The 57,671-nt window shown below is 70.6% G+C and carries 52 protein-coding genes and 2 pseudogenes (2 of these 54 only partly in view); 46 read left to right on the plus strand and 8 right to left on the minus strand.

The features are described 5' to 3' along the window. The 3 genes from CXP56_RS12835 to CXP56_RS12845 all read left to right on the plus strand — a co-directional run. Window positions 1–607, plus strand: the 3' portion of a protein-coding gene (locus CXP56_RS12835; protein ID WP_281168989.1) for a thiamine-phosphate kinase. It extends 371 nt beyond the left edge of the window; 607 of the gene's 978 nt are visible here — the last part of the coding sequence; its start codon lies beyond the left edge, outside the window; the stop codon is at window positions 605–607. Between the two features lie 53 nt (window positions 608–660). After that, a complete protein-coding gene (locus CXP56_RS12840) occupies window positions 661–1,131 on the plus strand; it encodes a GNAT family N-acetyltransferase (protein ID WP_028847977.1) in 471 nt (156 codons plus the stop codon). A gap of 137 nt (window positions 1,132–1,268) precedes the next feature. Continuing rightward, window positions 1,269–1,946: a uracil-DNA glycosylase gene (locus tag CXP56_RS12845; RefSeq protein WP_028847978.1), complete on the plus strand. Its 678-nt coding sequence runs from the start codon at window positions 1,269–1,271 to the stop codon at window positions 1,944–1,946. A gap of 233 nt (window positions 1,947–2,179) precedes the next feature. On the opposite strand, the gene rpmB is transcribed toward CXP56_RS12845, so the two are convergent. Beyond that, window positions 2,180–2,368, minus strand: a complete 189-nt coding sequence (rpmB, locus tag CXP56_RS12850; RefSeq protein WP_084609236.1) for a 50S ribosomal protein L28 — start codon at window positions 2,366–2,368, stop codon at window positions 2,180–2,182. Between the two features lie 112 nt (window positions 2,369–2,480). Here rpmB and CXP56_RS12855 point away from each other — a divergent pair, with 112 nt between their 5' ends. From CXP56_RS12855 to CXP56_RS12870, 4 genes are all read left to right on the plus strand, one after another. After that, window positions 2,481–4,097, plus strand: a complete 1,617-nt coding sequence (locus CXP56_RS12855; protein ID WP_286901261.1) for a DAK2 domain-containing protein — start codon at window positions 2,481–2,483, stop codon at window positions 4,095–4,097. After that, window positions 4,097–6,313, plus strand: a complete 2,217-nt coding sequence (gene recG, locus CXP56_RS12860) for an ATP-dependent DNA helicase RecG (RefSeq protein WP_084609237.1) — start codon at window positions 4,097–4,099, stop codon at window positions 6,311–6,313. Before CXP56_RS12855 ends, recG begins: the two co-directional genes overlap by 1 nt. 124 nt (window positions 6,314–6,437) lie before the next feature. Further along, window positions 6,438–9,806: a pyruvate carboxylase gene (locus CXP56_RS12865; RefSeq protein ID WP_028847981.1), complete on the plus strand. Its 3,369-nt coding sequence runs from the start codon at window positions 6,438–6,440 to the stop codon at window positions 9,804–9,806. 13 nt (window positions 9,807–9,819) lie between these two features. Continuing rightward, window positions 9,820–11,529, plus strand: a complete 1,710-nt coding sequence (locus tag CXP56_RS12870) for an adenylate/guanylate cyclase domain-containing protein (protein WP_245566671.1) — start codon at window positions 9,820–9,822, stop codon at window positions 11,527–11,529. 6 nt (window positions 11,530–11,535) lie between these two features. Here the strand turns inward: CXP56_RS12870 and CXP56_RS12875 are convergent, their stop codons facing one another. Beyond that, the gene (locus tag CXP56_RS12875; RefSeq protein ID WP_028847982.1) at window positions 11,536–13,647 is read right to left on the minus strand and encodes a HelD family protein; all 2,112 of its coding nucleotides are present in this window, start codon (window positions 13,645–13,647) and stop codon (window positions 11,536–11,538) included. 151 nt (window positions 13,648–13,798) lie between these two features. Between CXP56_RS12875 and rsmD the strand changes: the two genes are divergently transcribed. From rsmD to mutM, 7 genes are all read left to right on the plus strand, one after another. Continuing rightward, complete coding sequence (gene rsmD / locus CXP56_RS12880; RefSeq protein WP_028847983.1) at window positions 13,799–14,371, plus strand: 16S rRNA (guanine(966)-N(2))-methyltransferase RsmD; 573 nt, start codon at window positions 13,799–13,801, stop codon at window positions 14,369–14,371. 46 nt (window positions 14,372–14,417) lie between these two features. Beyond that, the gene (coaD, locus tag CXP56_RS12885; protein WP_286901263.1) at window positions 14,418–14,903 is read left to right on the plus strand and encodes a pantetheine-phosphate adenylyltransferase; all 486 of its coding nucleotides are present in this window, start codon (window positions 14,418–14,420) and stop codon (window positions 14,901–14,903) included. Between the two features lie 267 nt (window positions 14,904–15,170). Beyond that, window positions 15,171–15,905 carry a DivIVA domain-containing protein gene (locus CXP56_RS12890; protein WP_051310210.1) on the plus strand — a complete coding sequence of 245 codons (735 nt, stop codon included), beginning with the start codon at window positions 15,171–15,173 and terminating at the stop codon, window positions 15,903–15,905. Between the two features lie 89 nt (window positions 15,906–15,994). Then, on the plus strand, window positions 15,995–16,603 hold the full coding sequence (locus CXP56_RS12895) for a YceD family protein (protein WP_028847985.1): 609 nt from the start codon (window positions 15,995–15,997) through the stop codon (window positions 16,601–16,603). An 80-nt stretch (window positions 16,604–16,683) separates the two neighbouring features. Next, complete coding sequence (gene rpmF / locus CXP56_RS12900) at window positions 16,684–16,866, plus strand: 50S ribosomal protein L32 (RefSeq protein WP_028847986.1); 183 nt, start codon at window positions 16,684–16,686, stop codon at window positions 16,864–16,866. 12 nt (window positions 16,867–16,878) lie between these two features. After that, window positions 16,879–17,691 (plus strand): ribonuclease III, encoded by an 813-nt coding sequence (gene rnc, locus CXP56_RS12905; RefSeq protein WP_051310211.1) that lies wholly within the window; start codon window positions 16,879–16,881, stop codon window positions 17,689–17,691. 9 nt (window positions 17,692–17,700) lie between these two features. After that, window positions 17,701–18,573, plus strand: coding sequence for a bifunctional DNA-formamidopyrimidine glycosylase/DNA-(apurinic or apyrimidinic site) lyase (gene mutM, locus CXP56_RS12910; protein ID WP_028847987.1), 873 nt, complete (start codon window positions 17,701–17,703; stop codon window positions 18,571–18,573). An 81-nt stretch (window positions 18,574–18,654) separates the two neighbouring features. On the opposite strand, the gene CXP56_RS12915 is transcribed toward mutM, so the two are convergent. Continuing rightward, window positions 18,655–19,257 (minus strand): hypothetical protein, encoded by a 603-nt coding sequence (locus tag CXP56_RS12915; RefSeq protein WP_286901266.1) that lies wholly within the window; start codon window positions 19,255–19,257, stop codon window positions 18,655–18,657. A 154-nt stretch (window positions 19,258–19,411) separates the two neighbouring features. On the opposite strand from CXP56_RS12915, the gene CXP56_RS12920 reads away from it, so the two are divergent. The 3 genes from CXP56_RS12920 to ftsY all read left to right on the plus strand — a co-directional run bounded on the left by CXP56_RS12920 (window position 19,412) and on the right by ftsY (window position 25,002). Further along, window positions 19,412–19,711 carry an acylphosphatase gene (locus CXP56_RS12920; protein WP_028847989.1) on the plus strand — a complete coding sequence of 100 codons (300 nt, stop codon included), beginning with the start codon at window positions 19,412–19,414 and terminating at the stop codon, window positions 19,709–19,711. Window positions 19,712–19,882: 171 nt separating this feature from the next. Beyond that, window positions 19,883–23,524 carry a chromosome segregation protein SMC gene (gene smc / locus CXP56_RS12925; RefSeq protein ID WP_286901268.1) on the plus strand — a complete coding sequence of 1,214 codons (3,642 nt, stop codon included), beginning with the start codon at window positions 19,883–19,885 and terminating at the stop codon, window positions 23,522–23,524. Window positions 23,525–23,592: 68 nt separating this feature from the next. After that, complete coding sequence (gene ftsY, locus CXP56_RS12930) at window positions 23,593–25,002, plus strand: signal recognition particle-docking protein FtsY (protein ID WP_286901269.1); 1,410 nt, start codon at window positions 23,593–23,595, stop codon at window positions 25,000–25,002. A gap of 300 nt (window positions 25,003–25,302) precedes the next feature. Here ftsY and CXP56_RS12935 read toward each other — a convergent pair whose 3' ends face one another. Together CXP56_RS12935 and dinB are read right to left on the minus strand one after the other, a co-directional pair. Then, on the minus strand, window positions 25,303–26,712 hold the full coding sequence (locus tag CXP56_RS12935) for an APC family permease (protein WP_084609238.1): 1,410 nt from the start codon (window positions 26,710–26,712) through the stop codon (window positions 25,303–25,305). Between the two features lie 150 nt (window positions 26,713–26,862). Then, window positions 26,863–28,062 carry a DNA polymerase IV gene (dinB, locus tag CXP56_RS12940; protein ID WP_286901270.1) on the minus strand — a complete coding sequence of 400 codons (1,200 nt, stop codon included), beginning with the start codon at window positions 28,060–28,062 and terminating at the stop codon, window positions 26,863–26,865. A gap of 71 nt (window positions 28,063–28,133) precedes the next feature. Between dinB and CXP56_RS12945 the strand changes: the two genes are divergently transcribed. Continuing rightward, window positions 28,134–28,943 (plus strand): serine hydrolase, encoded by an 810-nt coding sequence (locus CXP56_RS12945; protein WP_211227530.1) that lies wholly within the window; start codon window positions 28,134–28,136, stop codon window positions 28,941–28,943. Window positions 28,944–28,952: 9 nt separating this feature from the next. On the opposite strand, the gene CXP56_RS12950 is transcribed toward CXP56_RS12945, so the two are convergent. Beyond that, the gene (locus CXP56_RS12950) at window positions 28,953–29,693 is read right to left on the minus strand and encodes a (2Fe-2S)-binding protein (protein WP_286901271.1); all 741 of its coding nucleotides are present in this window, start codon (window positions 29,691–29,693) and stop codon (window positions 28,953–28,955) included. 91 nt (window positions 29,694–29,784) lie between these two features. Between CXP56_RS12950 and CXP56_RS12955 the strand changes: the two genes are divergently transcribed. From CXP56_RS12955 to CXP56_RS13055, 21 genes and pseudogenes are all read left to right on the plus strand, one after another. Then, window positions 29,785–31,077, plus strand: coding sequence for an ammonium transporter (locus CXP56_RS12955; protein WP_028847995.1), 1,293 nt, complete (start codon window positions 29,785–29,787; stop codon window positions 31,075–31,077). Then, window positions 31,074–31,412, plus strand: coding sequence for a P-II family nitrogen regulator (locus CXP56_RS12960; RefSeq protein WP_028847996.1), 339 nt, complete (start codon window positions 31,074–31,076; stop codon window positions 31,410–31,412). The genes CXP56_RS12955 and CXP56_RS12960 overlap by 4 nt, the downstream gene beginning before the upstream one ends. Before the next feature lie 15 nt (window positions 31,413–31,427). Beyond that, the gene (locus tag CXP56_RS12965) at window positions 31,428–33,743 is read left to right on the plus strand and encodes a [protein-PII] uridylyltransferase (RefSeq protein WP_286901274.1); all 2,316 of its coding nucleotides are present in this window, start codon (window positions 31,428–31,430) and stop codon (window positions 33,741–33,743) included. A gap of 117 nt (window positions 33,744–33,860) precedes the next feature. Next, on the plus strand, window positions 33,861–35,420 hold the full coding sequence (ffh, locus tag CXP56_RS12970) for a signal recognition particle protein (protein WP_028847998.1): 1,560 nt from the start codon (window positions 33,861–33,863) through the stop codon (window positions 35,418–35,420). A 31-nt stretch (window positions 35,421–35,451) separates the two neighbouring features. Beyond that, window positions 35,452–36,540: an amidohydrolase family protein gene (locus CXP56_RS12975; protein ID WP_211227531.1), complete on the plus strand. Its 1,089-nt coding sequence runs from the start codon at window positions 35,452–35,454 to the stop codon at window positions 36,538–36,540. Then, entirely contained in the window at window positions 36,537–37,298 is a 762-nt protein-coding gene (locus tag CXP56_RS12980) for a CPBP family intramembrane glutamic endopeptidase (protein ID WP_286901275.1), read from the plus strand. Before CXP56_RS12975 ends, CXP56_RS12980 begins: the two co-directional genes overlap by 4 nt. Before the next feature lie 175 nt (window positions 37,299–37,473). After that, a complete protein-coding gene (gene rpsP, locus CXP56_RS12985; protein WP_028848001.1) occupies window positions 37,474–38,037 on the plus strand; it encodes a 30S ribosomal protein S16 in 564 nt (187 codons plus the stop codon). Next, window positions 38,034–38,273, plus strand: coding sequence for an RNA-binding protein (locus CXP56_RS12990; protein ID WP_028848002.1), 240 nt, complete (start codon window positions 38,034–38,036; stop codon window positions 38,271–38,273). The genes rpsP and CXP56_RS12990 overlap by 4 nt, the downstream gene beginning before the upstream one ends. 29 nt (window positions 38,274–38,302) lie before the next feature. Next, window positions 38,303–38,809 carry a ribosome maturation factor RimM gene (gene rimM, locus CXP56_RS12995; RefSeq protein WP_028848003.1) on the plus strand — a complete coding sequence of 169 codons (507 nt, stop codon included), beginning with the start codon at window positions 38,303–38,305 and terminating at the stop codon, window positions 38,807–38,809. Window positions 38,810–38,811: 2 nt separating this feature from the next. Further along, entirely contained in the window at window positions 38,812–39,579 is a 768-nt protein-coding gene (gene trmD / locus CXP56_RS13000) for a tRNA (guanosine(37)-N1)-methyltransferase TrmD (protein ID WP_051310213.1), read from the plus strand. A gap of 173 nt (window positions 39,580–39,752) precedes the next feature. Continuing rightward, a complete protein-coding gene (gene rplS / locus CXP56_RS13005; RefSeq protein WP_028848004.1) occupies window positions 39,753–40,112 on the plus strand; it encodes a 50S ribosomal protein L19 in 360 nt (119 codons plus the stop codon). A 32-nt stretch (window positions 40,113–40,144) separates the two neighbouring features. Then, window positions 40,145–40,960: a signal peptidase I gene (gene lepB / locus CXP56_RS13010; protein ID WP_156899235.1), complete on the plus strand. Its 816-nt coding sequence runs from the start codon at window positions 40,145–40,147 to the stop codon at window positions 40,958–40,960. 247 nt (window positions 40,961–41,207) lie between these two features. Beyond that, window positions 41,208–41,945: pseudogene (gene lepB, locus CXP56_RS13015) on the plus strand (signal peptidase I); the annotation flags it as partial. Between the two features lie 11 nt (window positions 41,946–41,956). Further along, window positions 41,957–42,781, plus strand: coding sequence for a ribonuclease HII (locus CXP56_RS13020; RefSeq protein ID WP_028848005.1), 825 nt, complete (start codon window positions 41,957–41,959; stop codon window positions 42,779–42,781). Next, complete coding sequence (locus CXP56_RS13025; protein ID WP_028848006.1) at window positions 42,778–43,101, plus strand: DUF2469 domain-containing protein; 324 nt, start codon at window positions 42,778–42,780, stop codon at window positions 43,099–43,101. The genes CXP56_RS13020 and CXP56_RS13025 overlap by 4 nt, the downstream gene beginning before the upstream one ends. Before the next feature lie 839 nt (window positions 43,102–43,940). Continuing rightward, window positions 43,941–44,342, plus strand: a complete 402-nt coding sequence (locus tag CXP56_RS13030; RefSeq protein WP_051310276.1) for a YraN family protein — start codon at window positions 43,941–43,943, stop codon at window positions 44,340–44,342. After that, complete coding sequence (locus tag CXP56_RS13035) at window positions 44,342–45,859, plus strand: YifB family Mg chelatase-like AAA ATPase (RefSeq protein WP_028848008.1); 1,518 nt, start codon at window positions 44,342–44,344, stop codon at window positions 45,857–45,859. The genes CXP56_RS13030 and CXP56_RS13035 overlap by 1 nt, the downstream gene beginning before the upstream one ends. Window positions 45,860–45,879: 20 nt before the next feature. Further along, a complete protein-coding gene (gene dprA, locus CXP56_RS13040) occupies window positions 45,880–47,094 on the plus strand; it encodes a DNA-processing protein DprA (protein ID WP_084609239.1) in 1,215 nt (404 codons plus the stop codon). Window positions 47,095–47,536: 442 nt separating this feature from the next. Continuing rightward, window positions 47,537–47,698: pseudogene (locus tag CXP56_RS13045) on the plus strand (site-specific integrase); the annotation flags it as partial. A gap of 468 nt (window positions 47,699–48,166) precedes the next feature. Next, entirely contained in the window at window positions 48,167–49,054 is an 888-nt protein-coding gene (locus CXP56_RS13050; RefSeq protein WP_245566689.1) for a tyrosine recombinase XerC, read from the plus strand. Next, window positions 49,026–49,961, plus strand: a complete 936-nt coding sequence (locus tag CXP56_RS13055) for a FliA/WhiG family RNA polymerase sigma factor (protein WP_084609241.1) — start codon at window positions 49,026–49,028, stop codon at window positions 49,959–49,961. The genes CXP56_RS13050 and CXP56_RS13055 overlap by 29 nt, the downstream gene beginning before the upstream one ends. Window positions 49,962–49,982: 21 nt before the next feature. Here the strand turns inward: CXP56_RS13055 and CXP56_RS13060 are convergent, their stop codons facing one another. Next, window positions 49,983–50,546: a M23 family metallopeptidase gene (locus CXP56_RS13060; protein WP_286901279.1), complete on the minus strand. Its 564-nt coding sequence runs from the start codon at window positions 50,544–50,546 to the stop codon at window positions 49,983–49,985. Window positions 50,547–51,497: 951 nt separating this feature from the next. On the opposite strand from CXP56_RS13060, the gene rpsB reads away from it, so the two are divergent. From rpsB to CXP56_RS13085, 5 genes are all read left to right on the plus strand, one after another. Next, window positions 51,498–52,313 (plus strand): 30S ribosomal protein S2, encoded by an 816-nt coding sequence (gene rpsB, locus CXP56_RS13065; protein ID WP_028848010.1) that lies wholly within the window; start codon window positions 51,498–51,500, stop codon window positions 52,311–52,313. Window positions 52,314–52,343: 30 nt separating this feature from the next. Then, complete coding sequence (gene tsf, locus CXP56_RS13070) at window positions 52,344–53,159, plus strand: translation elongation factor Ts (RefSeq protein WP_028848011.1); 816 nt, start codon at window positions 52,344–52,346, stop codon at window positions 53,157–53,159. 83 nt (window positions 53,160–53,242) lie between these two features. Continuing rightward, window positions 53,243–54,001 carry a UMP kinase gene (pyrH, locus tag CXP56_RS13075; protein WP_028848012.1) on the plus strand — a complete coding sequence of 253 codons (759 nt, stop codon included), beginning with the start codon at window positions 53,243–53,245 and terminating at the stop codon, window positions 53,999–54,001. Window positions 54,002–54,013: 12 nt separating this feature from the next. Continuing rightward, the gene (gene frr / locus CXP56_RS13080; RefSeq protein ID WP_028848013.1) at window positions 54,014–54,571 is read left to right on the plus strand and encodes a ribosome recycling factor; all 558 of its coding nucleotides are present in this window, start codon (window positions 54,014–54,016) and stop codon (window positions 54,569–54,571) included. Between the two features lie 49 nt (window positions 54,572–54,620). Continuing rightward, window positions 54,621–55,472: a phosphatidate cytidylyltransferase gene (locus CXP56_RS13085; RefSeq protein WP_245566672.1), complete on the plus strand. Its 852-nt coding sequence runs from the start codon at window positions 54,621–54,623 to the stop codon at window positions 55,470–55,472. A 41-nt stretch (window positions 55,473–55,513) separates the two neighbouring features. Here CXP56_RS13085 and CXP56_RS13090 read toward each other — a convergent pair whose 3' ends face one another. Next, the gene (locus CXP56_RS13090) at window positions 55,514–55,966 is read right to left on the minus strand and encodes a PadR family transcriptional regulator (protein ID WP_038045064.1); all 453 of its coding nucleotides are present in this window, start codon (window positions 55,964–55,966) and stop codon (window positions 55,514–55,516) included. Between the two features lie 316 nt (window positions 55,967–56,282). On the opposite strand from CXP56_RS13090, the gene rlmN reads away from it, so the two are divergent. Further along, entirely contained in the window at window positions 56,283–57,410 is a 1,128-nt protein-coding gene (gene rlmN, locus CXP56_RS13095) for a dual-specificity RNA methyltransferase RlmN (protein ID WP_286901276.1), read from the plus strand. Between the two features lie 190 nt (window positions 57,411–57,600). Then, on the plus strand, window positions 57,601–57,671 hold the 5' end (the start) of the coding sequence (locus CXP56_RS19145) for a helix-turn-helix domain-containing protein (protein WP_479267591.1). Its footprint extends 520 nt past the window's final position; only the first 71 of its 591 coding nucleotides appear in the window; it begins with the start codon at window positions 57,601–57,603; its stop codon lies beyond the right edge, outside the window.

Here is a 57,671-nt window from a genome sequence, read left to right on the forward strand (position 1 = left end):
GGCCGGGGCGGGGCTGGTCGGCGGCGACATGGTCGCGGCGGACCAGATCGTCATCAGCGTCACGGCGCTCGGCGATCTGGAAGGCCGCGCCCCGGTGACCCGTTCCGGTGCCAAGCCGGGCGACGTGCTGGCCGTGGCGGGACGGCTGGGCTGGGCGGCGGCGGGCCTGGCGGTGCTGGGGCGCGGCTTCCGTTCCCCGGTCAACGTGGTCAACGCGCACCGCTGGCCGGAGCCGCCGTACCAGGAGGGACCGAAGGCGGCCACGGCAGGCGCCACCGCGATGATCGACGTGTCGGACGGCCTGCTCGGCGACCTCGCGCACATCGCACGAGCGTCCGAGGTGTCGATCGACGTCGAAGCGGGCCGCCTGGAGATCGACCGGCGGCTGGCCGAGGTCGGTGCCGCGCTCGGGGTCAGGCCGCTGGACTGGGTGCTCACCGGGGGTGAGGACCACGCGCTGGCGGCGACGTTCCCGCCCGACGTCCCGTTGCCCGAGGGATGGCGGGCGATCGGGTCCGTGCTACCCGCCGAGGACGAGCCCGCGGTCACCGTGGACGGCGAGGAGTACCAGGTGGCCGAGCCTGGCTGGCAGCACTGGCGTCGGTGACCGGGCGGATTCCGCTTCCGCCGAGCACCGGTGCCGCCCGATACGCTCGATGTGTGCAGATCGTTGCCGTGGCTTACGACCATCCGGATGCGCAGAAGCTGATCGCCGAGGTCCAGCAGGAATACGTCCGGCGATACGGCGACGAGGACGCCACGCCGGTGGATCCGGCCGAGTTCGCCCCGCCGCGCGGCTATTTCGCGGTCGGCTATCTGGACGGTGCTCCGGTGGCGTCCGGCGGGTGGCGGGCGCACGACGGACCGGAGCCGGAGTTCCAGCCCGGCGACGCCGAGATGAAGCGGCTGTACGTCGTGCCTGCGGCGCGTGGCCGGGGACTGGCTCGTGCCATGGTGGCCGAACTCGAGCGGTCCGCCAGAGAAGCCGGGCGGCGCCGCATGGTGCTGGAGACCGGGACCCGGCAGCCGGAGGCGATCGGCCTGTACACGTCGTTGGGGTACCGGCCGATTCCCAAGTTCGGCATCTATCGCTGTGAACCGGGGTCCCGCTGCTTCGGCAAGCTGCTGTGAGCGGGCAACGGCAGATGGTCACGCTTGCCCGGCTGCCCGGCCTGCGGGCAGGGCATCACGTGCCGTGATCGGCCTTGCGATCACCCGGGGCGGGGACCGTGCGGGCGGGCCCGGCGAGCTGGCTAGGCTGTCGGACCATGGCGCCACGACCGCTGCACGAGATCGTCGAAGCCGGGTGGGCCAAGGCACTGGCCCCGGTGGCCGATCGCATCGCTGCGATGGGGGACTTCCTGCGCGCGGAGATCGCCGCCGGGCGTACCTACCTGCCCGCCGGTGACAAGGTGCTGCGTGCCTTCCAGCAGCCGTTCGACGACGTCCGGGTGCTCATCGTCGGGCAGGACCCGTACCCGACGCCGGGGCATCCGATCGGGCTGAGCTTCGCGGTCGCCCCGGACGTCAAGCCGCTGCCCAAGAGCTTGATCAACATCTTCACCGAGTACTGCAACGACCTCGGCTACCCGATGCCGTCCACCGGCGACCTGACACCGTGGGCCGAGCGTGGCGTGCTGCTGCTGAACAGGGCGCTGACGGTGCGCCCGCACGCTCCGAACTCGCACAAGGGCAAGGGCTGGGAGGAGATCACCGAGCAGGCCATCCGGGCGCTGGCGGCCCGGCAGAAACCGCTGGTGGCCATCCTGTGGGGCAGCAACGCCCGCCAGCTCAAGCCGCTGATCGGCGCCGAGCGGTGCATCGAGTCGGTGCACCCGAGCCCGCTGTCGGCGCACAACGGGTTCTTCGGGTCCCGGCCGTTCAGCCGGGCCAACGAGATGCTGGTCGCGCAGGGGGCCGAGCCGATCGACTGGAAGCTCCCCTGACCGTCCGGTACGTGCGGAACCGCGCGCCGGGGCGGGATCCGGCCGCTGACCGAGTGCCGGACCTCGATCCCCGGCGTCGTGCCGGCTCAGGCGAGCGCCGCAGCTTCAGCAGGGAGCCGGGAGCCACACGCGCCGCTTTGGGGTGCCACACGACAACGCCGCCGCCCTGGGGTCAGGACGGCGGCGCCGATGGATCTGTCGTTGTCGAGATCTTGTCAGCCTGGCGGCCCGAACTACCGGGTGACCTTGCCCGCCTTCAGGCAGGACGTGCAAACGTTGAGGCGCTTCCGCTGGGAGATGCCTACGCGCGCGTGCACGGTCTGGATGTTCGGGTTCCACCGGCGGCTGTGACGTCGGTGAGAGTGAGAGACCGACTTGCCGAAGCCCGGCCCCTTGCCACAGACGTCGCACACGGCAGCCACGTCGGAACACTCCTTACGTCTACGGGGATGATCCGCGCAGGTCGCGGACAGCTCACATAGGGTAGCTGGTAGCAGGAACGTCGCCGGAACCGGGGGCCGAAAGGAGCGCGGAGTGTCGACGGGTGGGCCAGCCGCGGTCACCGCCGCTGCCGTCGCTGCCTGGGCGGACGCCGCGGTCCGCGCGTTGCAGGGGCTGTGTGCGGAGCTCGACGCGATGAACGTCTTCCCGGTCGCCGACTCCGACACCGGTTCGAACATGCTGCACACCTTCACCGCGGCCCGTGACGCCCTGCTTGCCGCCGACGATCGCGCCCGGGAGAGCGTGGGCACGGCGCTGGCGACCATGGCGCACGCGGCGGTGTCGGCCGCGCGGGGCAACTCCGGGGTGATCCTCTCCCAGTTCGTCCACGGGCTCGCCGAGGCCTGCGGAGACCGGCCGGAGCTCGACGCGTCCGGGTTGGCGAAAGCGTTCGAGAACGCGGACAGTGCGGCGGCTTCGGCGGTCGTGCGCCCGGTCGAGGGCACGATGCTCAGCGTGCTCCACGCTGCCGCGGAAGCGGCCGGGCGAGCCGACACGTCCGTGCCCGCCGACGTCGCGTCCGCAGCAGCCGACGCAGCGGCCGAAGCGCTGGCCCGCACCCCGGATCAGCTCGCCGTGCTGGCCGAGGCCGGGGTGGTGGACGCTGGTGGCCGCGGACTGCTGGCCGTGCTCGACGAGCTGGCCGCGGTGCTGAGCGGGCGGCCGAGCCCGGCGCGCGGCGACTTCCGGTTCACACCCCGGGGTGGCACCCGCGCGTCCGAGGCGGAGCAGGACCAGCAGCCGTGGGAGGTCATGTACCTGCTCGAGGAGGCCACCGAGGACGCGGTCACGACGCTGAAGGAGGATCTCAGCGCGATCGGCGACAGCGTGACCATCGCTGCGAACGGCGCGGGCACGTACGCCGTCCACGTCCACTGCGCTGACATCGGCGCAGCTATCGAAGCAGGAATGCGTGCAGGCAAGCCGCACCAGGTGCGCGTCGAGTCGCTCACCGGGGCCGCCCGGCCGCGGGACCGATCCGGCAGCGCGGTGCTGGCGGTGGTGTGCGGAGCCGAGCTGGCCGAACTGTGTCAGCACGAAGGCGTCACGGTGCTGGACGTGCGGGCCGGCCACGCGGTGAGCGTGGAGGTCGTCGAGCAGGCCATCGACGAGCTGGCCGCCGACCACGTGACGGTGCTCGCCGCGAGCCGGGAGCTGACCGTCCTCGCCGAGGACGCCGCCGAGCGGGCCAGGAAGCACGGCGGCGAGGTGGTGGTGGTGCCGTGCGCCTCCCCGGTGCAGGTGCTGGCCGCGATCGCGGTGCACGACCCGGAACGCCGTACCGGCGACAACGTGGTCGCCATGGCCGAGGCCGCGGCGGCCACCAGGCGCGGTGAGCTCAAGCGCGCCGAGCAGGACGCGATCACCTGGGTCGGGCGGGTGGCCGCGGGCGACCTCGTCGGCTTCGCCGACGACGAGGTGGTGCTGATCGCCCCGGCGGACCGGCCGCCGGCCGAGGCGGCCACCGAGCTGCTGGACCTGCTGCTCGCCTCCGGCGGGGAGCTGGTCACCGTACTGCTGGGAGCGTCGGCCCCGGCGGGTATGACAGAAGCCGTGACCAAGCACATGGCGCGGGTGCACCCGGAAGTGGAGCTGAGCATCTACCCCGGCGGGCAGACCGACTCCGTGCTGAGCCTGGGAGTGGAGTAGTGACCACCGCTGACCCCACGCAGTCGCTGCGGACGCCGCTGACCACGCTGGTCGGTGCCAAGTCGGCCAAGCTGCTCGGCAAGGCGCTCGGCCTGCACACCGCGGGGGAGCTGTTGCGGCACTACCCGCGCCGGTACGCCCAGCGTGGCGAGCTGACCGACATCGCGGGCGTGGAGATCGGCGAGCACGTCACGGTGATGGCCCGGGTGATCAAGGCGCACCAGCGGCCGATGCGCAACCGGCGCGGCAAGATCCTCGAGGTCACCATCACCGACGGCACCCGGCAGCTGCAGCTGGCGTTCTTCAACCAGACCGCCTACCACGAGCGCAGGCTGCGGCCGGGCACGATCGGGCTGTTCGCAGGCAAGGTCGGCGCGTTCCGCAGGCACCTGCAGCTGGCTCATCCCGAGTACCAGCTGCTGGAGGACCCCGACGCGGAAGCGGTGGACAAGTTCGTCAACGAGATCATCCCGGTGTATCCGGCTGCCGAAGGCGTGCCGTCGTGGGTGATCGGCCGCTGTGTGCAGCAGGTGCTGGACCTGGTGGACATCGCCGACGACCCGTTGCCCGAGCAGCTGCGCAGCAAGTACCGCCTGCCGACGCTGGCCGAGGCGCTGCGCGGCATCCACCGCCCGGAGGCGATGGAGGACGTCCACCGGGCCCGCGAGCGCCTGAAGTGGGACGAGGCCATGGCGGTGCAGCTGGTGCTGGCCGAACGCCGCGCCTCGGCGAGCCACCGGCTCGCCCCGCCGTGCCCGCCGGTGAAGGGCAAGCTGGCGGACGCGTTCGACGCCCGGCTGCCGTTCGAGCTCACCGAGGGCCAGCGCGAGGTGGGCGAGGTGATCTCGGCCGACCTGTCCCGCGATCATCCGATGAACCGGCTGTTGCAGGGTGAGGTCGGCAGCGGCAAGACGGTCGTGGCGTTGCGCGCGATGACGCAGGTCATCGACGCGGGCAAGCAGGCGGCGCTGCTCGCGCCGACCGAGGTGCTGGCCGCCCAGCACGCGCGGTCGCTGCGCGAGATGCTGGGCGATCTGGGCATCGCCGGTGAGCTCGGCGCCGCCGAGCACGCCACCCGTGTCGTGCTGCTCACCGGATCCATGACGGCCAAGCAGCGCAAGCAGGCGCTGCTGGACACCGCCAGCGGGGCGGCGGGCATCGTCGTGGGTACCCACGCGTTGATCCAGGAGTCGGTCTCGTTCGCCGATCTGGGACTGGTCGTGGTGGACGAGCAGCACCGCTTCGGGGTGGAGCAGCGTGACGCGCTGCGCAGCCGCGGCACGGGCGAGACGTCGCCGCACGTGCTGGTCATGACCGCAACGCCGATCCCGCGCACGGTCGCCATGACCGTGTACGGGGACCTGGAAGTGTCGATGCTGCGCCAGTTGCCCGCGGGACGTTCGCCGATCTCCACCACCGTCGTGCCCGCCCGGGAGAAGCCCGCGTGGGTCAAGCGGGTGTGGGAGCGCCTGGTCGAGGAAGTTGCCAAGGGTCACCAGTGCTACGTGGTCTGCTCCCGCATCGGGGACGACGAGGACGGCGACGACGGTGTCGACGCGGTCGGTGTGGCCGACGAGGAATCCGAGGAGGAAGAAGGCCGCAGGAAGCCGGTTTCCGTTCTCGAGCTGGCCGAGCAGCTGCGTACCGGCCCGTTGCGGTCGGTACGCCTCGGCGTGCTGCACGGGCGCATGCCCGCAGACGAGAAGGACGCCGTGATGCGGGCTTTCTCGGCGGGCGATGTCGACGTGCTGGTGTCCACCACCGTGATCGAGGTGGGGGTGAACGTCCCGAACGCCACCGCGATGGTGATCATGGACGCCGACCGGTTCGGCATCTCCCAGCTGCATCAGCTCCGCGGCCGGGTCGGCCGGGGCGACGTGCCCGGGCTCTGCCTGCTGGTGACCGATGCGCTGGAGGGGACCGTCGCGCGGCAACGGCTGGACATCGTCGCGTCGACGCTGGACGGCTTCGAACTGTCCCGCCACGACCTGGAACTGCGGCGGGAGGGCGACATCCTGGGCGCCGCCCAGTCCGGCCGCCCGTCGGCGCTGAAGCTGTTGTCGCTGTTGCGTGACGAGGACCTCATCGAGCGCGCCCGGCGTGAAGCGCAGCTGATCGTGGCCGACGACCCCACGCTTGCCCGGCACCCCGGTCTGTCCCACCTGGTGAGCGAACTGGTCGATCCCGAGCGTGCGGAATATCTCGAGAAGGTCTGAACCGCCGTTCACGCACTACGGTTACAGGGCGAGCTGAAAGACGGTCACGGGCTGCACGAGCCGCGCGCCGCCCGGCGCGCGGGCGTGCCCGGAGACCGCCGCGACTCGGTGTGAAGGATGATGCATGTTCGACAAGGTGCTGGTGGCCAACCGGGGCGAGATCGCGATCAGGGCGTTCCGCGCCGCCTATGAACTCGGAGCCCACACGGTTGCGGTCTTCCCGTACGAAGACCGCAACTCGCTGCACCGACTGAAGGCGGACCAGGCGCTGGAGATCGGGGAGCGCGGCCACCCGGTGCGCGCCTACCTGTCCGTCGACGAAATCGTCCGCGCTGCGCGGGAGACCGGCGCGGACGCGATCTACCCGGGCTACGGCTTCTTGTCGGAGAACCCGGAGCTGGCTCGCGCATGCGAGCGCAACGGCATCACCTTCGTCGGCCCGTCCGCGGAGATCCTGGAACTGACCGGGAACAAGGCGCGGGCGGTGGCCGCCGCGCGGGAGGCCGGCCTGCCCGTGCTCGCCTCGTCGGAGCCGTCGTCGGACGTCGACGAACTGGTGGACAAGGCCGAGGAGATCGGCTTCCCGCTGTTCGTCAAGGCGGTGGCGGGCGGTGGTGGCCGCGGCATGCGCCGGGTGGACGACCCCAAGCGGCTGCGGGAGGCGATCGAAGCGGCCGCGCGCGAGGCGGAGTCGGCGTTCGGTGACCCGACGGTCTTCCTGGAGCAGGCCGTGGTGGACCCACGGCACATCGAAGTGCAGATCCTCGCCGACAACGAGGGCAACGTCATCCACCTCTACGAGCGGGACTGCTCGGTGCAGCGCAGGCACCAGAAGGTCGTCGAGCTGGCACCCGCCCCGAACCTGGACCCGCAGGTGCGCGAACGGATCTGCGCCGACGCGGTGGCGTTCGCCAGGCACATCGGCTACCGCAACGCGGGCACCGTGGAGTTCCTGCTCGACCGCACCGGCAAGCACGTGTTCATCGAGATGAACCCGCGCATCCAGGTCGAGCACACGGTCACCGAGGAGGTCACCGACGTCGACCTGGTCCAGGCGCAGCTGCGCATCGCTGCCGGGGAGACGCTGGCCGACCTCGGCCTGCGCCAGGAGGCGATCTACCTGCGCGGTGCCGCGCTGCAGTGCCGGATCACCACCGAGGACCCGGCCAACGAGTTCCGGCCCGACGTCGGCGTGATCAGCGCCTACCGGTCGCCCGGCGGTTCGGGCATCCGGCTGGACGGCGGGACCACCCACGCGGGCACGGAGATCAGCGCGCACTTCGACTCGATGCTGGTCAAGCTCACCTGCCGGGGCAGGGACTTCGAGACCGCGGTGCGCCGGGCCCGCCGCGCGGTCGCCGAGTTCCGCATCCGCGGCGTGGCCACCAACATCCCGTTCCTGCAGGCCGTGCTGGACGACCCGGACTTCCGCGCCGGCCGGGTGACCACGTCGTTCATCGAGGAGCGGCCCCACCTGCTCACCGCCCGCGGATCCGCCGACCGCGGCACCCGCCTGCTGACCTACCTGGCCGACGTGACGGTGAACAAGCCGCACGGGCCGCGTCCGAAGCTGATGGACCCGGCCGCCAAGCTGCCGGAATGCTCCGGCGAGCCGCCCGCCGGCTCCAAGCAGAAGCTCGCCGAGCTCGGCCCGGAAGGGTTCGCCCGCTGGCTGCGGCAGTCACCGCAGCTGGCGGTCACCGACACCACGTTCCGCGATGCGCACCAGTCGCTGCTGGCTACCCGGGTACGGACCAAGGACCTGCTCACCGTCGCGCCGGTCGTGGCCAGGACGTGCCCGCAGCTGTTGTCGCTGGAGTGCTGGGGTGGCGCCACCTACGACGTGGCGCTGCGCTTCTTGGCCGAGGACCCCTGGGAGCGGCTGGCGAAGCTGCGCGAGGCGGTGCCCAACATCTGCCTGCAGATGCTGCTGCGCGGGCGCAACACCGTCGGCTACACGCCGTACCCGCTGGAGGTGACGAAGGCCTTCGTGGAGGAGGCCGCCGCGACCGGCATCGACATCTTCCGCATCTTCGACGCGCTCAACGACGTCGAGCAGATGCGTCCGGCCATCGACGCGGTGCGGGAGACCTCCGCGGTCGCCGAGGTGGCGCTCTGCTACACCGGTGACCTGTCCGATCCGTCCGAGAAGCTCTACACGCTGGACTACTACTTGCGGCTGGCCGAGAAGATCGTCGAGGCCGGCGCGCACGTCCTGGCGATCAAGGACATGGCGGGCCTGCTGCGTGCCCCCGCCGCGCACCGCCTGGTGTCCGCGCTGCGGTCGAACTTCGACCTGCCGGTCCACGTGCACACGCACGACACCGCGGGCGGCCAGCTGGCCACCTACCTGGCGGCCATCCAGGCCGGGGCCGACGCGGTGGACGGCGCGATCGCCTCGATGTCCGGCACCACGTCGCAGCCGTCGCTGTCGGCCATCGTGGCGGCGACGGACCACTCCGAGCACGCGACCGGCCTCGACCTGCAGGCGCTGACCGACCTGGAGCCGTACTGGGAGGCGGTGCGCAAGGTCTACGCGCCGTTCGAGGCCGGGCTGGCCTCGCCCACCGGCCGGGTCTATCACCACGAGATTCCCGGCGGTCAGCTGTCCAACCTGCGCACGCAGGCCATCGCGCTCGGGCTGGGCGAGAAGTTCGAGGAGATCGAGGCGATGTACGCCGCGGCCGACCGCATCCTCGGCAGGCTGATCAAGGTCACCCCGTCGTCGAAGGTGGTCGGGGACCTGGCGCTGCACCTGGTCGGCGCCGGGGTCGACCCGGCCAAGTTCGAGGCCGACCCGGCCGCGTTCGACATCCCGGATTCGGTGATCGGCTTCCTGCGCGGCGAGCTGGGCGACCCGCCGGGCGGCTGGCCGGAGCCGTTCCGCACCAAGGCGTTGCAGGGCCGCGGCGAGCCGCGCCGCATGGTGGAGCTGACCGACGAGGACCGGCACGGCCTCGAGCACGACCGCCGCGCCACCCTCAACCGGTTGCTGTTCCCCGGGCCGACCAAGGAGTTCCTGGCCCACCGCGAGCAGTTCGGCGACACCAGCGTGCTGAGCAGCCTGGACTTCTTCTACGGGCTGCGGGCCGGCGAGGAGTACGCGGTCGACCTCGAGCCGGGGGTGCGGCTGCTGATGGAGCTGGAGGCGATCGGCGAGGCGGACGACCGCGGCATGCGGTCGGTGATGGCCACGCTGAATGGCCAGCTGAGGGTGATCTCGGTGAAGGACACCTCGGTGGCGGTGGACGTCCCGGCCGCCGAGAAGGCCGACCGGAACAACCCGAACCACGTCGCCGCGCCGTTCGCCGGGGTGGTCACGCTGGCCGTCGCCGAGGGCGACCAGGTCGAGCAGGGCGACACCGTGGCCACCATCGAGGCGATGAAGATGGAGGCGGCCATCACCGCGCCCAAGGCGGGCACCGTCGAGCGGCTGGCCATCAACGCCGTGCAACAGGTGGAAGGCGGGGATCTGCTGGTCGTGCTGAAGTGAGACAGTGTGCACCGTGGACGACACGGTGGACACGGCCGGCACAGTGGGCACTCCGGACCCGCCCGGCACGCCAGGCATGCCGGGCTCGGCTGGCTCCTCCGGCTCGGCGGGCGCCTCGGGCGTGACGGGCTCATCGGGCTCGGCGGGTCCGGCGGGTGCCGCCGGGCGGGCGCCCCGCGTCCATCCGTTCGGCTCGTGGCTGCTCGGTGACGACGACGACGTCGGCCGGCTGCGGGCGCGCGTTCGCCTGCTGCTGATCGGCCCGCTGTTCGTGGCCAACCTGATCGGGCTGGCCGTGGCCGTCCTGTTGGTCACCTGGGTGGTGCCGGGCCCGGAGGTGTTCACCGCCCAGCTGGCGCCGTTGAACTTCGTCGCGGTCCCGATCTACGTCGGCCTGGCCTGGGTCGCCATGACCGTCACCGGTGTGGTGACCGGGCTGCGGGTGCTGCGCTGGGTGCTGGACAGTGACGCCGAGCCCGCGCTCGACGAGCGGCGGCGGCGCGCCACGCTCCGGCTCCCGCTGGACCTGACGGTGATCCAGGCGCTCGGCTGGGCCGGGGGACTGGTGGTGTTCACCGTGCTCTACGGGCTGGTGGACGCGGAGCTGATCCCGAAGCTGGTCTTCAGCATCCTGCTGTCCGGCACGGTGACGTGCGCGAACTCGTACCTGATCAGCGAGTTCGCGCTGCGGCCGATCGCCGCCAGGGCGCTGGCAGGCGGGCTGCCGGAGCGGCGGACGTTCCTCGGGGCGACGCTGCGCTCCGTGCTGTTCTGGGGCATCGGCTCGGCCGCCCCGGTGCTGGGCATGATGGTCGTCGCCGTCTCGGCGCTCTACGAGCCGGACGTCACCCGCAGGCAGCTGATCATCACCGTGCTGGCGCTGGGCGGCGTGGTGCTGTCCGCCGGTGCGTTCCTGACGGTGATGACCGCGCGGGCCACCATGGCCCCGATCATGACGGTGCGTGCCGCGCAAGCGCGGGTGGAGCAGGGCGACCTGGACGCCGAGGTGGTCGTCTTCGACGGCACCGAGCTGGGCAGGCTGCAGGCCGGGTTCAACGCCATGGTGGCCGGGCTGCGGGAACGGGAACGGGTGAAGGACCTGTTCGGCAGGCATGTGGGGGAGGACGTCGCCCAGGCGGCGCTGACCTCGCCGCTGGAGCTCGGCGGTGAGCTGCACGACGTCGCGGTGTTGTTCGTCGACGTGGTGGGGTCCACCCGGATCGCCGCGACGCGCCCGCCGACCGAGGTGGTCGAGGTGCTGAACCGGTTCTTCGCCGTGGTGGTGGACGAGATCGACGCCCACGGTGGCCTGGTGAACAAGTTCCTCGGCGACGCCGCGCTGGCCGTCTTCGGCGCCCCCACGCCGATGCCGGACGCCGGCCGCCGGGCGCTGAAGGCCGCCCGCAGGATGATCGCCCGGCTGCGCGAGGAGGTGCCCGAGGTGGCGGCGGGCATCGGGGTGTCCGCGGGCCAGGCGGTGGCCGGGTACGTGGGCACGGAGAGCCGCCTGGAGTACACGGTGATCGGCGATCCGGTCAACGAGGCGGCCCGGCTCACCGAGCTGGCCAAGTCGGTGCCGGGCCGGGTGGCGGTCTCCCACCGCGTGCTCGACGGCGCCGACGACGACGAGAAGGGGTTCTGGCGAACCTATCGCCGGGTCACCCTGCGCGGCCGCACCGAGCGCACCAGGGTGGCGATCCTCGCCCGGCGGTCGCGCCGGTGACGGCGGCTACCGCTCCGGCAGCCACGACGGGTCGGAGGCGATCACGATCAGCTGCTGGGTGGCGCGGGTGAGCGCCACGTAGAGCACGCGCCGCCCGGTGACCGATTCGTCGATCAGCTCGCGGGGCTCGATGACGACGACCGCGTCGTACTCCAGGCCCTTGGCGTCCAGGCTGCCCACCACGCGCAGCCGGTCGTCGGCCATCGAGGCCAGCCACTGCCGCACCGTGGCGACCCGGTCCATCGCGCTGATCACCCCGACCGTGCCCTCCACCGCGTCCAGCAGCTCCTTGGCCGCGTGCCGCACCTCGTCGGCCCGGGAGGCCGGGCCGACCTGGCGGATCTGCGGCTCGATGCCGGTCTGCCGCACCGCACGCGGCAGGTCGTCGGGCTCGGCGTGCTCGGCGACCACCCGCGCGGCCAGCGCGAAGATCTCCGCTGCGTTGCGGTAGTTGGTGCGCAGCGTGTAGCGCCGCCGGGTGGCCTTGCCGAACGCCTCGGCCGCGGCTTGTGCGGCCTCCCGCGGGTCGGGCCACGAGCTCTGCAACGGGTCGCCGACGACCGTCCAGCTGGCGTACCGGCCGCGCCGGGCGACCATCCGCCACTGCATCGGGGACAAGTCCTGCGCCTCGTCGACCACGACGTGCGCGTACTCGTCGTAGTGCTCGGGCCGCCGCCTGCCGGGCTCGGGCTCGGCGTCGGGCGCGGCGGAACGCCGCCGCTTCGGCTTGCCGACCAAAACCCGCAGTTCGTCCAGCAACGCCACGTCGGCCACCGACCAGCCCGCCGAGGAGTCCGCCCACGAGCGGCTGAGCATCCGCACCTCGTCCGCGGTGAGCACGTTGCGGGCCGCACGTGCCAGCCGCTCCTCGTCGGCCAGCCAGCGCAGGATCTCGGTCGGCCGCAGTTCGGGCCACCACACCACGAGGAAGCGGTGGAAGTCGATCCGCTCGCCCAGCTCCATGATCAGCTGGTGCCGGGCGGCCGGGGTCAGCTCGCCGCCGTCGTCCTCGGCGTGCTTGGCCGCCACGTCCGCCAGCGCTTCCAGCAGCATTTCCGCCGCGACCACCCGCGAGCGGTTCGGTGGCCCGCCGCGCGCGTGCACCCGCTTGCGGACCTTCTCCAGCTGCTCGGTGTCCAGCCGCAGCACGTCACCGCGGTAGGTGATGCGCATGTGCGTGGGAACGCCGGGCGGGGTGTCCCGCACCGCTCGCTGCAGAACCTTGCGCATGCGCAGCGACCCCTTGACGGCCGCGACCGGCGCCGGGTCGAAGCGCTCGGCCTTGACACCGTCCAGCAGCGTGCCGAGCGAGCGCAGCTCGGCGTCGGTCTCGCCCATGGACGGCAGCACCCGGGAGATGTAGTTGGTGAACACGTCCGACGGGCCGACCACCAGCACCCCGGCCCCGCCCATCCGCCTGCGGTACCGGTAGAGCAGGTAGGCCGCGCGGTGCAGGGCCACCGCCGTCTTGCCGGTGCCGGGACCGCCGGTGATCTCGGTGACGCCCTGCCACGGCGCCCGGATGACCTCGTCCTGCTCCTTCTGGATGGTCGCGACGATGTCCCGCATGTGCTCGCCGCGGGCCCTGCCGAGCGCGGCCATCAGCGCGCCCTCACCGACCACGGCCATGCCTTCCGGCAGCGCCTCCGGCATCAGCACGTCGTCGTCGATGTCCAGCACGCGCTGGCCGGAGCAGCGGATGGCCCGCCTGCGCACGACGTCCATCGGCTCCTCGGCGGTCGCCTGGTAGAACGGCGCCGCCGCGGGGGCGCGCCAGTCGGTGACCAGGTTGTTGAACTCCGCGTCGCGGATGCCCAACCGCCCGACGTAGACCACGTCGCCGCTGCTTGCGTGGTCCAGCCTGCCGAACACCAAGCCCTCGTACTCGGCGTCGAGCCGCTGCAACGTCTGGCTGGCGTGGTAGACCATCATGTCGCGCTCGAAGAGCATCGACGCTTGCTCGAAGACGGCTTCGCGTTGTGCCCCGTGGCCCATCTGGTAGCCCTTGGCCAGCATGTCCTCCGCCTGGGCGCGCAGCTCGGCCAACCGCTCGTACACGCGGTCGACGTGGGCCTGCTCGAGCGCGATTTCAGCCTTCCGGATCCGGGATTCGGACACCGCGCTCCTCGAGATGCCAGTGTGTGGGACGGAGAAAGACGAGCATACGCGGTCGGTGCGGGGCGGCGAGCACGTGCCGGGGGTAATCGCCGCCTGCGGGGAGCGGACCCGGCCTGGCCGCGCTGCCCGCGCTGCGCCAGACTCACCGACCATGACGCGGATCGTTGCCGGACGGGCGGGTGGCAGGCGGCTGCGAGTGCCCGCGCGCGGCACCCGCCCCACGTCGGAGCGGATTCGTGCGGCGCTGTTCAACGCGCTGGAAGCCGCCGGCGAGGTCGCCGGGGCCCGCGTGCTCGACCTGTACGCCGGTTCCGGCGCGCTCGGACTGGAGGCGCTGTCCCGAGGGGCCGCGGACGCGGTTTTCGTCGAGTCGGATCGCCGTGCCGTGGAGGTGTTGCGGGCGAACGTGCGTGCCCTCGGCCTCGGCGGTTCCGTCCGGCACGGCACCGTGCGGCAGGTGCTCGAGGCGGCGGCGGCCGAGCCGTTCGATCTGGTGGTGGCCGACCCGCCGTACGGAACGCCGGACGTCGAGCTGCGTGCGGTGCTGACGGCGTTGGTCTCCGGCGGCTGGTTGACCGCACACGCCCTGGTCGTCGTGGAACGGGCCAGCCGGGACGGGGCGGTGGACTGGCCGCCGCAGTACCGTCCGGTGCGCGTCAAACGCTACGGCGACACCGAGCTGCACTGGGCCGAGCTGGCGGCGGAGGGGGCAGGCGCGCCGTGACGTGGATCGCGGCGAAGGCGTCCGCGGGCTGGGTAGGCTGCTCGCCATGCGACGTGCGGTGTGCCCCGGCTCCTACGACCCGGTGACCAACGGCCATCTCGACGTCATCGAGCGAGCCGCGACCCTGTTCGACGAGGTCGTGGTGGCGGTGCTGATCAACCGCAACAAGAAGGGCATGTTCGACATCGACGAGCGGCTGGCGATGCTGGCCGAGGTGACCTCGCACCTGCCCAACGTGCGGGTCGACTCGTGGCACGGGCTGCTGGTCGACTACTGCACGGCCAACGACATCCAGGTCATCGCCAAGGGCCTGCGGGCGGTCAGCGACTTCGACTACGAGCTGCAGATGGCGCAGATGAACCGCAGGCTGTCCGGGGTCGACACGGTGTTCGTGTCCACCAGCCCGGAGTACAGCTTCCTGTCCAGCTCGCTGATCAAGGAAGTCGCCACGCACGGCGGCGACGTCACCGGGCTGCTGCCCGAGGCGGCCAAGCGCCGGCTGCTGGAGCGGGTCGCCGAGCAGTCGTCGTGATGCGGCCGGACCCGGGGGCACGGTGCGCCCGGCCTCGCCTGCTCGCCGACGGCCTCGGTCGCACCGCGGGTGTGCCCCGGGCGCCCGCGTGCTGACGGCCGCGGCCGCGACTCGTACGCCCCCGGCTCGACCCGTCCGGCGCCCGCCCGGCTCGCTCGGTCAAGCGTGACACGCCCAAGGAGGCGCCACCTGCACGGATTTCGTGTGCGCAGCGGGCAAACTTGACCACAGTGACAGCCGCTGAAGTCGCCGGCCAAGGGAGTTGCTGTGTACCGGGTGTTCGAGGCCCTCGACGAGCTCGTGACGATCGTGGAGGAGGCTCGCGGGGTACCGATGACGTCCAGCTGCGTCGTGCCGCGCGGGGAAGTCCTTGAACTGCTCGACGACATCCGCGAGGCCTATCAGCCCGAGCTGGACGACGCCCAGGACGTGCTGGACAAGCGCGACGAGATCCTGGAGTCGGCACGCACCGAGGCGGAGCAGACGCTCAGCTCGGCTCGGGAAGAGGCCGAGCGGCTGGTGGCCGAGGCCCGCGCGGAGGCCGAGCGCCTGGTGTCGGAGGCCCAGGACAGGGCGAACGAGATCCTGGCCGAGGCGGACGCGGAAGCCGACCGTGCGGTGGCCGCGGGACAGGCCGAGTACGACAGCCTGACCAGCCGCGCCCGCGACGAGCACGACCGGATGCTGCAGGCGGGCAGGGAAGCCTACGAGCGGTCCGTGCAGCAGGGCATGGAGGAGCAGGCCCGCCTGGTGTCGGAGACCGAGGTGGTGCAGGCCGCGCACGCCGAGGCGGCGCGGCTGGTGGACGAGGCGCACGCGGAAGCCGAGCGGCAGCGCTCGGAGTGCGACGCCTACATCGACGGCAAGCTGGCCGAGTTCGCCGACCTGCTGGACCGGACCCTGCGCTCGGTGGACCAGGGCCGGTCCCAGTTGCGCGGCGGCTCGTTCGCCTCCAGCTTCGGCCACAACGGCTACCACTCGGAGCACAGCGGCTACCGCTGAGGGCCCTCGGGGCGCCGGTGCGGCCGGACGCCGCGCGAAGTGCGCACAGGTAGCGCAGCGGCAGGTACGCAGGCGTACGCTTGGCGTCAATGTCCGAAGAACGCAGCACCCGCAGGAATCCGGTTCCGGACGCCAGGAACCCGTGGGTGGTCGACACCCAGGAGCTGGGCCGCAGCCCCGGAGCCAGCCAGCGCCTCGAGCGCACCGTGCCCGCCGAGACCGCGGTGGGCTTTCCCGACGTGATCGAGGTCCCCGTCGGCGCCCCCTACCGGCTCGACCTGCTGTTGGAGTCGGTGGTGGAGGGCGTGCTGGTCAGCGGATCGGTCACGGTGCGGGCAGCCGGGCAGTGCTCCCGCTGCCTGGACCCGATCGAGGAGGAGATCGCGGTCGAGCTGACCGAGCTGTTCGCCTACCCGGACTCCACCACCGAGGCCACCACGGAGGAGGACGAGGTCAGCCACGTGGTGGACGACATGGTGGACCTGGAGCCGGTGGTCCGGGACGCGGTCGTGCTGGCCATGCCGCAGGTTCCGCTGTGCCGCCCGGATTGCCCTGGTCTGTGCCCCGATTGCGGTCTGAAGTGGGTCGATCTCGAGCCGGATCACGGCCATGAGAAGATAGATCCTCGGTGGGCGGCCCTTGTCGAACGGTTTTCCGGATCGAACAGCAACGGGTCCGCGCCAACAGACAGCAAGTGACGACGTGGGGCGCGATCAGCGCGCAGTCCCAGGGTGTGGTGCCCAGGGTGCCCATGAGTGAGACTTGAGGAGTAGTAACCGTGGCCGTCCCGAAGCGGAAGATGTCGCGCTCGAACACGCGGTCCCGCCGCTCGCAGTGGAAGGCGGCGCCGGTGCACCTCGTGCCGTGCCCGAACCGTGCGTGCAAGGAGCTCAAGCCGCGTAACGTGGCCTGCCCGGTGTGCGGGCAGTACGCGGGTCGACAGGTCGTCGAGCCGGCCTGATCGGGGTAGGTCATGGCGGGGAATGGTGTGCGCGGCCCGAAGGCCGACCCCGCTGAGCTGCTGGCCGCTCTGGGGGTCGAGATCAAGCCGGACCTGCTGACCCTGGCCCTGACGCACCGTTCGTACGCCTACGAGAACGGTGGCCTGCCGCCGAACGAGCGGCTGGAGTTCCTCGGCGACGCGGTGCTGGGCCTGGTGATTACCGATCACCTGTACAACGAGCACCCCGACCTGCCGGAAGGGCAGCTGGCCAAGCTGCGCGCCAGTGTGGTCAACATGCAGGCGCTGGCCGGTGTCGCGCGTGGGCTCGGCAAAGGCGGCCTCGGCGCGCACCTGCTGCTGGGCAAGGGCGAGGAGCTCACCGGTGGCCGGGACAAGGCGAGCATCCTGGCCGACGGGCTCGAGGCGATCATCGGCGCGGTCTACCTGGAGCACGGCATCGAGGTGGCGCGCAAGCTGGTGCACCGGCTGTTCGACGACCTGCTGGCGGAGGCACCGCTGCGCGGTGCCGGGCTGGACTGGAAGACCAGCCTGCAGGAGCTGACCGCGTCCGCCTCGCTCGGCGTGCCGGAGTACCGGGTGGTGGACACCGGGCCCGATCACCAGAAGGAGTTCTCGGCGACGGTGCTCATCGCCGGCGAGCCGCGTGGTGAGGGCCGCGGCACGACGAAGAAGGAAGCCGAGCAGAACGCCGCGGAGATGGCGTGGCGTTCGCTGACCGCCGAGCTCGAGGCCGGCAAGGACAGCGAGGACGCCGGCAACCCCGGCGGCGACAAGGAGCAGGCCGGCGGCAAAGCGCAGCCCGGCGCCACGACCGGGCAGTAGCGGTTCGGCATGCCCGAGCTGCCCGAGGTCGAGACGGTCCGTCGTGGGCTGGCCGAGCACGTCAGCGGCCGGACCATCCGCAGTGTGGACGTGCTGCACCAGCGAGCGGTGCGGCGGCACGTGCTCGGTGCGGTCGACTTCGCCGGACGGCTGGCCGGCCAGCGCATCGACGCGGTGCGCAGGCGCGGCAAGTATCTGTGGCTGGAACTGGCCTCCGGCGAGGCGGTGGTCGGTCATCTCGGCATGAGTGGGCAGATGCTGGTGCGCTCGCCCGGCGTCCCCGACGAGAAGCACCTGCGTGTGCGACTGCACCTGGACGACCGGCCCGGAGCGGCGCGCGAGCTGCGCTTCGTCGACCAGCGCACGTTCGGCGGCCTTCTGCTGGACGAGCTGGTCGAGGTCGACGGAACCATGGTGCCGTCGAGCATCGCGCACATCGCGCGCGATCCGATGGACCCCGCATTCCGGCTGCCGCACGTGGCCAAGGCCATGCGCGCCAAGCGCACCGAGGTCAAGCGCGCGCTGCTGGACCAGACCCTGGTCAGCGGGATCGGCAACATCTATGCGGACGAGGCGCTGTGGCGGGCGCGGATGCACTGGGCGCGGCCGACCCAGCGGCTGACCCAGAAGCAGGCCGAGCTGGTGCTGCGGGAAGCCACCGCGGTGCTGATGGACGCGTTGCGGGCGGGCGGCACGTCGTTCGACGCTCTCTACGTCAACGTCAACGGTGAATCCGGCTACTTCGACCGGTCGCTCAACGTCTACGGCCGCGAAGGCGAGCCGTGCCGTCGTTGTGGCTCACCGATCCGGCGGGAACGGTTCATGAACCGCTCGTCCTACACCTGCCCGCGCTGCCAGCGTAGGCCACCGCGACGCCGCTGACTGCCCGGACGAGAAGCGCACGGCCACGCCCGGCGCACTGACACGCGCTTGCTGAACCGGCGGCCAGACGGCCGAACCGGATCAGCGGCGCGAGCTGCTGCTTCCCGAGGGCGTCGCGGTGTTGGACGCCGTGGACGTACCGCCGCCGGGCGGCTCCGGGTCCTCCGTCTCACACGGTTCGTCGCACGGCGGATCCGTCGGGCCGGTGCTCGGCGGGTCGTCCGGGGTCGTCGTGGTGGGTGGATCGTCCGGGGGCGTCTTGGTGGTCGTCGTGGTCGGCTTCGACGGTTTCGTGGTCGTGGTGCCGCCCGTGGAGGTCGTCGGCAGATCCTCGGACGTGTCCGCCGGGCGGTCCGGCTTCGGCGTTCCCGGGGCGTCCTCGTCCTCGGTCGTGCTCGTCGTGGTCGGGGTGGTGCTCGGGGCGAGGTCGCCACCGTGTGCCGTCCCGCTGATCTTGACCGTGGTCTCCTCCGGGGTCGGGTTGCCTGCGATCAAGCCACCCCCGGCGCCCCCGTTGGGCTCGCGCTGGAATTGCTGCACGTTCTTCTCGGCGACCGGGGCAGTCGGGCCGGCCAGCACCGCGATCCCGGCGAACGCGGTCGCGGTCACCACACCGCTGGCCAGCAGCGCCAGGTAGCTCGCGCGCCGTGGCCGGGTCGCCTCGGCCGGGGGCGCGACCGACACTCGCGTATCGTCGGTTGGCCCAGACGGGCTCATAGGCTGCTCCTTGTGGCGGCTAGGCTGGGGCGGGGGAACTGTATCACTGTCGAGTGAACGATGTGCCTACCCCATAGTGTTCGTTTTGTTCCGGAGCGTCACCACTGGGGAGTTGCGACGGATGACGCCATCCGCAGCCGAATCCGGCGAGCGCGTGCGGCTGACCGCGTGGGTGCGCGGTCATGTGCAAGGTGTCGGTTTCCGGTGGTGGACGCGCTGCCGGGCGCTGGAACTGGGCCTGGTCGGGACGGCGACCAACCTGCCGGACGGGCGCGTGGAGGTGGTCGCGGAAGGCCCGCGGAAGGCGTGCGCCGAGTTGCTGGCCGCGCTGCGAGGCGGGTCCACCCCCGGCAGGGTCGACTCGGTGGTCGAGCAGTGGTCCGAGCCGCGCGGGGGGCTGCACGGGTTCGTGGAGCGCTGAGCCGGGCGGACGGTGGCGGTCCGGTCCGGCCGGAGTTCGCCCGCACGCATCCGACACGCCGCGCGGTTCGGTGCGTACCAGGGCCCGCAGGTACCATTCCGCAGTTGAGGTCGGCCCGGCCGCATGACACATCAGCCGTGAACCGGCACAGATGAAGGGGCCGTATAGCTCGTGCACCTGAAAAGCCTGACACTGAAGGGCTTCAAGTCTTTCGCTTCGACGACGACGCTCCGTTTCGAGCCGGGCATCACCTGTGTGGTCGGCCCGAACGGATCGGGGAAGTCGAACGTGCAGGACGCCCTGCGCTGGGTGATGGGCACGCAGGGCGCCAAGGACCTGCGCGGCGGCAAGATGGAGGACGTCATCTTCGCCGGCACCGCAGGCAGGCCGCCGCTCGGCCGCGCCGAGGTCACGCTGACCATCGACAACTCCGACGGTGCGCTGCCGATCGACTACACCGAGGTGTCGATCACCCGGCGGATGTTCCGCGACGGCGCCAGCGAGTACGAGATCAACGGCGAGAGCTGCCGCCTGCTGGACGTGCAGGAGCTGCTGTCCGACTCCGGCATCGGCCGGGAGATGCACGTGATCGTCGGCCAGGGGCAGCTCGGTGAGATCCTGCAGGCCAAGCCGGAAGAGCGGCGCGCGTTCATCGAGGAAGCCGCGGGCGTGCTCAAGCACCGCAAGCGCAAGGAGAAGGCGCTGCGCAAGCTCGAGGCGATGCAGGCGAACATGAACCGCCTGACCGACCTCACCGCCGAGCTGCGCCGCCAGCTCAAGCCGCTGGGCAGGCAGGCCGAGATCGCCCGCAAGGCGCAGGCCATCCAGGCCGAGCTGCGGGACGCCAGGCTGCGGTTGTACGCGCACGATCTGGTCACCCAGCGCGAGGCGCTGGCCAAGGAGGAAGCCGACGAGGAGCGGATCCGTCGGCAGCGCGCCGAGGTGGAGCAGCAGCTGCAGATCGCGACCAGGCGGGAAGCGGAACTGGCCGAGGCGCTGGCCGAGGACGAGCCACGCCTGGCGGCGGCCAAGGACACCTGGTACAAGCTCAGCGCCCTGGCCGAACGGCTGCGCGGCACGGTGCGGCTGGCCATGGAGCGCAAGCGGCACCTGTCCGCCGACGTCGAGGACACCTCGACCGGCCGGGATCCCGAGGAACTGCTCGCCGAGGCCGAGCAGGCCGAGGAGAAGGAGCAGGAGCTCGACGCCGCGGTCGAGGCGGCGCGGGCCGAGCTGGCGGAGGCCATCGCACGCCGGGAAGAGCTCGAGCAGGCGCTGCAGGCCGCCGAGCGCGCGCACATGGCCGCGGTCCGGGCCGTGGCGGACCGCCGGGAAGGCATCGCCAAGCTCAAGGGGCAGGTCGAAGCCCTGCGCAGCAAGACGGGCGCCACGGCCGAGGAGATCGAGCGGCTGAGCGCGGCCATCGCCGAGGCCGAGGCCAGGGCCGAGCAGGCGGCGGAGGAGCTGGAGCAGGCCAAGGCCGAGGGCGGCGACTCCGATCTGGACAGCGCGCAGGCCGCCGAGCGACTCGAACAGTGCATGCGCGCCAACGACGCCGCCAAACAGCGCGTCGAGGAGCTGGTCGCGGCCGAACGGGCCGCGGAGAAGGAGATCGCGACGCACCGCGCCACCGTGGAGGCGCTCTCGCGCGGGCTCGCGCGCAGGGACGGCGCGGGCACGTTGCTGGAAGCCGGCGACGACGTGCCCGGTGTGCTCGGGTCGGTCGCCGCGCTGCTGGACGTCGAATCCGGCTTCGAAGCGGCGATCGCCGCCGCGCTGGGCCCGGTCGCCGACGCGGTCGCTGTGCAGACCGACGACGACGCGGTCTCCGCGCTGGAGTACTTGAAGAAGCACGACGCCGGCCGGGCAGGCATGCTGCTGGGCGGCCTGCTGGGTGGTGCCGAGGGTTCCGCCCTGCCCGATCGCCCGCAGCTGTCGTCCGGCGCACGGTGGGCCGTCGACGTCGTGCAGGCGCCGGAGCAGCTGCGTCCTGCCGTGCGCGTCGCATTGCACGACGTCGTGATCGTGGACAGCGTCAACGCCGCCAAAGCGCTCGTCAGCGAGCACCCGCGACTGCGTGCGGTCACCACGGAAGGCGATGTCTTCGCCGCTCACTGGGCGTGCGGTGGTTCGAAGGCCGCGACCGAATCGGTCATCGAGGTCCAGGCCGCGGTGGACGCGGCGCGGGAGAAGCTGATCGCGGCGGAACGGCAGCTGCAGCGCGTCGCCGCGGAGCTGGAAGGGGCGCGCGCCGAGCAGCAGCAGCGGAAGGCCGAGGCGGCCAAGGCCAGGGAGGCCGTCGGCGAGGTCAAGGTGGCCAGGGCCAGGTTCACCGAGCGGCTGAACCGGCTGCAGCAGGCGCTACGCAACGCCGAGGCGGAGGCCGCGCGGCTGCGCAACCAACGGGCGAAGGTGGAGGCCAGCCGGGCCGAGGCGGTGGCGAAGCTGGCCGAGCTGGAGCAACGGCTGACCGCGGCCAGCGAGGAGCCGATCGACGAGGAGCCGGACACCACCGAGCGGGACGAGATCGCGGCCGCGCTGTCCGAGGTGCGGCAACAGGAGGTCGACGCCCGCCTGGCCCTGCGCACGGTCGAGGAGCGGGCCCGTGGGATCGCGGGCAAGGCGGAGAGCCTGCGCCGGGCGGCGGAGGCCGAGCGGCAGGCCCGTGAGCGTGCGGCGCGGGCGCGGGAGGCCCGCAGGCGTGGCGCGGAGATCGCCGCCGCCGTGGTGGACGCCGGTGAGATCGCCCTGGAGCGCATCGAGGTGTCACTGCAGCGTGCCGCGGCGGAGCGAGATGCGCTGCAGCAGGCCAGGGAAGAGCGGGAAGCGATGCTGTCCGGTGTCCGGGCCAGCGTGCGTGAGCTGAGCGGCCAGCTGGAGAAGCTGACCGACGCGGTGCACCGCGACGAGCTGCTGCGCGCCGAGCAGCGGATGCGGCTGGAGCAGCTGGAGTCCCGCATCGCCGAGGAGTTCGGCATCGGGCTGGACGACCTGGTGGCCGAGTACGGTCCGGACCAGCCGGTGCCGCCGAGCCCGACCGAGATGGCCGAGTACGAGGCGGCCAAGGAGCGGGGCGAGCCGGTCAGCGAGCCGCAGCCGATGCCGTTCGACCGGGCCACCGAGGAGCGCAGGGCCAAGCGGGCCGAGCGGGAGCTGGCCATGCTGGGCAAGGTCAACCCGCTGGCGCTGGAGGAATTCGCCGCGCTGGAGGAGCGGTACAAGTTCCTGTCCACCCAGCTGGAGGACCTCAAGGCCACCAGGAGGGACCTGCTGGCGGTGATCCAGGAGGTGGACGACAAGATCCTGGAGGTCTTCACCTCCGCCTTCCACGACGTGGCGCGGGAGTTCGAGAAGGTGTTCGCCACGCTGTTCCCCGGCGGCGAAGGGCGCATGGTGCTCACCGACCCGGACGACATGCTGACCACCGGCGTGGACGTCGAGGCCCGCCCGCCCGGCAAGAAGGTCAAGCGGCTGTCGCTGCTGTCCGGTGGCGAGAAGTCCCTGGTGGCGGTGGCGATGCTGGTGGCGATCTTCCGGGCCCGGCCGTCGCCGTTCTACGTCCTGGACGAGGTCGAGGCGGCGCTGGACGACACCAACATGCGCAGGCTGATCGGCCTGCTGGAGCAGCTGAGGGAGAACTCGCAGCTGATCGTGATCACGCATCAGAAGCCGACCATGGAGATCGCCGACGCGCTCTACGGCGTGAGCATGGCCAACGACGGGGTCACCAGGGTGATCTCGCAGCGGCTGCGGTCGCGCGATCGGGCGGACGAGCGAGCCGGCGAGCGTTCGGCCGAACCCGCCTCGGCGTAGGCGGGTCCGTGGGACGGTGAGGGTTGCCCTGCGACGGCCTGCGGTGACGCGGATGCGAGGATGACGACGTGACGGACAACGTGTGGCTTCTGGTCATCGTCGGTGTCGCCGTGCTGCTGGCCGTGGCGCTGGTGGTGGGGTTCACGCTCTCGCGCAGGCGCAGGATCCGCCTCGACCGGGAGCGCCCGGGTGCCGGTGAGCGACCCAGCGGCGGCGGATACTCGGCAGGCGGCGGGATCGCTCTGGCCCCCGGTGGGGTGCGGGAACACGCACCGCCGGAGCACCCGGCCGGAGAGCGTCCCGAGACCGACGGCGAGCCGGGGGTGGGCGAGGACGCGGCGGTACCGCGGGACAGCCATCGTCGCGACATCGTCGACGTCGCGCTGCCCGAGACCACCGGCGAGGCGCCTGCCTCCGAGTCCGGCACCACGCCAGGCTCCACTCCGACGCCCACGGCGCCGGAGCCGGAAGCCGGCGCGGCCCAAGCGGCGACGGCGACCAAGACGGCCGAGCCGCAGCGCGCGCCGGTGTCCACCGAGGAGCCCGCGCCCGCCGCCGGGCGTATCGAGCGGTTGCGTGGCCGGCTGGCCAAGTCGCGTTCGGCGTTCGGGCAGAGCCTGCTCGGCCTGCTCGGTGCCGGCGACCTGGACGAGGACTCCTGGCAGGACGTCGAGGACACCCTGCTGGTGGCCGACCTGGGCGCGGCGACCACGACGGAGATCGTCGAGCGGCTGCGCACCGAGCTGGTCAGCCGCGCGGTCCGCACCGCCGACCAGGCCAGGGCGCTGCTGCGCGAGGTGCTGATCGACGCGTTGAATCCACGGTTCGACCGGGCGGTGCGTGCGCTGCCGCACGAGGCCGACGGCCAGAAGCGCCCGGCGGTCGTGCTGGTCGCCGGTGTCAACGGCACCGGGAAGACGACGACCACCGGCAAGCTTGCCCGGGTGCTGGTCGCCCAGGGGCATCGGGTGCTGCTCGGCGCGGCCGACACGTTCCGTGCCGCGGCCGCCGACCAGCTGCAGACCTGGTCGGAGCGGGTGGGCGCCGAGGTCGTCCGCGGCAAGGAAGGCGCCGACCCGGCGTCGGTGGCGTTCGACGCGGTCAAGCGCGGCATCGACAGCGGTGTGGACGCGGTGCTGATCGACACCGCGGGCCGGCTGCACACCAAGTCGACGCTGATGGACGAGCTCGGCAAGGTCAAGCGCGTGGTGGAGAAGCAGGCCGAGGTCGACGAGGTGTTGCTGGTGCTGGACGCCACCACCGGCCAGAACGGCCTGACCCAGGCGCGGGTGTTCCGCGAGGTCGTGGACGTCACCGGTATCGTGCTGACCAAGCTGGACGGCACCGCCAAGGGCGGCATCGTGTTCCAGGTGCAGCGCGAGCTCGGCGTGCCGGTGAAGCTGGTCGGCCTGGGCGAGGGCCCGGACGACCTGGCACCGTTCGAGCCGGACGCGTTCGTCGACGCACTGCTGAACTGAAGGCCCCGGACGCGCGGAAAACCGTGACGGCTGCCCGGGACGACCTTCAGCCGTGACGGCTGCCCGGGGTGGAGCAGCACCCGCTTTCCGGTGCATCCCCGCCGCTGCAAGCACAGCCGGAATCGCGATCTCGCCTCCCTTCGCGGCTTGCGCTGGGTCGTTCCCCGCGTATCCCGGTCAGCGGAGCTGGTGGCCGAGGACGACAGGTCCGACGACGAAAGAAGACTCGGCGGGGCGGCTCCGTTGCCGTCCCGCCGAGCCTGTCCGGTCGGGTGTGCCTGCAGGGCAGGCCGTCTTCGGCTAGTCCTCGCGGGCTTCCACCGCGAGCAGTTCCTCTTCCTCGTCGTCGAAAGCATGGCCGCCGCGCGACTCCGGGTCGAAGATCCAGGTCAGCGCCCACAACACGATGCCGAGGCCGACCATGCCCGCGGCCACCACGTACTCGTTGGTGTTGCGGCCGGTCCACGGCCCGGCGAGGAAAGCGCAGGCCAGTGCGCCGAGCACCGGGATGAGCGTCGGCGCCTTGAAGTGCTCGTGCTTGACCGGCTTGCGGCGCAGCACCAGCACCGCGATGTTCACCACGGTGAACACGCACAACAGCAGCAGGGACGTGGTTCCGCCCAGCAGGGAGACCACCCGGCTGGCTTCGTTCTCCTCGGTGGCCGGGTCGTCCACCACCACCCTGGTCACCACGATGATCAGGGCGAAGGCGATCAGCGTGGTGAAGATGATGCTGATCCACGGGGTCCGGCGGAACGGGTGCACGGTGGCCAGCGGCCTGGGCAGCACCCGCTTCTTCGCCATCCCGTACAGCAGGCGGCTGGCCATCAGCATGTTGATCAGCGCCGAGTTGGCCACCGCGAACATCGTCATGAACGGGAAGATGTCCTCCACCGGAAGGTCCGGTGCGCCCGCCCGGACCACTTCCAGGAGCGGGGTCTCGCTGTCGGCCAGCTCGCCAACCGGCACCACCGCCACCGCGGCGATCGACACCAGGACGTAGATGGCGCCGGTGATGGTCAGGCCGCCGAGCATGATCTTCGGGAAGATCCGCACCGGGTCCTTGGTCTCCTCGGCCATGTTGACCGAGTCCTCGAAGCCGACCATGGCGAAGAACGCCAGCGTGGTGGCCGCCGTGACGGCGAGGAACGCCGACTTGTCCTCGGCGGTGTGGAACACCGTGACCCGGCTGAAGTCGGCCTCACCGCCGAAGATCGCGATGAACCCGATGACGATGACCGCGATCAGGCCGAGCAGCTCGACGCTGGTCAGGAAGACGTTGAACTTCACGCTCTCGGCCACGCCGCGCAGGTTGATCAGCGCGATCAGGGTCATGAAGCCCAGCGCCAGCAGCATGATGGCGGTGTCACCCCAGTCCAGGCCGAGGCCTTCGACCAGGTTCGCCGCGAAGCTGCGGGACGCGGTGGAGGCCGACGTGATACCGGACGACATCACCGCGAAGGCCACCAGGAACGTGACGAAGTGGATACCGAAGGCCTTGTGGGTGTACAGCGCGGCACCCGCCGCCTGGGGGTACTTGGTGACCAGTTCCATGTAGGCGAACGCGGTCAGCGTCGCCACCACGAACGCCACGAGGAACGGGACCCATGCCGCGCCGCCGACCTCGCCCGCCACTTGGCCGGTGAGGGCGTACACGCCGGTGCCCAGGATGTCACCGACGATGAACAACAGGAGCAACTTGGTGCCCATAACCCGCTTGAGCGGAGGCTGGCCGCCCGGCCCTCGCTCCGTGGCACTTGCCGCCGTATCGCTCACGTCACTGCCTTTCTTTTCGCCGCACAGATGCGCCGACACCTTATGTGATCCATCTCATGACCGATCATCCGGCGCCGTGCCTGTTCACCCTTCCGGCAGCGTAGGCATTTCGATGCCGCCACCCCGGCGAACGAGCCCTGCGCGTGTCAGTGCTTCCCGGCCGAATTTTTCCCACACCTGGTCCATCGCCGCGTCCAGCGAGCCGTCCGCGTCACCGAACAGCGGGAGCTCCAGTTGCCTGCCGGCGTCGCCGTCCAGGTTGGCCACGGTGACGCCCAGCAGCGAGATGCCCCGGTCCCGGATCATCGGCATCGCCTCGGCCAGCAGCCCGCGCGACACCTTCAGCAACGTCGCTCCGCGCGCGGTGGGGATCGGCAGCGTGCGCGATCTCGTCGCCCTGGCGAAGTCGGCGAAGCGCAGCCGGAGGACCACCGTGCGTCCGGTCCGCCCCGCGGCGCGCATCCGCCTGCCGACTCGGTCGACCAGGCCGGCCAGGACGGCGTCCAGCTCCTCCGGTGACCGGATGCTGCGGCCGAGTGCGCGCTGCGAGCCGATCGACCTTCGCCTGCGCCGGGTCACCACCGGACGCGGGTCGCGATGGCCGGCCAGCGCGTGCAGCTTGTTTCCCACGGCCGCGCCGACGTGATGCGTCAGCGCGGTCCGGGGGGTGCGGTGCAGGTCCCCGATGGTCGTGATGCCGATGGCGTGCAGCCTCTCCGCGGTGACCGGGCCGACCCCCCACAGCCGTTCGACCGGCAGCGGATGCAGGAATGCTTCCTCCTCGTCGGGCTCGACGACGAGCAGGCCGTCCGGTTTGGCCTCGGCGCTGGCCACCTTCGCCAGCGACTTGGTGCGCGCCACGCCGACGGTGATGGGCAGACCGACCCTGCGGCGCACCTCGGCCCGCAACCGCTGGGCGATCTGCCTGGGCGTCCCGGACAGCCTGGCCAGCCCGCCGACGTCAAGGAAGGCCTCGTCGATCGAGATGCCCTCGACCACCGGGGTGATGTCGCGGAACACCTCGAAGACCGCCTTGCTGGCGGACACGTAGGCCTGCATCCGGGGTGGCACCACCACCGCGTCCGGGCACAGCCGTTTCGCCTGCCTGCCGCCCATACCGCCGCGCACCCCGCACGCCTTCGCCTCGTAGCTGGCGGCCAGCACCACGCCGCCGCCGACGATCACTGGACGATCACGCAGCCGCGGGTCGTCGCGCTGCTCGACGGACGCGAAGAACGCGTCGAGGTCGGCGTGCAGGATGGACGCTGTCGTGCGAACGGACATCGAACATATGTTCGCATGGTGCGTGGGCTGCGAGCAGCGGCCGAACGTACGAAAGTGGCACGCTGGCTGCCGTGACCGACGCTCTCGAGGCGAGCTTGCCGTCCGCCGGCGATGCAAGGTGGGGAGTCCGCGTGGTCGACCTCGACGGCGGCGACGTTCTTGTCGATCACGGGGCGGACCGTCGCCTCTCCACGGCCAGCGTGGGCAAGATCTTCCTGCTGCTGGAAGTGGCCGACCGGCTCGCGTCCGGCGCGCTGCGCACCGGGCACCTCGTCGATCGGCGCGCGGTCGAGCCGGTGGCCGACTCCGGCCTGTGGCAGCACCTGGCGGCCGATGTGCTGCCCGTCGGCGACGCGGCCGCTCTGGTCGGCGCCGTCAGCGACAACCTCGCCACCAACGTCCTGCTCGACCTGGTCGGGCTGGCGGCGGTGCAGCAGTGGCCGGCACGGCTCGGACTGGCCGAGACGGCCCTGCACGACAAGGTGCGCGACGTCCGGCGGCCGAGCGACCCGCCCGCGTTGTCCACCGGCACCGCCGCAGAGCTTGCCGAGGTCATGCGCTCCCTCCATGCCGGTGAGGTGCGCGCGGCCCGCCGGGTTCTCGGCTGGCTCCGGCTCGGCACCGATCTGTCGATGGTCGGCCAGGCGTTCAACCTGGATCCGCTGGCACATGCCGAGCCCGACCGTGGTGTGCGGCTGATCAACAAGACCGGAACCGACACCGGAGTGCGTGCGGACGTGGGGCTTGTTTACGGGCCTCGTCGTCGCGTGGCCTACGCGGTGGTGGCGAACTGGACACCGGAAGGGCCGGCCGATCCGCATCGAGACGCCGTGCTGGCGGGAATGCGGCAGATCGGGGCGCACATCCGTGCGGTGGTGTGAATCCGCCTGTCAACCCAGTAGCTCGCGGATCCGGCGTTCGCGTTCCTCGGGATGCTGGCCGGGGCACGCCGCGCACGTCGTTCCCCTCGGCGTCCGGTCGATCAGGCAGCACGATGCCCGGCGGACCACCAGGTGCGGCCCGACGCGCGCGAAGCGCGGCGTCGGCAGTTCCCCTCCGACGGCCTCGGCCAGTTCGGCAGCGAGCTGCACGGCACGCTGGACATCGCCGTCGGCCTGCCCGGCTTGCAGCAACCGGCTGGCGATGGAATCCGTTGCGACAGCCCACAGGGCGGGCTGCCGGGCACCGGAAACCGCGGCAACGGCCCGGACGGCAGCCTCCAGTGCGTCGTGCAGGCGGCGGCCGAACTCCGGCAAGCCGCCGTCGAGCGGGCGGTTCGACCACGCGTCGAGGAAACGTCCGTCCGGCAGGATCCGCAGAATCACTGCGTCCAGCGAGGGATCCACCGGGGATCCCGCCAGCAATCCGTGCAGCGGCTGGCCCACCAGCACGGAGGACGCCGAGTACCACCACACGGTGCCCAGGACGCGGCCGGGCGCCTGCCCGTAGTACCGCCGAGCCAGCTCCAGCTGGCCGGCCAGCCAGCCGTGGTCGAGCACATCGGTGGCCGGGTGAGGGGTGGCCGGGAGTGATCCGTTGACCGGGGCCTCCTTCTGGTCGTCGTCAGCCGTTCGGCGGTAGCGCGAGCAGGCATGAAACGTGGTCGTAACAGCACGGGCCGCGTGGTTCACATGCGGGAAATCGAGGATGCCGTTACCCGCAACACCGACCTCGCATGCTGTCGGCCAATCGTCCGGTACGCGAGTGTCGCGAGGAGAGTCCATGGAAGGAAACACCGCCTGGTTGCTCACCAGCGCAGCGCTGGTGTTGCTGATGACGCCAGGCCTGGCGTTCTTCTACGGCGGCATGGTCCGCTCGAAGAGCGTGCTGAACATCATGATGATGTGCTTCGGCGCCATCGGCCTGATCGGTGTGCTGTGGGTGCTGTACGGGTACGGTCTCGCCTACGGTGACGACGTCGGCGGGCTGTTCGGGTGGTCGAACGACCTGCTGGGCATCACCGGTCTGCTCGACTTCGACCCGGAGGCCGACCCGACCGGCGGAACGGTGGACGTGGCCTTCCAAGCGATGTTCGCCATCATCACGGTGGCGCTGATCGCGGGCGCGATCGCCGACCGGGCCCGGTTCGGCCCGTGGCTGCTGTTCGCCGGCCTGTGGGCCACCCTGGTCTACTTCCCGGTCGCGCACTGGGTGTGGGGCGACGGCGGCTGGATCGGCGAGATGGGGGCGCTGGACTTCGCCGGTGGCACCGCCGTGCACATCAACTCCGGGGCCGCCGCGCTGGCGCTGGCCATCGTGCTCGGCAAGCGCAAGGGCTGGCCGCAGGAGCCGATGAAGCCGCACAACCTGCCGTTCGTCATGCTGGGCGCCGGCCTGCTGTGGTTCGGCTGGTTCGGCTTCAACGCCGGTTCCGCCTACGCCGCGGACGGCGTCGCCGGTGTTGCGTTCGTCAACACGGTCACCGCCACCTGCGCCGCGATGCTCGGCTGGCTGCTGGTGGAGCGGGTGCGCGACGGCAAGCCGACCAGCCTCGGTGCCGCGTCGGGCATCGTGGCCGGCCTGGTGGCGATCACGCCGTCGTGCGCGTTCGTGGACACCTGGGGCGCGCTGGCCATCGGGTTCCTGGCCGGCCTGATCTGCCCGCTGGCGGTGGCGCTGAAGTACAAGCTCGGCTACGACGACGCGCTCGACGTGGTCGGCATCCACTTCGTCGGTGGCTGGATCGGCACCGTGAGCCTCGGCTTCCTGTCCACCGCCCGGGTCGTCCCGGACGGCGTGGACGCGCTGTTCTACGGCGGTGGCGCCGGCCAGATCTGGCCGCAGGTCGCCGGTGCGCTCGGCGTCAGCGTCTACTCGTTCGTCGCCGCGCTGGTCATCGGCCTGGTCATCAAGAAGACCATCGGTTTCCGGGTGGACGAGGACGTGGAGATCGCCGGTATCGACGAGGCCGAGCACGCCGAGGTCGGCTACGAATTCGGGTTCGGCAGGGGCGGTCGGTCGGGCGGCTCGTCCATCGCTGCGGCGAGCAAGAAGCTGGAGGAGAGCACGGCATGAAGCTGATCACCGCCATCATCAAGCCGTTCACCCTGGACGACGTCAAGTCCGCGCTGGAACAGCTCGGCGTGCTGGGCATGACGATCTCCGAGGCCCAGGGCTACGGCAGGCAGAAGGGGCACACCGAGGTCTACCGGGGCGCCGAGTACGCGGTGGACTTCGTCTCCAAGCTCCGGGTCGAAGTGCTCACCGACGACGCGAGTGCGGACAAGGTCGTCGAGGCCATCGTCACAGCGGCGCAAACCGGCAAGATCGGTGACGGCAAGGTCTGGGTGACACCGGTGGAACAGGTGATCCGGGTCCGTACTGGCGAACGTGGCGCCGACGCGCTGTGAGGCGAACCCGTACTCGTGGACGTCGGTGAATTGGTGGCGGCGGCCGAGCGACTGCTTGGCCGCCGCCACGGTCGGCTGGCGGCGGGTGAACTGCGCGCCGCGCTGTGCGACCTGTACGAGTTCTGGCTCAGCAAGGCCGCGGCGGCGGCCGGTGTCGGCGACCCCGGCATGCCCGGCGGCGTCGCGCTGGTCGCGGTCGGCGGCCTCGGCCGCCGTGAGCTGGTGCCGTACTCCGACCTGGACCTGGTGCTGCTGCACGACGGCACGACGCCGCGGCCGGTGCTGGACCGGATGGCCAATGCGCTCTGGTACCCGCTGTGGGACGCCAAGGTCGGTCTCGACCATGCCGTGCGCACCGGCGACGAGGCCTTGTCGGTGGCGCGGAGTGATCTGCGCACCGCGATGGGCCTGCTCGAGGTGCGGGCGATCGCCGGAGACGAGGAACTGGCCGCCCGGCTCGCCACCGCGGCCAGGCAGCAGTGGCGACGCACGGCACGCAAGCGCCTGCCCGAGCTGGCTGACGCGGTGCGCCAGCGGTGGCGGCGCAGCGGCCATCTCGCGCAGTCGGCGGAGCCGGACCTCAAGCACGCGGGCGGGGGCCTGCGGGACATCGCCGTGCTGGAGGCGCTGGCCGCGGCTCAGCTGATCGACCGGCTGGACGACGAGCTGCGGCAGGTGAAGCGGTTGCTGCTGGACATTCGCACCGAGCTGCGGCTCGAGCTGCGCCGCAACCGGGACGTGCTGAGCGCGGAACAGGCCGACAAGATCGCCGCCGACATGGGCTTCGGTGATCGGTTCGCGCTGCTCAAACAGCTGTACTCGGGTGCGCGCGCGGTCCGCTACGCGCTCGAGGTGGCGTTGCGGTCGGCCACCGGAGGTACTCGCCGGCTGCGCCGTAGACCGCTGGCCGAGGGGGTCGTACTGCACGGCGACGAGGTCGCGTTGGCGCGTGGCGCCAACCCGGCCAAGGACCCGGCGCTGCTGTTGCGGGTCGCCGCGGCCGCGGCGCACACCGGCAGGCCGGTGGCGCACGGCACGCTTCGCACTCTGGCCGATTCGGCACCGGAACTCCGGCAGCCGTGGCCGGCGGACGCGCGCAGCGAGCTGATCGCGCTGCTCGGGGCAGGCGAAGGCCTGATCGGGGTGATCGAGGCACTGGACACCCTCGGCCTGTGGAGCCGCCTGCTGCCGGAGTGGGGTGCCGTCCGCGACCTGCCGCCCGCCGAGCCGGTGCACCGGTGGTGCGTCGACCGGCATCTGGTGCAGACCTGCGTGGAAGCTGCGAAGCTGACCACCAGCGTGGCCAGGCCGGATCTGCTGCTGATCGGCGCGCTGCTGCACGACATCGGCAAGGGACGCGGCGCCGATCATTCGGTGATCGGTGCCGACATCGCGCGGCAGGTGACCCAGCGGCTGGGGCTGCCCGACGAGGACGTCGCCGTCGTCACCGGTATGGTGCGGCACCATCTGCTCCTGCCGCACGTGGCCACTCGGCGCGACATCACCGAGCGCGAGACGGTGCGGCGGGTCGTCGACACCATCGACGGCAATGCGCTGCTGCTCGAGCTGCTGCACGCATTGACCCAGGCCGACTCGCTGGCCACCGGGCCGGGGATGTGGACGCCGTGGAAGGCCAAGCTGGTCGCCGAGCTGGTGGCCAGGTGCAGGCAGCTCATCCGCGGAGTGGAGCCGGTCGCGCCCGATCCGCTGACCGCCGAGCAGCAGGAGCTGGCCGCGCGGTGCCGGGCGTCCGGCCGTCCCGAGGTGCTGGTCACCTCCGACGGGGCCGTGGCGACGATCACCGTCGCCGCGCGACGCGACGTCGCCCTGCTGGCGCCGGTGGCCGGTGCCCTGGCCCTGTCGTCGCTCGAAGTCGCCGCGGCCACCCAGCACGAGGACCGGGACGTGGCGGTCGCCGTGTTGCACGCCGCGCCGCGTTTCGGCAGTCCGCCGGACGATGCACTGCTCCGGGAGAAGGTCGTCCGTGCGGTGACCGGGCGCCTTGCGCTCGCCGAGCAGCTGGCCGCCAAGGAGCGCGACTACGACCCGGGCGACGGCGGTCGCGTCGAGCCGACGGTGCTGTGGTTCGACGACGAGGCCGAAGGGGCCGACGTCGCCTTGCTCGAGCTGCGCGCCACCAATCGCATCGGCCTGCTGCACCGGGTGGCGACCGCGCTCGGCCGGTCAAGGGCGACGGTCAAATGGGCACGGGTGGCCACTTTCGGCTCGTCATGCGTGGACGCCTTCGCGGTGCGGGCCGTGACGGGCGATCCGCGCGACGAGGCATGGCGCCGGGCCGTCGAGCGGGCCGTGCTGGCCGCCGCGCGGTGACCGTCGCACCCGCCGTGCCGGGAAGCGTCGTGTGTGCAGGTGGGCGCGGCTGCGGTGTTGATACCGTTGCGGGTGGGCCATCATGCCCGTCACCGACGACCGCTGGAGTACATGCCCGTGTTCGAGACCCTTTCCGACCGGCTCACCTCCGTCCTGCAGAACCTGCGCAGCCGGGGCAGGCTGACCGATGCCGACATCGACGCGACCGCCCGCGAGATCCGCATCGCGCTGCTCGAGGCCGACGTGGCGCTGCCGGTGGTGCGCACGTTCATCGCGCGCATCAAGGAACGGGCCAAAGGCGCCGAGGTGCACGAGGCCCTCAACCCTGCCCAGCAGGTCATCAAGATCGTCAACGAGGAGCTGGTCGCCATCCTCGGCGGCGAGACCCGCAGGCTGAACCTGGCCAAGAACCCGCCGACGGTGATCATGCTCGCTGGTCTGCAGGGTTCCGGTAAGACCACGCTGGCAGGCAAGCTGGCGCTGTGGCTGCGCAAGCAGGGCCACTCACCGCTGCTGGTGGCCTGCGACCTGCAGCGGCCGAACGCGGTCACCCAGCTGCAGGTGGTCGGCGAGCGCGCGGGCGTGGCCGTCTTCGCACCGGAGCCGGGCAACGGCGTCGGCGACCCGGTCGACGTCGCGGCGCGCAGCATCGACGAAGCGCGGCGCGGGCAGCACGACGTGGTGATCGTGGACACCGCGGGCCGGCTCGGCATCGACGAAGAGATGATGAAGCAGGCCGCGGACATCCGGGACCGGGTGCAGCCGGACGAGACGCTGTTCGTGGTCGACGCGATGATCGGCCAGGACGCGGTCACCACGGCCGAAGCGTTCCGCGACGGCGTCGGGTTCACCGGGGTGGTGCTCACCAAGCTGGACGGTGACGCCCGCGGCGGTGCCGCGCTGAGCGTGCGCGAGGTCACCGGCCAGCCGATCCTGTTCGCCTCCAACGGCGAGAAGCTCGAGGACTTCGACGTCTTCCACCCCGACCGGATGGCGTCGCGCATCCTGGGCATGGGCGACGTGCTCACCCTGATCGAGCAGGCCGAGAAGGCGTTCGACCAGCAGAAGGCGGAAGAAGCCGCGGCCAAGATGTCGGCGGGTGAGCTGACGCTGGAGGACTTCCTCGAGCAGATGCTCGCGGTGCGCAAGATGGGCCCGATCGCCAACCTGCTCAGCATGCTGCCCGGGGCGGGGCAGATGAAGGACCAGCTGGCCGCGATCGACGACAAACACCTGGACCGGGTGCAGGCCATCATCCGCGGCATGACGCCGGAGGAACGCGCCAACCCCAAGATCATCAACGCGTCCCGGCGACTGCGCATCGCGCGCGGATCCGGTGTGCAGGTGCGGGACGTCAACGACCTGGTCAACCGGTTCTTCGAGGCCCGCAAGATGATGCAGCAGATGGCGGGCGGATTCGGCCTCGGCGTCAGGCGGGTGAGCAAGACCCGCAAGGGCAAGAAGGGCAAGAAGGGCAAGAAGAAGGGACCAACCCAGCCCAAGGTGCGGGGCTTCCCCGGGATGCCGGGCGGACTGCCCGCCATGCCGGGCGGACTGCCCGGTGGCATGCCGGGAGGGATGCCGGACCTGTCGAAGCTGGGCGGCGGCATGAACGACCTGCCCCCGGGGTTCGACCCGGGCAAGCTGAAGCTGCCGAAGAAGACCGACGAGAACTGACCTTCCGAGTTGATTTCCAGGGGGCGTGCCGATGACGTCGTCGCTGCCGCCTTTGCACCTCTCCGGTGTCGTGCTGCCCGACGGAGTCCGGCGGGACATCTGGGTCGCCGACGGCCGGATCTCGTTCACTGAGGTGCCCGGGGCCCGCACCATCGCCACCGACGTGTGGATCCTGCCCGGCTTGGTCGACGCGCACTGCCACATCGGCATCGGGCCGGGCGGTCCGATCACCGACCTGGCCGAGGCGGAGCAGCAGGCGATCGTGGAGCGCGACGCCGGCGTGTTCCTCATCCGCGACTGCGGTGCCCCGCTCGACACCAGCGGGTTGCAGGGCCGGGCCGACCTGCCCAGGATCATCCGGGCCGGGCGGCACCTGGCCAGGCCGAAGCGCTATCTGCGGGGCTTCGCCATCGACCTCGAGGAGCCGGAGCGGCTGCCGGAGGTGGTCGCCGAGCAGGTGGCCTACGGCGACGGCTGGGTGAAGCTGGTCGGCGACTGGATCGACCGGGAGATCGGCGACCTCGCCCCGCTGTGGCCGGACGACGTGCTCGACCAGGCGGTGAAGGTGGCGCACGAGGCGGGCGGCAAGGTGACCGCGCACGTCTTCGGGGAAGCCGCCCTGCCCGGCCTGCTGGCCGCGGGCGTCGACTGCATCGAGCACGGCACCGGCCTGACCGACGAGACGATCGCGGAAATGGTGCGCCGCGGCATCCCGCTGGTGCCGACGCTGACCAACATCGCCAACTTCCCGGACATCGCGGCGCAGGCGGTGAAGTATCCGGTGTACGCGCAGCACATGCTGGACCTGCACCGCCGCAATCCGGACGTCATCGCGGCGTGCATCGACGCGGGCGTGGAGCTGTTCGCGGGGACCGACGCGGGCAGCGTGGTCGCGCACGGCCGCATCGTCGACGAGATCGAGCTGCTGCACGCCGCCGGCCTGAGCACCACCGAGGCGATCGGGGCCGCGTCCTGGCGGGCGCGGGAGTGGCTGGGCTACTCCGGCATCGTCGACGGCGGCGAAGCGGACCTGCTGGCGTTCGATGCCGATCCGAGGGAGGACATCGGCGTGCTGCGCCGTCCGGTGTGCGGCGTGTTGCGCGGCGCGGTGGTGCGGTGACCACCGAGCCGGGCGCGCCGGTGACCGGCGCCGAACGGCCGCCGAGCCACCGCTGGGGCTTCGGTGCTTTCCTGCTGGTCGAAGCCGTGCTGCTGGCCACTGCCGCGATGGTGTCCGCGCTGCTGCGGGAGGGCCGCGCCCCGGGGGCGCCGGTGCCGATGCGCGACATCCTCATCGGCACCATCACGCCGACCGTGGTGGCGGCCGGCGTGGCGTTGCTGATCACTGTGCTGCGCGGCAACGGCCCGCTCACCGACCTCCGCCTGCAGTTCCGCTGGGACGACGTGCGGACCGGGCTGCGGTTCGGCTTGATCGGCCTGGTGGTCACCACGATCGGCGTGGCGGTGTGGACCCAGATCGTCGGCAAGGAGAACGCCACGTCGGCGATCGGCACCCTGGTGCAGGACACCCGGCTGTCGGTGCAGGCCGCCGTCGTGCTGTTCCTCTACCTGTGGCTGGTCGGGCCCATCTGCGAGGAGATCATCTTCCGCGGGCTGCTGTGGGGCGCGGTGGAACGGCTGCACTGGGGCAAGGAACGCTGGGGGAGGGTGGCCGCGTTCGTGCTGTCCACCGGCGTGTTCGCGGCCAGCCACCTGGAGCCGCTGCGCACCAGCCTGCTGATCGTCATCTCGATCCCGATCGGCCTGGCCAGGCTGGTGACGGGCAGGCTGCTCGGCAGCATCGTCGCCCACCAGGTGAACAACTTCCTGCCCGCACTGGCCCTCCTGCTCACCGCGCTCGGCGCGATGCAGGTGTAGTGGGTACGGCTGTCATGCCCGATCGGGCCATCTGGCAGAATGTTTGCTTGCTGCTTCGGCCGGACCCTCTCACCGCGCCCGGAGCCTGAGAATCCTGCGACTGCAGCATCCGCCCCCACTCGGATCGCGCGCGGTCGACCAACCGAAGTGCGAACGAACGAGGAGTCCCACACACGTGGCCGTCAAGATCAGACTGCAGCGCCTTGGCAAGATCCGTAACCCCTACTACCGGATCGTCGTCGCCGACGCGCGCACCCGTCGGGATGGCAAGGCCATCGAGACGATCGGCAAGTACCACCCGAAGCAGGAGCCGAGCTTCATCGAGGTTGACTCCGAGCGGGCCCAGTACTGGCTGAAGGTCGGCGCGCAGCCGACCCAGCCGGTGCAGCGCATCCTGGAGATCACCGGCGACTGGCAGAAGTTCAAGGGCTTGCCGGGTGCCGAGGGCAAGCTGAAGGTCGCCCCGCCCAAGCCGTCCAAGGAGGAGATCTTCGCCAAGGCCCTCGAGGAGGCGGGCGGCCGCCCGGAGGCGGACGCCACCGAGGGCAAGAAGAAGTCCGGCAAGAAGGACAAGGCCGAGGGCAAGAAGGCCAAGGACGGCGACAAGGGCAAGGACGAGAAGAAGGCCAAGGACGCCAAGTCCGGCAAGGCCGAGGCGAAGAAGGCCGACGAGGCGGCCGAGGCCAAGGCCGACGCCGGCGAGCAGGCCGCTGCCGAGGGTAAGGCCGGCCAAGAGTGAGTTTCCTCGCCGATTCGCTCGAGCACCTGGTCCGGGGGATCGTGGACAACCCCGACGACGTCCGGGTGGAGCTGATCACCACCCGGCGGGGGCGCACCCTCGAGGTGCACGTGAACCCGGACGACCTGGGCAAGGTCATCGGCCGTGGTGGCCGCACCGCCACCGCGCTGCGCACGGTGATGAGCGGGATTGGCGGCCGGGGCGTGCGGGTCGACGTCGTCGACACCGACGGCTAGCCGTCCACCCGCTGGTGGGGAGGTCGCGCGTGGAGGTCGTCGTCGGCCTGGTCGCCAAGGCCCACGGCATCAGCGGGGAAGTGGCCGTCGATCCCCGCACCGACGTGCCGGAGGTGCGGTTCGCCGAGGATGCGGTGGTGCGCGCGCGGCTGCGCGACAAGCGGACCAGGCAGCTCACCGTCTCCTCGGCTCGCCCGCACGGCAGCAGGTTGCTGGTGCGCTTCGCCGAGATCGTCGACCGGACGGCCGCCGAGGGGTTGCGCGGGGCGCTGCTGCTGGCCGACACCGACGAGCTGCCGCCGACCGAGGACGAGGACGAGTTCTACGACCACCAGCTCAGCGGGCTGGCGGTCGAGCTCGCCGACGGTACCCCCCGGGGCACGGTGAAAGAGGTCGTGCACACGCCGGGTGGAGAGCTGCTCGCAGTGGATTTCGACGGGCGTGAGGTGCTGGTGCCGTTCGTGCGCGCCATCGTGCCGACGGTCGATCTGCGCCAGGGCAAGGTCGTGGTCGATCCGCCTGAGGGGTTGTTCTGACCGTGCGGATCGACGTGGTGACCATCTTCCCCGAGTACCTGCAGCCGCTGCGTACGGCGCTGCTGGGTCGGGCGCTGGACCGTGGCCTGATCAGCCTCGGGGTGCACGATCTGCGGAACTGGACCTACGACGTGCACCGTGCGGTGGACGACGCGCCGTATGGGGGCGGCCCCGGCATGGTCATGAAGCCGCAGGTGTGGGGCGAGGCGCTGGACGCGGTGTGCACCGAGCAGTCGCGGCTGATCGTGCCGACACCCGCCGGTACGCCGTTCACCCAGCAGATGGCCCGCAAGTACACCGAAGAGCAGCATTTGGTGTTCGCGTGCGGCCGTTACGAGGGGATCGATCAGCGCGTCGTCGAGGACGCTGCCCGCCGCATGCCGGTCGACGAGGTGTCGATCGGTGATTACGTGCTGGTCGGCGGCGAAGCGGCGGTGCTGGTGATGGTGGAAGCCATCGTGCGGCTGCTGCCCGGCGTGCTGGGCAATCCGACCTCGGCGGAACAGGACTCGTTCAGCGACGGCCTGCTGGAAGGTCCTTGCTACACCCGCCCCGAGGTGTGGCGTGGGCTGGCGGTGCCGGAGGTGCTGCGGTCGGGCAACCATGCGCGCATCGAGCGGTGGCGGCGGGACCAGGCGCTGCGCCGCACGGCCGCCCGCCGGCCGGAGCTGATCGCCAAGATCGCCGACCAGCTCGACGACACCGATCGCGCGGTGCTCGCCGAGTTCGCCAGGGAACGCAGGGCCGAGGAGGAAGCGAGGGGCGAGTGACGCTGCATCCACCCGGCTGCGGCGCGCTCGTGCAGGTCTGCCATACTTGGCAAGTTGCTGCACGCGGTCGACAGCCGCGGAGCGGAATCATTGCCGAATCAATCTTCCTGGCATGCGGCAGCCGAGGCTGGGCATGCCCGAGCACGAACCCGAGCACGAGGACGGACGAGACGATGAACACCCTGGACGCGCTGGAGGCTGAGTCGCTGCGGGACGACATCCCGAGCTTCCGGCCAGGAGACACGGTCAAGGTGCATGTCCGCGTCATCGAAGGAAACCGCGAGCGCGTGCAGGTCTTCGAGGGCGTCGTGCTGGCTCGCCGCGGTGGTGGCATCCGCGAGACCTTCACGGTGCGCAAGGTCTCCTTCGGTGTCGGCGTGGAGCGCACCTTCCCGGTGCACTCGCCGAACATCGCCAAGATCGAGGTCGCCAAGCGCGGTGACGTCCGCCGGGCGAAGCTGTACTACCTGCGCAACCTGCGCGGCAAGGCGGCCAAGATCAAGGAGCGGCGCGAGGCCCCGTCGGCTTCCTGACGCGGGGTGTGCTCCTCCCGTAATCTGAGTGCGTGGTCAATCTGGCGCGTCGGGGGAGCCGCAACGCTCGAGCCGAGACGAAAATCCTCCGCGCCCAGAGCTACACGTTCAACGACCCCAGCTGGGGGCCGCGGCCGAAGCGCGGCGCGCACCGGATCCGCCGGCCGCCGCGCAAGCGGTCGTTCTGGAAAGAGCTGCCCCTGCTGGTGGCGATCGCGTTCGGGCTGACGTTTCTGATCCAGACGTTCATCGCCCGGCCGTACATGATTCCGTCCGGGTCGATGGAACGGACGCTGCACGGCTGCCCTGGCTGCACCCCGGACCGGGTGCTGGTCGACAAGCTCACCTACCGGTTCACCGATCCGCAGCCGGGCGACGTGGTGGTGTTCAAGGGCCCGGACCCGTGGGTGGAGGGCGACCCGGTGGAGGAGAGCACCGGGGTAGCCGGTTTCCTGCGCGAGCTGGGGTCGATGATCGGATTGGCCCCGCCGGACGAGCGGGACTTCGTCAAGCGGATCGTCGCGGTCGGCGGCCAGACCATCAGCTGTTGTGACGCGAAGAACCGCGTGGTGGTCGACGGCAAGCCGTTGGACGAGCCGTACCTCTACTTCGAACCGGGCCGCGGTCACCGCCAGCAGGAGTTCCCCGAGATCACCGTGCCGGAAGGCTCGGTGTTCGTCATGGGCGACAACCGGAACAACTCCAGCGACTCCCGCGTGCAGGGCGGCGGTGGCGTCAACGGGACGGTGCCGGTGGAGAACATCATCGGCAAGGCCCAGGTCATCGTGTGGCCGCCCGCGCGGTGGGGAGGTATCAGCGACTACAACCCGCAGTCGGGTGCGGGATGAGCGGCAGCGCGCGGCCCGCGCGGGCAGCGATCGTGCCCGGCTCGTGACTCCCGGCGAGTGGCACTTGTGGCTCCCGGCGAGTGGCACTTTGGCTTCCGGCGAGCGGCACCTTCCGCGCCGGCCTTCTGGGGTGGAACGTCGCCCCGGATGAGCATGATCACATCCGGTGCGGGATTGCCCGCGATCACCGATCGTGACCGTGGTGTCGCACGCGAGGGTGCCGTCCTACTCCCGTAATGTGGCGGTCGTGGATTATCACGGGTACGGCCCCGGCTTCCCCGGCCAGTCTCCGGAGGAACCGGAAGAGCAGCGCAAGGAGAAGAAGAAACGCTCGTTCTGGAAGGAACTGCCGATCCTGATCCTGGTCGCGATCGTGCTGACCTTCCTGATTCAGCAGTTCATCGCGCGGCCGTACATGATCCCGTCGGGGTCGATGGAGCTGACGCTGCACGGTTGCCCTGGGTGCACGCCGGACAAGGTGCTGGTGAACAAGATGGCGTACTGGTTCGGCGATCCCGAGCCCGGCGACGTGGTGGTGTTCCGCGGGCCGCCCGCGTGGGTCAACAACGTGCAGAGCAATCGCAGCGACGGCATCGTCGGCTTCTTCCAGGAGCTGGGGTCGATGATCGGGCTGGCGCCGCCGGACGACCGGGATTTCATCAAGCGCGTCATCGCGGTCGGCGGGCAGCGGGTACGGTGTTGCGACGAGCAGAACCGCATCGTGGTGGACGGCAAGCCGCTCGACGAGCCCTACCTGTACTTCCCGCCGGGCATGCAGCCCAAGCAGCAGGCGTTCGAAGAGTTCACGGTGCCGGAGGGGCACCTGTTCGTGCTGGGGGACAATCGCAACAACTCGAGCGACTCGCGTTTCCAGGGCGGCGGCGGAGTCCGTGGCACCGTACCGGTGGAGAACGTGATCGGCAAGGCGCAGTTCATCGTATGGCCGCCGGGACGATGGGGAGGCGTGAGCGACTACAACCCGCAAGGTGGCGAGTGATGGGGCGACACCGCAGGGCTCCGTGGTGGCCGGACCGGGCGTTGATCCGCCGGGACTCCGGCAAGTGGGCGCTGCAGCGTGCCCTCGACCGGCGCGGGCTCGGGCCGGTCGCCGGGGTGGACGAGGCGGGCCGCGGGGCATGCGCCGGGCCGCTGGTGGTCGCCGCCTGCGTGCTTCGTCACTCCGATGCGCGGAAGCTGCCCGAGCTCACCGACTCGAAGCTGCTGACGCCGGTGGCCAGGGAGCGGGTGTTCGAGCAGGTGAAGGAGCGCGCGGTCGCCTACGAGGTGGTGGTCGTCCCCACCCACGAGGTCGACCGCGACGGGGTGCACGCCGCGAACATCGCAGGCATGCGCCGGGCCATCGCGCGGCTGAACCCGCACCCGGGCTATGTGCTCATCGACGGGTTCCGGGTGCCCGGCTTGACGGCGCCCAGCGTCCCGGTGGTCAAGGGGGATCGGGCCGTGGCATGCGTCGCCGCGGCGTCGGTGCTGGCCAAGGTGACCAGGGACCGGATCATGATGGAGCTGCACGAGCGGTATCCGCAGTACGGCTTCGACGTGCACAAGGGGTACAACACAACGGAGCACTGCGCCGCGCTGACCGCCCACGGGCCGTGCGAGGAACATCGGTGGTCGTTCGCCAACGTGGCCATGGCGGGCATGCAGCACGGTATCGTCCCGCCCCGGCGGATCCAGCGCAGTGCGGCGTCGATCCGTAACGCAGCGTGCGCCTCCGAACCGCTGGGTGCCGCGATGTTCGAGGTGGGAGAGAATGGGAGCTTGGAGCTCGCCGAACAGCTAGGAGGAGCCGCAACCGGATGAGCGCGGAGGACCTCGAGAAGTACGAGACCGAGATGGAGCTGTCGCTCTATCGCGAGTATCGCGACATCGTCGGTCAGTTCACCTACGTGGTGGAGACCGAGCGACGGTTCTACCTGGCCAACTCGGTCGACGTGCAGGTGCGCGACGCCGCGGGAGAGGTCTACTTCGAGGTACGCATGTCGGACGCCTGGGTATGGGACATGTACCGTCCGGCCAGGTTCGTCAAGAACGTCCGGGTCATCACGTTCAAGGACGTCAACGTGGAGGAGCTGGAGAAGCCCGACCTGCGGCTGCCGGAGGACGGCGCCTTCCCGGCGTGAGCCGCCGGGCAGCGGCGACGTGCCGCGGGTGACGCTCGGGTGCGGCTTTTCCGGGAGCAGCTGGGCTCCGTCCTCGGCTTCGTCGAGTGCGAGCTCTTTCGCACCCAGTGCGTCTCTCTTCGGTGATCGGGCCGGGCTCGCCGTTACGACGTCACGTGCTCAATACCGCCGTCGTGGGTGAACTCGGATCATTGCGCTCGAGGCCGGGTGCGCTGCAGCGCTCAGTTCATGTGCTTCCGGCTGCACGGTACCGGTCGTAGTGCTCGGACGCCGTACGTTCACGTCGACCGTCTTGCACCTGTCCCGTGCTGGCGATCCACTTCGTCGGCATCGTGGTTGGCCGATATTTCCGACGGCGCAGTCGTGCCCGTCGTGGGGCTTCTGGTTCTGTGGTGCGAGACCTCTGCCTCCTGACAGGCGGCAACGCGGACTGTATGGGCCGTGTCGCTCGCCGTCAGCGTTGTTCACCGTCGCGCGTGATGCTCGCCGCCTCCCGAGCGCCAGCGTCGTCGTTTGAGTCTCGGCGGTGGCTGTCGCCTAGGGGCTCGAGATGGGTCTCGCCGGCGCACAACGTGGCTTCCGGGCCGTGGCCGGGCGGCCATGTCGTGAGCGGCCGACTCCGTCGCGCGCGGAGTGGTTCGCAAGGGTTCGGTTGTCCGCGTGCGTTGGGGTGCTGGTCGGCGGTCACGGTGCGGGTGGTTCGCAAGGGTCCGGTTGTCCGCGTGCGTTGGGGCGCCGGTCGGCGGACACCGTGTGAGTTGTCCACAAGCGTCCGGTTGTCCACAGCTGCGCTTCGGTGTGCTGTTCTCGCCGCGGGCTGACAAGCATCGTGGATGGCGATGTCAGCGAACCTGGGGGTTGCGGTGGGTCCAGTCCACGAACGTGTCGAGCGGCAGCGGGAGCTGGCCAGGCAGGGCGAGCGGCTGGCCGCGGAGTATCTCGAGCGGCGCGGGTGCACCCTGCTCGCGCGCAATTGGCGGTGCCGTGAGGGCGAGCTGGACATCGTCGGATACGACGGCACGAGCGTGATCGTCTGCGAGGTCAAGACGCGGTCGGGCCTGCGGTGCGGCGCTCCGGCCGAGTCCGTCACGTCGAGCAAGATCGCGCGCATCCGGCGCGCGGCCAGCAAGTGGTTGAGCACGTTCGGGGTGCCGCCGGTGCCGGTGCGGTTCGACGTGGTGGCGGTGATCCTCGCCCCGGGGCAACGGCCGCGGATCCGGCACATTCCGGGGGCGTTCTGATGCCGATCGCGCGTGCCTGGTCGATGGCCGTGGTCGGGCTGGAGGGCAGGCTGGTCGAGATCGAAGCGGACATCGGAGCCGGCCTGCCCGGCACGAAGGTGGTCGGGCTGCCCGACGCAGGCGTTCGCGAGGCGAAGGACAGGGTACGTTCGGCGATCCGCAACTCGGGCTTGCCGTGGCCGACCAGTCAGCTGACCCTCGGCTTGTCCCCCGCGAACCTGCCCAAGGAGGGATCGGCCTACGACGTGGGGATCGCCGTCGCGGTCCTGGCTGCGTGCGGGGTCGTGCCCAGGGAGAAGCTCGCAGCCACCGTGCTGATCGGTGAGCTGGCCTTGGACGGGCGGGTGCGCCCGGTGCGCGGCGTGCTGCCGATCTTGCTGGCTGCCCGCGCGCAAGGGATACGGACGGCAGTCGTGCCGGAAGCCTCGTTGGCGGAAGCGGCGCTGGTCGACGGGATCGAGGTGGGTGGGGCCGCGGACCTGGTCGATGTCGTCGAATGGCTGCGCGATCTTCGGCCGCTGTCCGCCCCTCCGGACGCGGCGGCAAGTCCTGGACAGCAGCAGCCGCCGCCCGATCTCGCCGACGTCGCTGGGCAGTCGGACGCGCGGTGGGCGCTGGAGGTCGCCGCTGCAGGGGGTCATCACGTGTTGCTGATCGGCCCACCAGGCGTCGGCAAGACGATGCTGGCGCGGCGGTTGCCGGGCTTGCTGCCACCGCTGTCGGACGAGGAGGCCCTGGAAGTTGCCGCGGTGCAGTCCATCGACGGCACGCTCGATCCGTCCGCGCCGCTGGTGCGGACGCCGCCACTGGTGGCGCCGCATCCGTCGACCTCGCTCGCAGGACTGATCGGTGGCGGATCCGGGCTGGCCATGCCCGGCGCGGTGAGCAAGGCCCATCGCGGCGTGCTCCTGCTCGACGAAGCCTGTGAGCTCGGCTCGCACCGGCTGGAGGCGCTTCGGACGACGCTGGAGGAAGGCGAGGTGCGCTTGGCGCGTGCCCGGGGAGTGGTGGTGTATCCGGCCCGTTTCCAGCTGGTGCTGGCAACCAACCCGTGTCCGTGTGCCCCGGCGCGTGAGGAGGATTGCACGTGTTCGCCGCACGCCCGTCGGCGCTACCTCGGGCGGCTGTCCGGCCCGTTGCTGGACCGCGTGGACATCCGCGTGCGGCTGCGGCCAGTGTCGGCTGCGGAGTGTTACAGCTCCGAGCGCCGGGAGACGTCGGCGGAGGTGCGGGAACGGGTGATCGCGGCGCGTGAGCGTGCTCGCGTCCGTTGGTCGGCCTACGGATGGCGCACCAATGCCGAGGTGCCCGGCCCCAAGCTGCGCAAGGAGTTCGCTCTGCCAAGCGAAGCGACCGAGCTGTTGCGGCGGGCCCTCGCCAGGGGCCGGCTCACCGCCCGGGGTGCGGATCGGTGCCTGCGATTGGCGTGGACGCTGGCTGATCTGGCCGGCCTGGAGGTACCGACGAGCACCGAAGTCGCCATGGCGATGGATTTCCGCGAGAGGGTGCCGGGGTGAGGACGACTGTGGGTGCCGACATGAGGGTGACGGAGGAGCGCCTGGCGCGGGCCTACCTGCTGCGTGTCGCCGAGCCACCTGCGCCGGCGCTGGCCGCGTTCGCCGCCACGCACGGTCCGGTCGAAGCGGCCGAACGCGTGCGGCGACGCGACGTGCCCTCGACCGTGGCCAGGGAGACGGAAGCGCGGGCGCACTTGACGGTCAGCTCGGCCGACATCGAGCGAGCCGCCGCGGAGCAGGGCGCTCGGCTCATCACGCCCGAGGACGACGAGTGGCCCGAGTGGCCGCTGTTGTCGCTCACAGTGGCCGGCTCCCGCGGGGTCAGGGGAATGAGCGCGCCCATCGCGTTGTGGGCTCGTGGCAGGGGAAGCCTCGATCAAGCCGTCGGTCGTGCCGTGACCATGGTCGGTTCCCGCGCGTCCAGCGGATACGGGGAGCACATCGCGTCCGAATGGGCCTACGAGCTGGTTGGCGAGGGTGTCGCAGTGTTCTCCGGAGCGGCCTACGGCATCGACGCGGCGGCGCATCGCGGAGCTTTGGCCGGCGGGGGCACGACCGTCGCCGTGCTCGGCTGCGCGCTGGATGTCGGCTATCCCGCAGGCCAGGTCCGCCTTCTGGAGAAGATCGCCGAGCGCGGTCTCGTACTCAGTGAGTACCCGCCGGGTACGCCGCCCGCGCGGCACCGCTTCCTGGTCCGCAACCGGTTGCTGGCCGCGCTGAGCGCGGCGACGGTGGTGGTCGAAGCCGGGCTGCGCAGCGGTGCGCGGAACACGGCCAACACGGCTCGGCTGCTCGGACGGCCGGTCATGGCCGTGCCCGGCCCGCTCACGTCGGCCACCTCGGCGGGCTGCCACGACCTGATCCGGCACGAGCACGCCACCTTGGTCACGTCCTCCGCGGAAGTGCTGGAGGTGGTGGGGATGCTGGGAGCTGACCTCGCCGACCAAGCGGAGCCACCTGGCAGGGCGACGGACCAGCTGAGCGGGGACACGCTCCGGGTCCATGAAGCGCTGTCCCGGACACCGAAGTCCGTGGAGCAGGTCGCTGTGGACGCAGGCGTCGCCGAGCGGACGGTCCGGGCTGTACTCCCCGAGCTGGAGATCGACGGTTTTTGCGAGCGGACGGAGTCCGGCTGGCGGCTGGCGACCGCTCGGGGCGATCCCAAGGACCAGCCGGTGAGGCGTGAGAGCACTTCCGGACCGTCTGCCGGGACCCGCGTTCACTCCTGGTGTTGACGGTGTGCGCGCCGACGCCCACCGCGGCAGCCCGCGCTGCGGTCGCGAATCGTTGTGGCCGCTCCGGCGTCGGCTGGGTTTCGTCGCGGTCGTTGGTGTGCCGGGTGCGGGTGGTTGTGGCGGGTTCGGTGCGGGCTGGTTTGAGTTGCGGTCGTTGGTGTGCTGGGTGCGGGGAGCACGAGCTTCGTCGCTCGTCATGCGAGCTGGGCGGGGGAGGCTGTGGTGGGTTGGTCGGTGTGCCGTAGCTGGGCGGGGGAAGCTACGGTGCGTTGGTCAGCGCGGCTGCGGTGACCATCTGGTGCCCGTTCGCGCCGATAGGTCGGGTTGCGGGCAATCACTCGTTTGGGTGTCGGCAGTCGCGGCGTGGCTGGCAGGGCGCGACACGAAGATCGCGATGCTTGACGCCCGGCGGTGCTTCCCTCAGGTTGATCCCATGGGGAGCATGTCCCCGGCTGCGAAGCCGCACCTGAAGCAAGCGCGTGATGCGCTGCCCGCCACGTGCGGCCGGATCGTGGCCGAGTTCGAGCAATATCTCCGTGCCGAGCGTGGGATGTCGCGCCATACGGTCCGGGCGTACGTCGGGGACGTCGTGTCGCTCGTGGCTCATTTGCACGGCATCGACCTTTCTTCCGCGTTGGCAACGGACGACGGCTTCGAACAGGAGTCGAGCAGTGCTGGTCGCGGAGACGTCGAAGAGACACGCGGAGAAAGCCAGGCTTCCCCGCCCGGCGCAGAAAATGAAGGCCAGGCTTCTCCGCCCGGCGCACATGCGCCTGGTCCCGAGATGACGGCGTCCGACGTCGGATCTGCCAACTCGACGAGCAACGCGGCGGAGCCGCACATCAGATCGTTGGATTCCGAGGTCAGGGCGACACCATTCGGAATCACGCCGGCGAGAACCGAAACAGGGTCGCCGGAATCCCGTGTCGGGCCAGCGGGCTCCGATGGCGGGTCGCCGGAATCCGGTATCGGGTCGACAAGGGGCGGTATCGGGTCGACGGGGTCCGAGACGACGTCTGCGGGGGCTGGCACCGGGTCGGTGACTCGCGCGGCCAAGCCCTCCGGTGTCGGGCTGGCGGGGGCCGGTGTCGGGTCGGAGGCTCGCGCGGCCAAGCCCGCCGGCGTCGGGAGGTCGGCGGAGTCCGAGATCGGGTCGGCGCGGCCCGGTGACGACGCCGGCATCGAAGGCCTCGACATTCACGAACTGCGCGGCTGGCTCTCCCATCTGCGCACATCGGGGGCCGCGCGGACCACCTTGGCCAGGAAAGCCGCTTCGGTCAGGGCATTCACGGCATGGGCGACTCGGCGGGGTTATCTCGACGTCGACCCGGGCGAACGGCTCGAGGCACCGCGACCGCACCGCACGCTGCCGGCCGTGCTGAGCCAGGACCAGGCCGCCGACCTGATGCGGGCATCGGCGCTGGGCGCCGAGCAAGACGATCCGGTCGCGCTGCGTGATCACGCGATGCTGGAGCTGCTGTACGCCACCGGTATCCGCGTGGCCGAGTTGTGCAGCCTGAACATCGGCCAGGTCGACTTCGCCAACCGGTTGCTGCGGGTCATCGGCAAGGGCGACAAGGAGCGAGTCGTGCCGTTCGGGCAGCCGGCGGCCGAGGCCTTACGCGCGTGGTTGGACCGTGGCCGCCCAGCACTTGCGCCAAGCGAATCCAGTCACGACGATGCTCCCGTGTTCCTCGGGGTGCGCGGTCGCCGGATCGACCAGCGAACGGTGCGCAAGGTCGTGCGCGAAGCCACCTCGGCGGTCCCTGGCGCGGCACACATCGGGCCGCACGGCCTGCGGCACACCGCGGCGACTCACCTGTTGGATGGGGGTGCGGACCTTCGCAGCGTTCAGGAGTTACTTGGTCACGCTACGCTAGCGACCACCCAGCTCTACACCCATGTCACCGTTGACCGGCTGAAGGCGATACATGACCGAACGCATCCCAGGGCCAGGTGAGCGGTCCCGCGTCGCGGCGGCTCGCTCGGCCGTGGATTCCGATGCCGCTCCGAACCCCGAATCGCGCGACGTTCCCGGGCAGCTTCGCGACGACGTTCCGGCGCAAGTGCGTGCCGCGGCTGTCTCGCAGGACGACGGCGAAGTCCAGTCCGAGGAAGCCATCGACGCGCTGTGGCGTCAGTTCGTCGAGAATCCGACGCGGAGCCTGCGCGATCGCCTTCTGCTGCATTACGCGCCCCTGGTCAAATACGTGGCGGGCAAAGTGGGCACCGGGCTCCCTGCCCACATCGACACCGGTGACCTCATCGGATCGGGGATCTTCGGGCTGGTCGACGCGATCGAGAAGTTCGACCCCAGCCGTGGCTGGAAGTTCGAGACCTACGCGATGCAGCGCATCCGCGGTGCGATCCTCGACGACCTCCGGTCCCAGGACTGGGTGCCGCGCGCGGTGCGCAGCCGGGCCCGCGAAGTGGAACGAGCGATCGAACGGCTCAATGCCAGGCTCAACCGCACGCCGACCGACGAGGAGCTTGCCCGCGAGCTGGACATCACCGTCGACGAGCTGCGCGACCTCTACGGGCAGCTGCGGCTGACCAGCGTGGTCGCCCTCGAGGAACTTCTCTCACCCGGCCGTGAATCGGCCTCCCTGGTCGAGGCACTGCAGGACGAGGACGCGCCGGACCCGGTGTCCGTACTGGTCGACCGGGACAACCGGCGCCAGCTGGCCGACGCGATCGCCCAACTCCCCGAGCGCGACCGCACCATCGTGAGCCTCTACTACTTCGAAAGCCTCACGTTGGCGGAGATCGGCAAGGTGCTCGGCGTCACCGAATCACGGGTCAGCCAGCTGCACACCCGCGCGGTCCTGCGGCTGCGCGCCAAGCTCACCGAGCAGGCGTCCGTCTAGCCGCCTTCCCGGGACTGCCCCTCAGTCATCCGCGTCGCGTGGCCAGGGTTTGAGGCGGATCACCGACTGCGATCTCAGCAACTCGAGGGGATCGAGGTATTCCGGAGGCTTGTCCCGGCGAGCGCCCCAGTGAAGGCATACTCCGGGGCATCCTCGGTGGCTGGCCACCACTGTGCCGATGCGCTGACCCGCGTACACCTGATCGCCCGCGCTGACCTCCGGTCGTACGGGTTCGTACGTCGTGCGTATCGCGTCGTGGTCGATGGAGATGACGCCCCGGCCTGCCACCTGACCGGCGAAGACCACCACTCCTGCGCCGGCTGCAAGCACTGGTTGACCGATGCTCGCACCAAGATCGACCCCGCGATGACCAGCACCGTAGGGCGATTCGGGCGGGTCGAAACCGCGAACGACCGGTGGTGGGGGATGCAGCGGCCACACGAATCGTCCTTCGGCCGCAGACCGGACAGACCTGCGCGGGTCATGCGGGCTCACGACAGCCGACCTGGGCGGATCGTTGGTGCGGTCGGGATGGCCTGGTCCTGCGCCACCGTCCGGGGTCGCCGCGGTGCCCGCTGCAAGCATGGTCGTCCCCGGCGAGGCACTGGCTGCGCCAGCCGCGAACGACACCTCTCCAGCGAGGCGTTCGGCGCTGGGCCCCGCGCCCTCGCCGAGGTCGGTCGGCGATCGGGTGGTTTCGCCGACGGCAAGGGGTAGCCGAACAGCTTCGACGGATCCGGCGCCCGGCCGTGCGGTTTCGGCAAGTGCCACGGGCGGGCCGATGGCATCGGCGAAGCTCAGCGTCGCGGGGCCGGCCAGCGCCAATGCTGTGCCGAGGAGCAAGAACGCGGGCAGCATCGGGCGGCCACACCGGCTGGTGCATCCCGCGGCGCCACGCCGCGCGAAAGAGGCGGAAGAGTTCGTCATGCAGCGAGGATCGCCTGATGCTGCTGTCGACATCAGGATGTTCTCGGCTGCCCTGTGGACAACTTCGTGCTGTGGACAACTTCCCGACCAGCCCCCCGGGGCCGTCCGGCCAGGATCCGGCGGCGCTTCCGTGCCATCCTGATCTCCTCGTCCGTCCGGGCCGGGCCGGGCCGCCCGGACGGTGATGTCCGGCTGGCCGTTCGCCGGTCGGCGGAGCCCTGGCGCGCCGGTTTCGGGGTGTGCGGTCGGCTGCGGCGCGCTCTCGCGTGTCAGCTGCAGCCGAAGCCCGGTCAGTGCTGGTCGACTGCGTTGCTGGTGCCGGTGATCACCCGGCGTGGGGAGCGCGCGGTCGTGACGTTCGGCCAGCTCGGACGGCTTCCGGGGCGCCCGGTACACTGCAACAGGCGGCTCGCTGTGCGAGCTGACTTCGCGTGCGCGTGCACTGCCAGCACATGGCAACGGTGCTCTGCGGTCCCCGCCTCCGACGGTGGGGTCAGGGTGCCGGCACCGCACCAGGGCTGCCGTCCACCCGGGCGGCGGCGACAACCGACCCAGAGGGCCGGGCGTGCTTCGCCGGCCCCGCGAGCGAAAAGAAGGTGCATTCCGGCCATGGCCGTCGTCACCATGAAGCAGCTGCTGGACTCTGGTGTCCACTTCGGCCACCAGACCCGCCGTTGGAACCCGAAGATGAAGCGCTACATCTTCACGGAGCGCAACGGCATCTACATCATCGACCTCCAGCAGACGCTGTCCTACATCGACAAGGCGTTCGAGTTCGTCAAGCAGACCGTCGCGCGTGGCGGGACGATTCTGTTCGTCGGCACCAAGAAGCAGGCGCAGGAGGCCATCGCCAACGAGGCGCGGCGGGTCGGCATGCCGTACGTCAACCAGCGCTGGCTGGGTGGCATGCTCACCAACTTCCAGACCGTCCACAAGCGGCTGCAGCGGCTCAAGGAGCTCGAGTCCATGGAGCAGACGGGCGGCTTCCAGGGTCTGACCAAGAAGGAGATCCTGATGCTGACCCGGGAGAAGGACAAGCTGGAGCGCACGCTCGGCGGTATCCGGGACATGTCCAAGGTGCCGAGCGCGGTGTGGATCGTCGACACCAAGAAGGAGCACATCGCCGTCAGCGAGGCACGCAAGCTCAACATCCCGGTCGTGGCGATCCTGGACACCAACTGCGACCCGGACGAGGTCGACTACCCGATTCCGGGCAACGACGACGCGATCCGGTCGGCTTCGCTGCTGACCAAGGTGATCGCCGAGGCGGTTGCGGCAGGGCTGCTGGCCAGGGCGGGCGCGCGCAACGGCGCGGCCGAAGGTGACGACAAGCCCGAGGTGGCAAGCGACGAGCCGCTCGCGGAGTGGGAGCAGGAGCTGCTCACCAGCGACAAGCCCAGCGAGACCGCTGCCAGCACCAACTGACCGACAGCCACGAGAGGGACACACGGACACATGGCGAACTACACCGCGGCGGACGTCAAGCGCCTCCGCGAGCTGACCGGCGCCGGCATGATGAACTGCAAGAAGGCGCTGGAGGAGAGCGACGGCGACTTCGACAAGGCCGTCGAGTACCTGCGCATCAAGGGCGCCAAGGACGTCGGCAAGCGTGCCGAGCGCGCCACCGCCGAGGGCCTGGTCGCGGGCAACGGCGGCGCGCTCATCGAACTGAACTCCGAGACGGACTTCGTCGCCAAGAGCGAGGAGTTCGTCGCGCTCGCCGACAAGATCGTCGAGGTCGTCAAGGCCACCAAGGCCAACGACGTGGAGACGGTCAAGGCGGCCGAGCTGGACGGCGGCACGGTCGAGTCGGCCATCCAGGCGCTGTCGGCCAAGATCGGTGAGAAGCTCGAGCTGCGCCGGGTGGCGTTCTTCGAGGGCAAGACCGAGACGTACCTGCACCGGCGCGGTGCCGGCCTGCCGCCGGCCGTCGGTGTGCTCGTCGAGTACACCGGCGACGACGCCGAGGCCGCGCGCGGTGCTGCGATGCAGGTGGCGGCGCTGAAGGCCCGGTACCTGACCCGTGAGGACGTTCCGGCGGAGATCGTCGAGAAGGAGAAGGCGATCGCCGAGAAGACCGCCATCGAGGAGGGCAAGCCCGAGCGGGCGCTGCCCAAGATCGTCGAGGGCAAGGTCAACGCCTTCTACAAGGACAACGTGCTGCTGGAGCAGCCGTCGGTGACCGACAACAAGAAGACCGTCAAGCAGCTGCTCGACGCCGCGGGGGTGACCGTCAACCGGTTCGTCCGGTTCGAGGTCGGCCAGCCGTGACGTCAGGGCTGCGAGGCAAGTGAGTGACGCCTGTGCCCCGTCCCGACTCCTCGGGGCGGGGCACAAATGCGGTAGGAGGCGGTGTGGGCACTGACGGACGGGGCACGAGCGCACGAGGCTACCGCCGGGTGCTGCTCAAACTCGGCGGCGAGATGTTCGGCGGCGGCAAGGTGGGCGTGGACCCCGACGTCGTCCACACCGTCGCCAGGCAGATCGCCGAGGTGGTGCGCAGCGGCACCCAAGTGGCCGTGGTGATCGGCGGTGGGAACTTCTTCCGCGGCGCCGAGCTGCAGCAGCGCGGCATGGACCGCGACCGAGCCGACTACATGGGCATGCTGGGCACCGTGATGAACTGCCTGGCACTGCAGGACTTCCTGGAGAAGGAAGGCATCCCGACCAGGGTGCAGACCGCCATCACGATGGGCCAGGTCGCCGAGCCGTACATTCCTCGGCGCGCCGAGCGGCACCTGGAGAAGGGCCGTGTCGTGATCTTCGGTGGTGGTGCGGGCCTGCCGTACTTCTCCACCGACACCACGGCGGCGCAGCGGGCGCTGGAGATCGGCTGCGAGGTGGTGCTGATGGCCAAGGCCGTCGACGGCATCTACTCGTCCGACCCGCGCAAGGACCCCGATGCCACCATGTACACGACCATCACGCACGCGGAAGTGCTGGAGAAGGGCCTGAAGGTGGCCGACTCGACGGCCTTCTCGTTGTGCATGGACAACAACATGCCGATCATCGTGTTCAACTTGTTGGTCGAGGGGAACATCGCCCGCGCCGTGCGTGGTGAGAGGATCGGCACGCTGGTCGCTACCCCGGCCAGCCGCGAGCAGCTGGACTAATAAGGAGTCACCGTGATCGACGAGACCCTCCTCGAAGCAGAGGAGAAGATGGAAAAGGCCGTAGAGGTCGCCAAGGAAGACTTGACGTCGGTCCGCACGGGGCGCGCCGCGCCATCCATGTTCGCGCGCATCACGGTGGACTACTACGGGGCGCCGACGCCGCTGAACCAGTTGGCCAGCATCACCGTTCCCGAGGCTCGGATGGCGGTGGTCAAGCCGTACGACGCTTCCCAGCTGGAAGCGATCGAGAAGGCCATCCGGGAATCCGATCTCGGTGTCAACCCCACCAATGACGGCACGATCATCCGCGTGGTGTTCCCGCAGCTCACCGAGGAGCGCAGGCGCGAGATGGTGAAGGTCGCCCGCAGCAAGGGGGAGGACGCCAAGATCGTCGTGCGTAATCTGCGGCGTAAGGCCAAGGAAGAGCTGGAGCGGCTGAAGAAGGACGGCGAGGTCGGCGAGGACGACGTCTACCAAGCCGAGAAGCAGCTGCAGACGTTGACCGACCAGTACGTCAAGCAGATCGACGACCTGGTCAAGAACAAGGAAGCCGAGCTGCTCGAGGTCTGAGGTGCCTCGACAGCCGTTGGATTCCGAGCGCTCGGCTCGCGTGACTGACGTGAACGACTCCGCACAGGAGTCAGGTGGGTCGAAGCCGTCGCGTGCCGGACGGAACCTGCCGGCCGCGATCGGCGTCGGCGTGCTGCTCGGCGCGGCGATCCTGGTGTCGCTGCTGGTCGAACGCCGTCTGTTCATCGGCATCGTGTCGCTGGCGATGCTGGTCGGCAGCTGGGAGTTCAGCCAGGCGCTGCGGTCGGCAGCAGGCGTGCGGGTGCAGATCGTGCCGGTGCTCGTCGGTGGTCAGGCCATCGTCTGGCTCGCCTGGCCGTTCGGGACGACTGGCATCGCGGTGTCCCTGGTGTTCACCGTGCTTGCGTGCTTGCTCTGGCGACTGCCGCGCGGCACGGACGGATACCTGCGTGACGCCGGTGCGTCGGTGCTGGCGGTCGCGTACTTGCCGCTGTGCGGTGCATTCGCCGTGCTCCTGCTGCTGCCGGAGGACGGCGCCTACCGCATCATCACCTTCATGCTCGGGGTGGTGGCCTCCGACGTCGGCGGCTACGCGGCCGGTGTCCTCAAGGGCAGGCACCCGATGGCGCCGTCGATCAGCCCGAAGAAGAGCTGGGAAGGATTCGCCGGCTCGCTCGTCTCCGGTGTCGGGGTCGGCATGCTGACCATGCCCCTGCTGCTGGACGGGCACGTCTGGCAGGGGGCGCTGTTCGGCGCGGCGATGGTGCTCACCGCGACGGTCGGCGACCTGGTCGAATCGGTGATGAAGCGGGACCTGGGCATCAAGGACATGGGCACGCTGCTGCCCGGCCACGGTGGGCTGATGGACCGGCTGGATTCTATGCTGCCGTCCGCCGTGGTGGCGTGGGCGCTGCTGGCGTTGTTCCTGCCCGCACAATGACGAAGCACCCCTTGGCCGATGGGCGCGGCCAAGGGGTGCGATCACTCGTCTTCGGTGGAGACGTCGTCGTCCACCTCGGCGAGCATGTTGTACAGCTCGCTACGTAACTTGTTGATCATGGTCACGGCTTTGGACTGCTGCTCCGGCGTGCCGACCGTGGTGATCTGGAACAGCGCGCCGCGCAGGGCGGCAACTGCTTGACGCAGCGCGACCTCGTTGGGCTCCACGTCGTCGGCGATCTGCTTCCACGGCGGCTCGCCGAGGTTCTCGGCAGCCTGCTTGCCCTCCTCGGTCAGCTCGAACAGGCGCTTGCCGCCCTCGCCGCCGACATTGGCGATCAAGCCCTCGTCGGTGAGCAGCTGCAACGTCGGGTAGACCGATCCGGGGCTCGGTTTCCAGAACCCCCCGGTGCGCTCGGCGATCTCGCTGATCATTTCGTAGCCGTGCATCGGGGACTCGGCTTCCGCCAGCAGAGCCAGGATGGCCGCCCGCACGTCGCCACGCCTGCCGCGGCCGCGCGCACCGCGGCCACGACGGGGCCCCCTACCGGGGAAGGGCGGGCCCAGAGGGTCGCCAAACGGTCCGCCAGGTCCGAAAGGCCCTCCGAAAGACCTCAGCCGCCAGGCGAGCGGATGGTCTCGATGCGGTGGGCGGTGGTGGTGATGAGGATGTCCGCTCATGGGATTGCTCCTTCCTGTGTTCGATACTTAACGATATATCGGAACAGATCGAGATGCAACATCGAGCTGTCGTGGGCCGCGGGCGGGGTCCGTCTGTGCTGGTCAGCGCGCCCATGGGACACTGGGGGACGTGCCTTCTCCGCTGCCCCTGGTTTTCGACGCGCCCAAGCGCGGTTTGCCGCCGCGCCATCTGGCCGACTTGTCGCTGGACGAGCGCAAGGAGGCGGTGGTGTCGCTGGGGGAGAAGGCTTTCCGTGCCAAACAGCTGTCTCACCACTACTTCGCGCGGTTGAGCGTCGATCCGGCGCAGATGACCGACATCCCGGCCTCCGCACGGGAGCGCCTGACCGCCGCGCTGATGCCGCAGCTGCTCACCGAAGTTCGGTCGGTGGCGTGTGACCATGGCATGACGCGCAAGACGCTGTGGCGAGCGCACGACGGGACGCTGATCGAGAGCGTGCTGATGCGCTACCCGGACCGGGCGACCCTGTGCATCTCCAGCCAGGCCGGGTGCGGGATGGCGTGCCCGTTTTGTGCCACCGGTCAGGGCGGACTGCAGCGCAACCTGTCCACCGCGGAGATCGTCGACCAGGTTCGCTCGGCCGCGGCGGTGATGCGGGACGGGCTGCTTCCTGGGCCGGACGGCAAGCCGTCGCCCGGCAGGCTGTCCAACATCGTGTTCATGGGGATGGGGGAGCCGTTGGCCAACTACCGCCGGGTGGTGGCCGCGGTACGGCGCATCACTGAACCGGCGCCGTCGGGGCTGGGGATCTCCCAGCGGTCGGTGACGGTTTCGACCGTGGGGTTGGCGCCGGCCATCCGCAAGCTGGCCGACGAGGGACTGCAGGTCCGTCTGGCGGTGTCGTTGCACACCCCCGATGACGAGCTGCGTGACACGCTCGTCCCGGTGAACAATCGGTGGCCGATCGACGAGGTGCTGCGGGCTGCGCGGTACTACATCGAGCGCACGTCGCGGCGGGTCAGCATCGAGTACGCGCTCATTCGGGGCGTGAACGACCAGCCGTGGCGGGCCGACCTGCTGGCGAAGCGCCTGCGGGAGCATCTGGGCCACCTGGTGCACGTCAACGTCATCCCGCTCAATCCCACGCCGGGCTCGAAGTGGGACGCTTCGCCCAAGGAAGTCGAACGGGAATTCGTGCGCAGGGTCAACGCAGGTGGCGTGAACTGCACCGTTCGTGACACGCGTGGCCAGGAGATCGCTGCGGCTTGCGGGCAGCTCGCTGCCGAGCAGAACTGAAACCGGTCAGCAGAGCGGCGCTGTGGCGTGGGTCCGGAACGCGGGCGGTCCCACACTGTTGATCGACAGCCCTGTGCTCGCTGTACCCGACGGAGCCCATTCCGTCGTACTCGAGGCTGTGGAGGCAAGTGGGGCACGGTCGACAGGAGGGCTCATGGGCCCCGTCTGTCGGCATGGGGAGTTCTTGCCGGTGCTGTGGCGGCGCGACTGGGCCGCTCGTGACGTCAGTGCTGAGGGTGCGGCCGCATCGATTCTGCTGAC

It is taken from the genome of Thermocrispum sp., from assembly GCF_002919275.1.
Lineage (GTDB): Bacteria > Actinomycetota > Actinomycetes > Mycobacteriales > Pseudonocardiaceae > Thermocrispum > Thermocrispum agreste.

Excerpts from the sequence above, each read along its gene's own strand:
- CXP56_RS12845 (WP_028847978.1), top strand. The coding sequence starts at position 1,269 with ATGGCGCCACGACCGCTGCACGAGATCGTCGAAGCCGGGTGGGCCAAG.
- CXP56_RS12865 (WP_028847981.1), top strand. The coding sequence starts at position 6,438 with ATGTTCGACAAGGTGCTGGTGGCCAACCGGGGCGAGATCGCGATCAGG.
- rsmD (WP_028847983.1), top strand. The coding sequence starts at position 13,799 with ATGACGCGGATCGTTGCCGGACGGGCGGGTGGCAGGCGGCTGCGAGTG.
- coaD (WP_286901263.1), top strand. The coding sequence starts at position 14,418 with ATGCGACGTGCGGTGTGCCCCGGCTCCTACGACCCGGTGACCAACGGC.
- CXP56_RS12895 (WP_028847985.1), top strand. The coding sequence starts at position 15,995 with ATGTCCGAAGAACGCAGCACCCGCAGGAATCCGGTTCCGGACGCCAGG.
- rnc (WP_051310211.1), top strand. The coding sequence starts at position 16,879 with ATGGCGGGGAATGGTGTGCGCGGCCCGAAGGCCGACCCCGCTGAGCTG.
- mutM (WP_028847987.1), top strand. The coding sequence starts at position 17,701 with ATGCCCGAGCTGCCCGAGGTCGAGACGGTCCGTCGTGGGCTGGCCGAG.
- CXP56_RS12920 (WP_028847989.1), top strand. The coding sequence starts at position 19,412 with ATGACGCCATCCGCAGCCGAATCCGGCGAGCGCGTGCGGCTGACCGCG.
- CXP56_RS12935 (WP_084609238.1), bottom strand. The coding sequence starts at position 26,712 with ATGGGCACCAAGTTGCTCCTGTTGTTCATCGTCGGTGACATCCTGGGC.
- dinB (WP_286901270.1), bottom strand. The coding sequence starts at position 28,062 with ATGTCCGTTCGCACGACAGCGTCCATCCTGCACGCCGACCTCGACGCG.
- CXP56_RS12955 (WP_028847995.1), top strand. The coding sequence starts at position 29,785 with ATGGAAGGAAACACCGCCTGGTTGCTCACCAGCGCAGCGCTGGTGTTG.
- CXP56_RS12960 (WP_028847996.1), top strand. The coding sequence starts at position 31,074 with ATGAAGCTGATCACCGCCATCATCAAGCCGTTCACCCTGGACGACGTC.
- CXP56_RS12975 (WP_211227531.1), top strand. The coding sequence starts at position 35,452 with ATGACGTCGTCGCTGCCGCCTTTGCACCTCTCCGGTGTCGTGCTGCCC.
- rplS (WP_028848004.1), top strand. The coding sequence starts at position 39,753 with ATGAACACCCTGGACGCGCTGGAGGCTGAGTCGCTGCGGGACGACATC.
- CXP56_RS13020 (WP_028848005.1), top strand. The coding sequence starts at position 41,957 with ATGGGGCGACACCGCAGGGCTCCGTGGTGGCCGGACCGGGCGTTGATC.
- CXP56_RS13025 (WP_028848006.1), top strand. The coding sequence starts at position 42,778 with ATGAGCGCGGAGGACCTCGAGAAGTACGAGACCGAGATGGAGCTGTCG.
- CXP56_RS13030 (WP_051310276.1), top strand. The coding sequence starts at position 43,941 with ATGTCAGCGAACCTGGGGGTTGCGGTGGGTCCAGTCCACGAACGTGTC.
- CXP56_RS13035 (WP_028848008.1), top strand. The coding sequence starts at position 44,342 with ATGCCGATCGCGCGTGCCTGGTCGATGGCCGTGGTCGGGCTGGAGGGC.
- dprA (WP_084609239.1), top strand. The coding sequence starts at position 45,880 with ATGAGGGTGACGGAGGAGCGCCTGGCGCGGGCCTACCTGCTGCGTGTC.
- CXP56_RS13055 (WP_084609241.1), top strand. The coding sequence starts at position 49,026 with ATGACCGAACGCATCCCAGGGCCAGGTGAGCGGTCCCGCGTCGCGGCG.
- CXP56_RS13060 (WP_286901279.1), bottom strand. The coding sequence starts at position 50,546 with ATGCTTGCAGCGGGCACCGCGGCGACCCCGGACGGTGGCGCAGGACCA.
- rpsB (WP_028848010.1), top strand. The coding sequence starts at position 51,498 with ATGGCCGTCGTCACCATGAAGCAGCTGCTGGACTCTGGTGTCCACTTC.
- tsf (WP_028848011.1), top strand. The coding sequence starts at position 52,344 with ATGGCGAACTACACCGCGGCGGACGTCAAGCGCCTCCGCGAGCTGACC.